The organism is Cupriavidus sp., from assembly GCF_057315035.1.
In genome coordinates, this window is record NZ_DBHKYV010000033.1 from 1 (window position 1) to 57,671 (window position 57,671).

At 64.1% G+C, this 57,671-nt stretch carries 40 protein-coding genes and 1 pseudogene (1 of these 41 running past the window's edge); 13 read left to right on the top strand and 28 right to left on the bottom strand.

The annotated features are described in order from the left end of the window. Positions 1–148 precede the first annotated feature (148 nt). From ACO550_RS29060 to ACO550_RS29090, 7 genes are all read right to left on the bottom strand, one after another. Entirely contained in the window at positions 149–8,398 is an 8,250-nt protein-coding gene (locus tag ACO550_RS29060; protein WP_315595665.1) for a hemagglutinin repeat-containing protein, read from the bottom strand. 11 nt (positions 8,399–8,409) lie between these two features. Then, complete coding sequence (locus tag ACO550_RS29065) at positions 8,410–10,203, bottom strand: ShlB/FhaC/HecB family hemolysin secretion/activation protein (protein ID WP_315595664.1); 1,794 nt, start codon at positions 10,201–10,203, stop codon at positions 8,410–8,412. A 348-nt stretch (positions 10,204–10,551) separates the two neighbouring features. Beyond that, the gene (locus ACO550_RS29070) at positions 10,552–11,520 is read right to left on the bottom strand and encodes a tripartite tricarboxylate transporter substrate-binding protein (RefSeq protein WP_315595663.1); all 969 of its coding nucleotides are present in this window, start codon (positions 11,518–11,520) and stop codon (positions 10,552–10,554) included. A 130-nt stretch (positions 11,521–11,650) separates the two neighbouring features. After that, positions 11,651–13,048 carry an efflux transporter outer membrane subunit gene (locus tag ACO550_RS29075; protein ID WP_315595662.1) on the bottom strand — a complete coding sequence of 466 codons (1,398 nt, stop codon included), beginning with the start codon at positions 13,046–13,048 and terminating at the stop codon, positions 11,651–11,653. Then, positions 13,045–14,199, bottom strand: coding sequence for an HlyD family secretion protein (locus ACO550_RS29080; RefSeq protein ID WP_315595661.1), 1,155 nt, complete (start codon positions 14,197–14,199; stop codon positions 13,045–13,047). Before ACO550_RS29080 ends, ACO550_RS29075 begins: the two co-directional genes overlap by 4 nt. Positions 14,200–14,225: 26 nt before the next feature. Beyond that, the gene (locus tag ACO550_RS29085; RefSeq protein ID WP_315595660.1) at positions 14,226–15,860 is read right to left on the bottom strand and encodes an MFS transporter; all 1,635 of its coding nucleotides are present in this window, start codon (positions 15,858–15,860) and stop codon (positions 14,226–14,228) included. Positions 15,861–15,928: 68 nt separating this feature from the next. Next, positions 15,929–16,858: a LysR substrate-binding domain-containing protein gene (locus tag ACO550_RS29090; RefSeq protein WP_315595659.1), complete on the bottom strand. Its 930-nt coding sequence runs from the start codon at positions 16,856–16,858 to the stop codon at positions 15,929–15,931. A 143-nt stretch (positions 16,859–17,001) separates the two neighbouring features. Between ACO550_RS29090 and ACO550_RS29095 the strand changes: the two genes are divergently transcribed. The 5 genes from ACO550_RS29095 (at position 17,002) to ACO550_RS29115 (ending at position 25,038) form a co-directional block, all read left to right on the top strand. After that, positions 17,002–18,174 carry a CoA transferase gene (locus ACO550_RS29095; protein WP_315595658.1) on the top strand — a complete coding sequence of 391 codons (1,173 nt, stop codon included), beginning with the start codon at positions 17,002–17,004 and terminating at the stop codon, positions 18,172–18,174. A 9-nt stretch (positions 18,175–18,183) separates the two neighbouring features. Continuing rightward, positions 18,184–19,041: an aldolase/citrate lyase family protein gene (locus ACO550_RS29100; RefSeq protein WP_315595657.1), complete on the top strand. Its 858-nt coding sequence runs from the start codon at positions 18,184–18,186 to the stop codon at positions 19,039–19,041. A gap of 334 nt (positions 19,042–19,375) precedes the next feature. Then, complete coding sequence (locus ACO550_RS29105) at positions 19,376–20,692, top strand: TolC family protein (protein ID WP_315595668.1); 1,317 nt, start codon at positions 19,376–19,378, stop codon at positions 20,690–20,692. A gap of 1 nt (position 20,693) precedes the next feature. Then, positions 20,694–21,896 (top strand): efflux RND transporter periplasmic adaptor subunit, encoded by a 1,203-nt coding sequence (locus ACO550_RS29110; RefSeq protein WP_315595656.1) that lies wholly within the window; start codon positions 20,694–20,696, stop codon positions 21,894–21,896. A 13-nt stretch (positions 21,897–21,909) separates the two neighbouring features. Continuing rightward, complete coding sequence (locus ACO550_RS29115; protein WP_315595655.1) at positions 21,910–25,038, top strand: CusA/CzcA family heavy metal efflux RND transporter; 3,129 nt, start codon at positions 21,910–21,912, stop codon at positions 25,036–25,038. Between the two features lie 52 nt (positions 25,039–25,090). Here the strand turns inward: ACO550_RS29115 and ACO550_RS29120 are convergent, their stop codons facing one another. The 8 genes from ACO550_RS29120 to ACO550_RS29155 all read right to left on the bottom strand — a co-directional run bounded on the left by ACO550_RS29120 (position 25,091) and on the right by ACO550_RS29155 (position 35,510). Further along, entirely contained in the window at positions 25,091–26,254 is a 1,164-nt protein-coding gene (locus ACO550_RS29120; protein WP_315595654.1) for a porin, read from the bottom strand. Between the two features lie 71 nt (positions 26,255–26,325). Next, positions 26,326–27,648 carry an MFS transporter gene (locus ACO550_RS29125; protein WP_315595653.1) on the bottom strand — a complete coding sequence of 441 codons (1,323 nt, stop codon included), beginning with the start codon at positions 27,646–27,648 and terminating at the stop codon, positions 26,326–26,328. 159 nt (positions 27,649–27,807) lie between these two features. Then, complete coding sequence (locus tag ACO550_RS29130; RefSeq protein ID WP_315595652.1) at positions 27,808–28,794, bottom strand: tripartite tricarboxylate transporter substrate-binding protein; 987 nt, start codon at positions 28,792–28,794, stop codon at positions 27,808–27,810. Between the two features lie 73 nt (positions 28,795–28,867). Then, positions 28,868–30,154, bottom strand: a complete 1,287-nt coding sequence (gene eno, locus ACO550_RS29135; RefSeq protein ID WP_315595651.1) for a phosphopyruvate hydratase — start codon at positions 30,152–30,154, stop codon at positions 28,868–28,870. An 11-nt stretch (positions 30,155–30,165) separates the two neighbouring features. Then, positions 30,166–31,584: a pyruvate kinase gene (pyk, locus tag ACO550_RS29140; protein ID WP_315595650.1), complete on the bottom strand. Its 1,419-nt coding sequence runs from the start codon at positions 31,582–31,584 to the stop codon at positions 30,166–30,168. Positions 31,585–31,598: 14 nt separating this feature from the next. Next, on the bottom strand, positions 31,599–32,870 hold the full coding sequence (locus tag ACO550_RS29145; protein ID WP_315595649.1) for a DUF4147 domain-containing protein: 1,272 nt from the start codon (positions 32,868–32,870) through the stop codon (positions 31,599–31,601). Between the two features lie 12 nt (positions 32,871–32,882). Next, on the bottom strand, positions 32,883–34,238 hold the full coding sequence (locus ACO550_RS29150) for a C4-dicarboxylate transporter DctA (protein ID WP_315595648.1): 1,356 nt from the start codon (positions 34,236–34,238) through the stop codon (positions 32,883–32,885). A gap of 183 nt (positions 34,239–34,421) precedes the next feature. Continuing rightward, positions 34,422–35,510 (bottom strand): tartrate dehydrogenase, encoded by a 1,089-nt coding sequence (locus tag ACO550_RS29155; protein WP_315595647.1) that lies wholly within the window; start codon positions 35,508–35,510, stop codon positions 34,422–34,424. A gap of 121 nt (positions 35,511–35,631) precedes the next feature. Here ACO550_RS29155 and ACO550_RS29160 point away from each other — a divergent pair, with 121 nt between their 5' ends. The 3 genes from ACO550_RS29160 to ACO550_RS29170 all read left to right on the top strand — a co-directional run bounded on the left by ACO550_RS29160 (position 35,632) and on the right by ACO550_RS29170 (position 39,577). Next, positions 35,632–36,561, top strand: a complete 930-nt coding sequence (locus ACO550_RS29160; RefSeq protein ID WP_315595646.1) for a LysR substrate-binding domain-containing protein — start codon at positions 35,632–35,634, stop codon at positions 36,559–36,561. A gap of 171 nt (positions 36,562–36,732) precedes the next feature. Then, positions 36,733–39,177 (top strand): ATP-binding protein, encoded by a 2,445-nt coding sequence (locus ACO550_RS29165; protein WP_315595645.1) that lies wholly within the window; start codon positions 36,733–36,735, stop codon positions 39,175–39,177. After that, on the top strand, positions 39,140–39,577 hold the full coding sequence (locus ACO550_RS29170; RefSeq protein WP_315595644.1) for a response regulator: 438 nt from the start codon (positions 39,140–39,142) through the stop codon (positions 39,575–39,577). Before ACO550_RS29165 ends, ACO550_RS29170 begins: the two co-directional genes overlap by 38 nt. On the opposite strand, the gene ACO550_RS29175 is transcribed toward ACO550_RS29170, so the two are convergent. Then, complete coding sequence (locus ACO550_RS29175; protein WP_315595643.1) at positions 39,574–41,199, bottom strand: PAS domain-containing sensor histidine kinase; 1,626 nt, start codon at positions 41,197–41,199, stop codon at positions 39,574–39,576. The two genes, ACO550_RS29170 and ACO550_RS29175, sit on opposite strands and share 4 nt — an antisense overlap. Positions 41,200–41,211: 12 nt before the next feature. After that, complete coding sequence (locus ACO550_RS29180; protein WP_315595642.1) at positions 41,212–41,811, bottom strand: biliverdin-producing heme oxygenase; 600 nt, start codon at positions 41,809–41,811, stop codon at positions 41,212–41,214. A 300-nt stretch (positions 41,812–42,111) separates the two neighbouring features. On the opposite strand from ACO550_RS29180, the pseudogene ACO550_RS29185 reads away from it, so the two are divergent. Then, a pseudogene (locus tag ACO550_RS29185) lies at positions 42,112–42,282 on the top strand (SfnB family sulfur acquisition oxidoreductase); the annotation flags it as partial. A 110-nt stretch (positions 42,283–42,392) separates the two neighbouring features. Here the strand turns inward: ACO550_RS29185 and ACO550_RS29190 are convergent. After that, positions 42,393–42,833, bottom strand: coding sequence for a DUF4440 domain-containing protein (locus ACO550_RS29190; RefSeq protein ID WP_315595641.1), 441 nt, complete (start codon positions 42,831–42,833; stop codon positions 42,393–42,395). Between the two features lie 169 nt (positions 42,834–43,002). After that, positions 43,003–44,205 (bottom strand): NnrS family protein, encoded by a 1,203-nt coding sequence (locus ACO550_RS29195; RefSeq protein WP_315595640.1) that lies wholly within the window; start codon positions 44,203–44,205, stop codon positions 43,003–43,005. Positions 44,206–44,617: 412 nt separating this feature from the next. On the opposite strand from ACO550_RS29195, the gene ACO550_RS29200 reads away from it, so the two are divergent. Further along, a complete protein-coding gene (locus ACO550_RS29200; RefSeq protein ID WP_315595639.1) occupies positions 44,618–46,249 on the top strand; it encodes a methyl-accepting chemotaxis protein in 1,632 nt (543 codons plus the stop codon). Positions 46,250–46,257: 8 nt separating this feature from the next. Here the strand turns inward: ACO550_RS29200 and ACO550_RS29205 are convergent, their stop codons facing one another. Beyond that, complete coding sequence (locus ACO550_RS29205; RefSeq protein WP_485995049.1) at positions 46,258–47,949, bottom strand: hypothetical protein; 1,692 nt, start codon at positions 47,947–47,949, stop codon at positions 46,258–46,260. An 86-nt stretch (positions 47,950–48,035) separates the two neighbouring features. On the opposite strand from ACO550_RS29205, the gene blaOXA reads away from it, so the two are divergent. Further along, positions 48,036–48,869, top strand: coding sequence for an OXA-1206 family carbapenem-hydrolyzing class D beta-lactamase (gene blaOXA, locus ACO550_RS29210; protein ID WP_315595637.1), 834 nt, complete (start codon positions 48,036–48,038; stop codon positions 48,867–48,869). A gap of 13 nt (positions 48,870–48,882) precedes the next feature. Here the strand turns inward: blaOXA and fliR are convergent, their stop codons facing one another. The 7 genes from fliR to fliL form a co-directional block, all read right to left on the bottom strand. Beyond that, positions 48,883–49,671, bottom strand: coding sequence for a flagellar biosynthetic protein FliR (gene fliR / locus ACO550_RS29215; RefSeq protein ID WP_315595636.1), 789 nt, complete (start codon positions 49,669–49,671; stop codon positions 48,883–48,885). Positions 49,672–49,705: 34 nt separating this feature from the next. Continuing rightward, positions 49,706–49,975 (bottom strand): flagellar biosynthesis protein FliQ, encoded by a 270-nt coding sequence (fliQ, locus tag ACO550_RS29220; protein WP_315595635.1) that lies wholly within the window; start codon positions 49,973–49,975, stop codon positions 49,706–49,708. Positions 49,976–49,988: 13 nt separating this feature from the next. Next, positions 49,989–50,801 (bottom strand): flagellar type III secretion system pore protein FliP, encoded by an 813-nt coding sequence (gene fliP, locus ACO550_RS29225; RefSeq protein WP_315595634.1) that lies wholly within the window; start codon positions 50,799–50,801, stop codon positions 49,989–49,991. Further along, positions 50,798–51,331 carry a flagellar biosynthetic protein FliO gene (fliO, locus tag ACO550_RS29230; protein ID WP_315595633.1) on the bottom strand — a complete coding sequence of 178 codons (534 nt, stop codon included), beginning with the start codon at positions 51,329–51,331 and terminating at the stop codon, positions 50,798–50,800. Before fliO ends, fliP begins: the two co-directional genes overlap by 4 nt. Further along, positions 51,328–51,795 (bottom strand): flagellar motor switch protein FliN, encoded by a 468-nt coding sequence (gene fliN / locus ACO550_RS29235; RefSeq protein ID WP_315595632.1) that lies wholly within the window; start codon positions 51,793–51,795, stop codon positions 51,328–51,330. The genes fliO and fliN overlap by 4 nt, the downstream gene beginning before the upstream one ends. Next, positions 51,788–52,798 (bottom strand): flagellar motor switch protein FliM, encoded by a 1,011-nt coding sequence (gene fliM, locus ACO550_RS29240; protein ID WP_315595631.1) that lies wholly within the window; start codon positions 52,796–52,798, stop codon positions 51,788–51,790. The genes fliN and fliM overlap by 8 nt, the downstream gene beginning before the upstream one ends. A 144-nt stretch (positions 52,799–52,942) precedes the next feature. Then, positions 52,943–53,431, bottom strand: coding sequence for a flagellar basal body-associated protein FliL (gene fliL, locus ACO550_RS29245; RefSeq protein WP_315595630.1), 489 nt, complete (start codon positions 53,429–53,431; stop codon positions 52,943–52,945). Positions 53,432–53,928: 497 nt separating this feature from the next. On the opposite strand from fliL, the gene acnB reads away from it, so the two are divergent. Both acnB and ACO550_RS29255 read left to right on the top strand, forming a co-directional pair. Next, complete coding sequence (acnB, locus tag ACO550_RS29250; protein ID WP_315595629.1) at positions 53,929–56,520, top strand: bifunctional aconitate hydratase 2/2-methylisocitrate dehydratase; 2,592 nt, start codon at positions 53,929–53,931, stop codon at positions 56,518–56,520. A gap of 136 nt (positions 56,521–56,656) precedes the next feature. Then, entirely contained in the window at positions 56,657–57,322 is a 666-nt protein-coding gene (locus tag ACO550_RS29255) for a GntR family transcriptional regulator (RefSeq protein ID WP_315595667.1), read from the top strand. A 46-nt stretch (positions 57,323–57,368) separates the two neighbouring features. Here ACO550_RS29255 and ACO550_RS29260 read toward each other — a convergent pair whose 3' ends face one another. After that, positions 57,369–57,671 carry the end of a porin gene (locus ACO550_RS29260; RefSeq protein WP_315595628.1) on the bottom strand. 888 nt of this gene lie beyond the right edge of the window, so 303 of the gene's 1,191 nt are visible here — the last part of the coding sequence; its start codon lies off the right edge, out of view; it ends in the stop codon at positions 57,369–57,371.

Genomic DNA, 57,671 nt, shown 5'->3' on the forward strand with positions numbered 1-57,671 from the left:
CGTCGATCGTGATTTTCCACCTATCGACCTGTCTGAGGAAATTAGACCACCACAGGGAGACCACCACAGGCATATCAAAAGCGGCCGGTTTGCTCCCCGCGACGCGGGCGAGGGGAGGCCACCACGGGCATATCAACCACCTGCTGGTTTACTTTTGCCCCGACGTAATAGTCACGCCCTGGCCGCCATTCAACGATGTCTTCTGCGACGTTGTCGAACTCTGGACATCGACACCCACGTTGGCCACGCCGCTGCCCTTCTGCTGCGCGTAGGGGTCACGCGGTTTCGTGCCAGTAGTCCCCCCCGTGCCGCCGGTGCCAGTAGTCCCGGTCTTCTTCGTCGGCGCGGTCAGGCTCGAACCCGACCCCGCAGCAGACACACTCACATCGGTCGAACTCGACGTACTGACCGCATCCTTCTGTGTCACGGCGCCGCCGGCGGCCACGCCGATGCTGCCATTGGCGTTGGCCTGGGTGCCTTCCAGCGTGGTATTCCCACCCGACGACAGCTTGATATTGCCGCCGCTGCTGATGCTGGCGCCGCTTGCCATATCACTTTGCGAGTTCTGCACGCCCACGCCAAGCTCGGCTTCGCCACTGCGCTCGTTCATGGTCTTGCCGCCGGTCTTCTGGCCGTTCGCGCCTTTGGTGCCGCCAACATTCTCCTTCTTGCCACCCGAAGCCGCCGCGCTGACGTCCACCGTGGTGGACTGGCTGCTCTGCTTGTCGTGGGCGGCATTGAACGTGAGGTTGCCACCAGCGGCCACGCTGACATCGCTGCCGCTGGCCAGTGACGTACCGGTGAACGTCGCATCGCCGCCGCTCTTGATCGTCAGCGGACCGCTGCCGCTGGCAATGCTGCCGGCCACATCGGTATTGCCGCTGCTCGATGCCTTGCCGACACCCACGCCAACACTGGCGCCGCCTTCGCCCTTGCCGGCTGTCACGCCCACTTCCACGCCCACGCTCTGGCTGCTGGAACTGCTGGTGTTCTTTGCCGCATCGAACGTCAGGTTGCCGCCCGTGGTCACGCTTGCGGCACCGCCGGCCGCCAGGTTGGTGCCCTCCAGGCGCGTGTCGCCCTTGGTGTTGATCGACAGGTTGCCGCCGGCGTTGATGCCACCGACCACCGCATTGCTGCTGCTGTCGCTGGACTTGTCGCCCTGGTAATTGACCCCCACGCTGGCGCTCTTGTTGACGATGTCGACGTCTACCTTGCCGCCCGCACTGGTGCTGTTGCTGGTGCTGCTCGAGGTATTGGCGGCGGCACGGTAGTCAAGCGAACCCGCATTGAGCGTCACATCCTTGCCGGCGCTGATCGTCGTGCCTTCGAGCGTGGTGGCATTGGTCGACGTGCTGGTCACGTTGCCGCCGACCTTGATGTTCGAGACCACGGCATTGCTGGTGTTCGATGTCGACGACGCATCGTCATGCTGGTAGCTGGCCGTAATGCCTGCACCTGCCGAGGTCTCGGTCTTGGCAGGCTTGCCGGCGCCAGGACCCGCGGAAGCATCGGCCGATACGCCAGCCGATGCTTCCGCGTACGCACCGACCTTGGCCGTGTCGGTGGCGCTGCTCGACGAGCTGTACGTGGTATTGGCGGCGGCCTGGCTCGTGATCGTTTGTGCCGATTGCGTAAGGTTGCCCCCAGCGGTGATCTGGGTGCCGACGTCGTTGATGCTGTGGGTTGCCGTACGTGTGATATTGCCGCCAGCCGAGATGCCCGACGTCACCGCGGTAGTCGATCCGTCGACATTGCTCGTACGCGTATTCGATCCGTACAGCCCCACTTCACCGCGCGCGGAAGCCTCGGCGGACGCGCCGGCCTTCGCGCCAAGCCCAACGCCGGCGCCAGCCTGTGCTTCCGCGCTGGCATTGCCGCTGGCATAGAAGCCCGCAGTGGTCGTGCTGCTGCTGGAGCGCGTTTCGTGCACGTCGTCGACCGCCTTGAAGCTCATGTCGCGGGCGTCGAGGTTCATGTTGCCACCCGATGCCAGTTGCGAGCCTTCCAGTGTCAGGTTGTTGGTGGCCTTCACATCGAGGTTGCCCCCGGCACTGATCGACGAGCCCTGGTGGGTGGTATCGAGCGTCGACGTGGTGCTGGTGCTGTGCTGCACGAGGTCGAGATGGTTCTCCGAGTTTGCCGACGCGCTTGCCGATGCATTGGCGGCCGCGTTCGGATTGCCCTTGCCGGCTGCCGCGTTCGCGCTGGCACTGGCTTCTGCCTCGGCCTTGTTCGTGCTGCTGGCCATCAGGCCTACCGACGTGCTCGTGGTGGTGGTGGTCGAGGTCTTCTTGTCTTCGGCAGCCAGCAGGTTCACGTTCTGTGCATTGACCGTGGCATTGCCGCCGGCCTTGACGTTCGATCCCTGAAGGTTGACATCTTGCGTGGCATTGATCGTGACATTGCCACCGAAGTTGACGTTCGAGCCCACATGGCGCAGGTCGGTGGTATCGGTCTGCGTCTTCGTGGTGCTGCTGAATGCCAGGCCCGCCGATCCGGTGCCGGTCGCTTCCGCCGATGCGCCCGCCGCCGCCGCTGCGCTGCCGCGGCCGGAAGATGCCGATGCCGATGCCTCCGCACCCGACGATCGGCTACCGGCCGCGCTGACCTGCATGATGCCCGAACGTTCGGTGGTGGTATGCGTTTCGTCGTAGTTACGACCTGCGAGGACATTGACGTTGGTGGCGTTGACCGTGCCATTGCCCTTCACGTCAACGTTCGAGCCCTGGATCGTCACATCGTTCTTCGCCGTGACGTTCGCATTGCCACCGACTTCCAGATTGCTGCCAACGTTGCGCACCGAAGTGGAATCGGTGCTTACCTTGGTTGACCCATACAGCGAATTGTTCTGGCCAAAGCCGTTCGATTCGCTGGTGGTCCTGGTCGTGGTGGTGTTCTCACGTGCGACGATGTTGACGTTATTGCCGGCGTTCAGGTCGGCATTGCCCCCCACCCTGGCATCGGTACCGGCCAGCGTGATGTCGTTGCCGGCCTGGGCATTCAGGTTGCCGCCAACGGTCAGGCCGGACTTCACCTGCTGCACCGTGGTGGTGGTCGTGGTGGTGATGCCCTTGTTGCCGTCAGGGCCGATATTGCTGCCGGTGGTGTTGGTGTTGCGATTCTCGATCGTGTCGAATGTCACGTTGCCGCCGGCCTTGAGGCTGGCATCGGTGCCGGCGCTCATCGTCGCGCCCAGGTTCGTGATGTCCTTTTTCGCGTCGAGCGACAGGGACCCGGTTGATTCGATCGAGCCGGTCTTGCCAACCGTGGTCTGGTAGAACTGGTCCGTACCGTTACCGGTGCTGAACGTCTTGTTGACGATGCTGCCCGTCGTGGACGTCAGGCTCACGTCGCCACCCTTGATGACACCCGACGTATTGGTGATATCGCCGGTCGAGGTGACCACCAGCGACTTGCCGCCAAGGATCGTGCCGCCTGTGTTGTTCAGCGAGGCCAGGTTCAGGCTGGCGTCCTGCGCGGAGATCACGGCGCCGCTGTTGATGCTGGCCTTGGTACTCTGCGACAGGTAGACCACCGGTGCCAACACGGTCTTGCCGTCCACCACGGTCTGCACCATCCAGACGATGTCCTGCTTCAGGTTGGCTTGCTGCTCGGGCGTCAGGGCCTTGCCGAATTCCAGGCCCATGCTCTTGCCTTGCGACGCGGCATTGTCGAACAGCGCCTGCATCTGTGCGTCGCCGTTCTGGTAGGTGGCCAGCAGCACATTGCCGGTCTGCGCAATCAGTTGTTGTTTGACCAGGTAATTCTCATAGCTGGCGTCGCCAAGGCGCAGGCCGATCTCGTCGGTGCTGTAGCCCAGCATTTTGGTCAGGTAGTCCGAACCATAGGTAGCCGTGCCACTCATGTAGAGCGGGTTGGTTTCCACCAGATACTTGGCACCTGGTTCCTTCGCAATCACGAAGAAGCCGTTCGGATTGGTCGGCAGCGGAATATTGATGCCCCCGAACGAGGTGCCGCTGACGCCGTTGGCTGCATTGCCGGCGACCAGCGAGGTGCCTCCCGCAGCGCCCACGCCACCACTCTGGTTCGTCAGGCTACCGGTGCCCACCGCACCTGGCGTGGGGGTCTGCCTGGTGCCCGTACTGGTCGGCTTCGAGGTGCCGGCACGACTGCTGTTGTCGGCGCCATTCGTGACGGCGCCGTTGTTGTTAAGCGTGAAGCCGCTGCCGGTCAGCAGTACGGTATGGATGCCAGCGTTCAGTGCATTGTTGTAGGTGCTGGAGTAGCTCGTGCTGTAGCCGTTGTAGCGGCAGCCCTCGTCATACTTGCTGTTGGCATCGCCCTTGTTGCTGCACAGATGCCAGTCGTAGATCTCGATACCACCGGCCGGGCCGGCTTCCTTGCGCGTCTCGGTGTAGTACTGGGTGTAGTTGCGCGTTTCGAGTGCGAGGCTGTCGTTTGTGAACGTCGCGCCAGACAGTACGAAGCCATGGCCGCGGTCATCCCAGATGCCTTGCGCCTTGTAGGCATTGCCATTGGTCTGGGCGCTGTCGGCGGAGAAGCCCTGCATCGTGACCGACTGACCGCCCCAGAGAATGCCGCCCAGGTTCTTGCCTTCGTGGAAAGCCAGCTTCAGGGCCGTGGCGGCCAGGATCTGCGGAGCATGGCCCGGCGTGCCACCGGTGTAGTACTGCGAAACGGTCCACGTGGTCTTGAAGTCGCGGAATTCGTCGAGATTGCCGCCGTCACCGCCATCGTCGTACCCGGAACCGTCGCGTGCCGTGGCATGCGTGCTGTCCGCACCCCACGCGCGCGTATCACCACCGGGTACTTCATTGCGCAGCGTAGCTGCGACGATGTCGATGCCGGCGTTGCTGACGATGTCGTAGTTGTTGACCAGCGTGTTGGCGCGCAGGGTCATCTGGCCGCCCGAACTGATCGTGCTGGTGTTCGTCAGCGTGCCGTTGGCCGTGATATCAAGCTTGCTGCCGGCGTAGATCGTCCCGTTGTTGGTGATGTTGCCAGCGCTGGCATCGGGTGTGGCGGTGGTCAGGTCGAGCTGGCCGGCACTTGTCTTGAGCGACAGGTCACGCAATGCCGCAATGCCGCCGGTGCCAGAGTTGGTGATGTGCTGGGCAACCACATCGAGGTCGGACTTCGAATACAACAGGCCGTTATTGGTGAACGCGCTGTTGACCGTGACCGTGCCCTTGCCCGCACCGTCCATCGCGGCCACGATACGTGCGGTACTGCTGCTGTCGCCGGCCAGCGTCAGCGTGGTGGCGGTCAGGTTCAGGTTGCCATTGGCCGCCAGTACGGCATCCTTGGCAAGGCTGACCGTATTCATGTCGATATCGACAGTCTTGCCCGTGACCGTCTTGCCTTGCTGGATCGACAGCGTGGTGCCAGTCTTGCCGGTGGCCTTGTCGATATGCAGTGCATTGCCGGCCTGTACCGTGCCGTTGATCGTGGCGGTGTAGTCGTTACTGCCGCTTGCGCCGATATTGAGGTCGCCGCCAGTCAGGATGTCGCCGGTCGAGGTCAGGCCCGAGGCGCCGACGCCCAGTGTTATCGCACCGAACGATTGCAGGGTGCCCCGGTTGTCGATCTGCGCGGCGGCAAGAGAACCCGCGCCGGTCGCGGCCGTCGCCAGCGTGGTGACGCCAGTGGACTGGTTCAGGAATACCCCGGTCAGCGTGATCGAGCTCGTGGTGCTGCTGCCACCCTGCACGATGCCGCTGTTGTCCATGCTGGCGACGTTGAAATTAAGGCGGTCGCCGAGCAGTTTGCCGGATGTGGCATTGGTCAGTGCCGCACCCGTACCGGCGATGCCGAGCGTGCCGATGGCCTGTACCGTACCGCTGTTATCCAGCGCAGTGCCGCTTCCAAGCACCAGTGACAGGTCGCGGCCGGTACGTAGCGCGGCGTTTCGTGCATTGACCAGTTTTGCGACGGTCAGCGTGGCATCTTCCGCGGCCTGCAGGAATCCATTGTTGGTCAGCGTGCCGGTGGTGGTCAGCGTGGTGATGCCGCCAGATTGCAGTGAAAGCAGCCACGTGCCGCTGTTGTCGATGGTGCCCGCCGTAACGGTGCTGCCCGCCTTGGCCTGGATGACACCGCTGGCCGCGTCCACGCCATTGCTGGTGTTCGTGATCGAGGCAGCCTGGATTGCCATTGTGCCGTTCGAGACCAATGCGCCCGTATTGTCGATGGCCTCCGTGGCGCCACCATGCTGATCGGCGATATCGAGTTTCTGACTGGCCTGCAGCGTACCGGTGCTGTTGTTCCGCAGCGTGCCGTCCACGCGCAAGGTTGCCGTGCCATTGTCGGCGCTGACCAGGCCGTCGTTGGTCAGTCCCGCCGCCGCGGTCAGTGTCACGTTGTCGGCGCGCAGCGTGGCGAGCGACTGATTGGCGATGTTGCCACCAGCGTTCACCCTGAGCGCCTGACCCGCCTGGGCAATGGCGCCGGCCTGGTTGGTGACGTTGCCCGTGGTATCGATGGCCAGCGTGCCATTGGCCAGCAATGTGCGTGAATTGCTGACGTCCCGCGCGGCAAGCGTTGCGTTGCCCTTGGACTGAAGCGTGCCGCTGTTGGTCAGGTTTCCACTCAGCGCCACAGTGTCGCTGGCGCTAGCCTGTTGCGACAACAGCATGGCGCCGGCGTTGTCGAGGCTGGTGCCCTCGATCGTGCTGCCGGTGTTGGCCTGTACCCAGCCGCTCGCGGTGTTCTGGATGGCGCCGGCTTTCATGGCCAGTGCACCATCAGACAGCAAGTCGCCGCTGTTGGTCACGGCTTGTGTGCCCGTGCCGTTGCGGTCGGCAATGTCGAGTGTAGTGGCAGCGTGCACGGTGCCGCTATTGGCGATCGTGCCGTCCACGCGCAGCGTGGTGCTGCCCTTGTCGGCGGTGACTACGCCCGCATTGTCCAGCCCCTGCGCGGCATTCAGGCTGACGTTGCCGTTCAGGCTCTGCAGGCCCTGGTCGGCATCCTTTGCGGTAACGAGCTTGCCCACGGTGGTCAACAGCAGGTCGCCACTGGCCTGCAGCGCTGCCACGCCGAGGTTCATGTCACCCGAGGTGGTGCTGGCAGCCAACGCGCCCGACGACTGGAAGCGCGTAGCCGCGCCGATGGTCAGGCTGCCGAACTGGCCTTGCCAGTTACCGGCAGCGGTCCAGCGTGTGCCAGTGACGTTGGCTGCGCCACCAATCGCCAGGCCCAGCGTGCCACCTGCGGTGCGCAGATTGTTGTTGTCGAGCGTGGCCGATGTGGCGTTGTCGATCAGCGATGCGGCATTGACGGCCAGATCGCCGGCCGCCACGATGGCGCCGCCCGCGAGGTTGGCGCCGCCCTGCGTGGCGTTCAGCGTGGTATTGCGGCCCGACGTGATGCTGGCATTGGCGAGTGCCAGTGCCGTGGCGTCGTTGCTGGTGCTGGCCACCAGAACATCGCGTTGCGCGGAGATGCGGTTCTGCAGCTCGATGCGGCCCGCCGCCGACAGCGTGAAATCGTCGGCCGATGCCGCGGCGTCGCCGAGCATGCGTACCCCGACGCCGGCTTCGGTGGCGGTCAGGCGAATGCGGTTGGCATACATGCCGCCCAGTGCCGAGCTGTCGATCGCATACGCGGGCGCGGCACCCGCACCCGGCACCGTGCCTGTGACCGAGCGGCTCGCGTAGTCGTAGCGATTGGTGCCCGCCGTGATCGACAGGTCCTGTGCGTTGATCGTGCCGTCGAGCTTCACGGTGCGGGCTACCAGGTCCAGCATCTGCTGGGCCGTGGCATTGAGGCCGTTGCCGTTGATCAGGATGTCGCCCTGGTTGACCGTGAAGCCGCCCAGCGAACCGTTGGCGTTCAGGTACGGCGTGCCGGTGGTCAGCGTGACACGATCGGTGTTGATGAAGCCGCAGCCCGAGCACGTGATGCCATACGGGTTAGCCAGGATCACATCGGCGCGGCCGCCGAGCACTTCGGTAAAGCCCGCCAGCGTACTGCGGTTGTTGGATACCACTTCATTGAGAATCACCTTGGCGGTGTTCGTCATGTTGAAGTTGGCGGTGACCTGTCCGGCCAGTTGCGACTGGTAGGCAATCTGTGCGGATGTGGTGTTGTTCAGCACCACGCCCTTGTCGTTGACGTTGTAGCTGTTGTAACGGTTGTGCGACAGGCCAGCCGCATTGGCCGTGTCGATGTTGACCACGGTGGTGCCATTGGGCGCCACATAGGCATTGGTCTTGCCGCTGCCGTTCGCCACCGATACCGATTGCGCCAGCAGCGCGTGCGGCATGGTCGCCGCGACCAGGCCGCCGGTAATCAATGCCGCGCGGGCAGCGCGCCGTTCGCTCTTGCTCTTGCCGTGGCCGCGGGCCGTTTCGGCGACTGCTGTCCACGTGGCTGTGGCGGCATTCCAGATGACGCGATAGATGTGGTTCATGGCGGCAGACCTCAGATCGAAGCGGACAGGCGCAGGCTGAACAGCGTGCCTTCGCGGAATTGGGAGGAGGGCGCGCGCACGGCGCGCGAAGCGAAGGCGTCGACGCTGACGGTCTTCCAGAACAGGCCCACGCCGAGCGTGGCGCCGGAGAGCGAACCGGACGGCACCCCGGCCGCGCGGTTGGTCACGTTGCCCCAGTCGAAGCCCGCATAGACACGGCCGGCGATATTGCCGGCCGCTTCGGTGGCGAACTGCCACGGCAGGCCCAGTTCGGTGCGCATGTAGTAGCCGTTGTCGCCCGCCAGCGTGTAATTCTGGAAGCCGCGCACCGATGAAGGGCCACCGATCAGGATCTGTTGCGTGCCATAGAGCGTGTCGTTGGCAGCCTGGCCACTGAACTGCGTGGAGAACGTCAGTCCCGTGCCGCCGATATTGAAGCGCCGGTTGTAGCCAAGATCCAGCGTGAACTTGTTGAACTGGGCGTGCGGCAGGTCGCGCGGCAGGTCGGGCGAATCATGCAGTGCACCCAGCAGCGACAGGCCTTGCACCATGGCCAGGCGACCGTTGAAGATGCCGCCGTAGGCTTGCGTGAACGCATTGACGCCGACATCCAGGAATGTCAGCGTACGGCTGCTGACCTGCAGGAACTCGCCACCCAGCCAGTTCTTGCTTTCCTGCGTGGTCAACCGTGCGGACAGTGCCACGCGGCTGGCCTGGTCGCGGAAGATCACGCGATCCCCACCCACGCTCCAGGTGTCAGTCTTGCCGGTGGCCTTTAGCGTGGTGCCGCTGGGCAGCGAGAGTGTGTTGGTGTAGTTGCTCTGGCTGTAGTCCACCATGAAGGTGTTGTAGCCGTAGGGCAACTGCGCGTGCACGGCCGTGGAATCGGACTTGTGCCCGCCGCTGGCCGGGAACACCGACTGCCGGCGCGTCACCGCGAACAGTTCGTTCAGGCCCAGCAGGCTGTCCAGCGTGACCGTGGCCGACGCCGCATTGCGGCCCGTGGCCGCGGTACCCAGGTTGTCGTAGGAGCCATAGAGGTGCACCGGGAAGCTCGAGGCATTCTGCACGGCTACCACGGTCTGACCCGGCTGGCTGCCTGGGCGCAGGTCGAGTCGCGCGTTGTTCGAGGCCAGCGTGTTGATCTGGTCAATGCCCTGTTCCAGGTCGCGCAGGTTCAGTGCGTCGCCCGGATTGCCGGGAAATGCACCGTGCGGCCAGATTGCACCGTTGCGGCCGCCCTCGATCTCGTAGCGTTCGATACGGCCTTCCACCACGGTGATTTCCAGCTTGCCGGTGCGCAGGTCCTGCGCGGGCAGGTAGGCGCGCGTGGTAATGAAGCCACGGTCGATAAAGCTCTTGGTCAGCAGCGCCAGAATGGCTTCAAGGTCGCTGGCCGAGAGGCAGCGGCCAGCGTGGTCGCGCGTAATCTCATGACGCAGGTAGTCAGGCACGCGCTGCGTATCGCCCTTGATCTCGATCTCGCGAATGTCGCGGCACACCACGCCGATATCGGGTACCTGTACCTGCGGCTTTACCGTGTCGAGGTTGGTGCCGCCCGGTGGCGGCAGCGCGCGCAACGCGCGTTCCTGATCCTCGCGCAAGCGGTCGCGCTGCTGGCTTTCGATGATCTGGCTCTGGCGGTCCAGCACGGCGGCCGGGTTGGTCTGGCCCCATGCGGTGCCGTGGAAAGTTGCCAGCATGGCCATCGCGATGCTGCCCAGCGCGGGCAATGGACGAACAAAGCCTTGGCGCAGGCGCGCGCCAGCAACGCTGCTCCCCCGCAGCGAGTGTGCTGTAAACATATTGAGGTGTTTCCCGTTTCCCGTTGGACAGCGCGCTGATGCGCGTCTTGTCGTGCAATGTCTTATGCGACTTCTTATGCGACTTTTTTATGCGCCGTTTGTGCGATGTTCCGTGCGTTGATTCGCCCGGATTGGCTCTTGCACACGCGTCTGTACTGAATTCGGTGCGGATGGTAACAAGACCTAAAGTTTTGTTGACACGCACCGACGGGAATTTTTCAGATTTGCTGCTTTTGCGACAACCGCTGTCATTTGATCTGATGACACGCGTTTCGCCAAAACGACAATGCCGCAATCACGGCACTGCGTGATTGCGGCATTAAGGGTTTTGTGATTAAGGGATTGGTCTCAGTCCACCTGCGCGCCCGACTGCTTGACGATCTTCGCCCACTTGTCGATATCAGTGCGCAGCATGCCCGCGAATTGCTGCGGCGTGGCACTCAGTACCTCGGCGCCTTGCGCCGCGAGCTTGTCGCGCAGCGCCTTGTCGGCCAGTGCTGCCTGCAGTGTGGTGGACAGCTTCTGCACGACTTCCTTTGGCGTACCGCGCACCGCGAACAGGCCCACCCAGAGGTCGCCGCTGTAGCCGGGCACGGTCTCGCCGATCGACGGCACGTCCGGTGCGAACGGCGATCGCTTGGCTGAGCTCACACCGAGCGCGCGCACCTTGCCCGCCTTGATATGGGACAGCACCGAAGGCAGGCTTGCAAACGCAATTGGCACCTGATTGCCAAGCACGTCGTTCAACGCGGGGGCCACGCCTTTATATGGCACGTGTTCGAGCTTGATGCCGGCCATGCTGTTCAGCATCTCGCCGAGCAGGTGGTTCAGCGTGCCGTTGCCGGCCGACGCAAAGCGGTAGTAGTCGGGCTTGGCCTTGGCCATCGCAATCAGTTCAGCCATCGATTTGGCGGGGAATGCCGGGTTCACGACCAGCACGTTCGGCACGGTGGCGACTGGCGAGATCGGCTCGAAGTCCTTGACCGGATCAAACGGAATGCTGCGATAGAGCGACGGATTGATCGCCTGAGTGCTGCTGATGGTCATCAGCAGCGTGTAGCCATCGGGCGTGGCGCGCGCGGCGGCCTGCGTACCGATATTGCCGCCAGCGCCGGGACGGTTCTCCACCACCACCTGCTGGCCCAGTCGTTGCGACAGGTCGGCGGCTACCAGCCGCGCGACGATATCGTTGGTGCCGCCCGGTGCCTGCGGCACGATCATCTGGATGGGGCGGGACGGCCAGGTGTCGGCGTGTACGTGGCCGATGGCGGCAAAGGCCAGGGCCACGCCGGCCAGCGCGCGGAAGCTGCGAAGCATGTAGTCTCCTGTTCATGCGGCACGGCGGGTGGTGTGTTCATCCGTCCGGGCATGCTTTTCTTGGGGGCCACTCTAGCCGAGCCACGCGCGCCAGAGAAATTCAATCGGTGACTAGTACCATAAGGTTTTCTTATCGGGCAGGCCCGGCCGTAGCTCCAGCTTCTGCCTGCCATCCGCCCCCCATGGCCTGGTATAGCGCCACGCTGGCGTTGAGGCGGTCCGCATGGGCCTGGATCAGGTTCAGCTCGGCGCTGAACAGTTGCCGTTGCGCGTCGAGCTGTTCCAGATAGGGCGAGTAGCCGGCGCGATAGCGGTTCGTGGCATGGCGCAGGGCGGCGGCCAGTGCGTCGCGTTGCTCGCGCAGCCGTGCTTCCTGTTCACCAAGCTTTTGCACCGCAGCGAGATTGTCGTTGACCTCGCGAAACGCGTTCAGCGCCACGCGCCGGTAGGTATAGGCCGCTTCATCGCGTTGCGCGGCCGCCGCGTCGGCTCCCGCGACGATACGGCCGCCCTCGAACAGCGGGGCCAGCACGCTGCCGCCGAGTGTCCAGATGCGCACGGGATTGGCGAGTCCGGTGGCATAGACCAGTCCGCCGGAAGCCGTCAATGGAATGCTCGGCAGATAGGCCTTGCGCGCGGCGGACAGGCGCGCATCGGTGGCTGCCAGCGTGTACTCGGCCTGGGCGATATCGGGGCGGCGCCGCAGCAGGTCGGACGGCAGGCCGGCCGGCACCGGGGGCTGCTGCAGCGCCTGCAATGGCAAGCCGCGCGTGATACCGGATGCATCGCCGTTGCCGATCAGCACGCCAAGCGCGTTTTCCTGTCGCGCTACCGCCAGCTCGGCTTGCGGTACTGCCTGGGCGGTGGATTCATACTCGGCACGCGCCTGCTCATATTCAAGTTGCGAGGTGTAGCCCGCGCGTGCGCGATCGCGCGCCAGGCGCAGTGCATCGGCACGAGAGGTCAGCGTTTGCCGCACCACGTCGAGCTGGGCATCGAGCGCGCGCAGCGTGATATAGCCGCGCGCCGCTGCGGCCGAGACTGACAAAGTGGTGGTGTCGCGCGCGGCTTCGCTGGCCAGCAGGTTGCTACGCGCGGCACCCACCGCATCACGGATGCGGCCGAACAGGTCTACCTCGTACGATGCATCGAACACCAGTTGTCCGGTGTTGGCGGTACCTGCCTGGCCAAAGGCATTGATCGCGCGTGCCCGGGTGCCGCCGGCGGTGAAGTCGAGTGTCGGGAACAGTTCGGCCCGTGCAATACGTGCCTGGGCATCGGCCTGCCGCACGCGGGTGATGGCGATCGCGATATCGTCGTTCTGTGCCAGGGCCTGGCCCACCAGCCCGCTTAGCGCGGGGTCGCCATAAGCGAGCCACCAGTCGCGCTCGATGGCGACGCCAGGGCCGGGGTCCACACGCCATGCAAGCGGCGGTGTCATGGCTTCGGGCATCGGTGGCCGTGGCCCCATGCAGCCGGCGAGCGCCACGGCCAGGACAATGAGCGGAAGAGGGCGTGCCGGTTTCATCGCGCTGGCGGCCGGCCACTGCTGGTATCGACTTCGGCCTGTACCGACATGCCGGGGCGCAGGCGTTCCGCCATTGGCTGGTCCGGATCGATCGCGATACGCACCGAGATCCGTTGCGCCACCTTGACGAAGTTGCCGGTCGCGTTGTCCGCGACGATGACCGCGAACTCAGACCCCGCGGCCGGCGCCAGCCGCTCGACCGTGCCCGTCAGACGCGCGTTGTCCAGCGCATCGACGCGGAAACTGGCCTTCTGTCCCGGCGCCATGTGCGCGGTCTGCGCTTCCTTGTAGTTGGCGATGACCCAGCGTTGCGGCGGTACCAGGAACATCAGTTGCGTGCCCGATGTCACGTACTGGCCGAGCCGTGCGCCAATCTGGCTAAGGCGGCCGTCCTGCGGCGCGCTCACCACGGTGTTCGACAGGTCGATCTCGGCCAGCTGCAAGGCGGCACGTGCCTGTTCCACGGCAGCCTTGAGGCCATCGCGGCTTACCAGTACGGCGCGAACGTCCTGCCGGGCGATTTCCACGGCGGCACGTGATTGCTCGACCGCGGCTTCGGCCTGGCGTAGTGCGGCACGCGTCTGGTCGCGCTCGCGCAGCGACACGGAGCCATCGGCCACCAGTTCATCCACACGCTTCATGTCGGCCTGCGCGCGCAGCAGCTGCGCCTTGGCGTTGTCGGCGTTGGCGACCTGCGATGTTACCGTGGCTTCGCGTGCGCGCTGGGTCTGGTCGGCATTGGCCAGGTTGGCGACTTGCGTGTCCAGCGATGCGCGCGCCTGTTCCACGCGTTGCCGGTAGATGCGGTCATCGATGCGCAGCAACACGGCCCCGGTCTTTACCAGGTCGAAGTCGTGCACGGGAACGTCTGTCACATAACCGCTGACCTGCGGACTGATGATCGTGGTCTGGCCGCGCACATAGGCGTTGTCGGTGCTCTGGATCGATGGCGTGAACGGCGGCAGGCCCCAGGCATAGAGGATGATCAGCACGCTCAGCAGCGCCACCGTGACAATCAGCACGGTCAAGCGCAGCGAACCGCGCGGCGGCGCCCAGCCCTTCGGCGCGGTCTGGACCTCGACCGGGTCTTCGAGCCGTTCGGGCTTGTCACCGGGCGGTGGTGCGGGGTTGCGATCTGACGCGTCGCTCAAGATCTGGTCTCCAGGGAGGGATCGGCTTAGGGCTTGGGTTTGTCTTTGTCAGCCACGTGGCCCGGCACGACCTTGCCCAGGTACAGTGCCAGCAACCACACGAAAGTGACTGTCGAAAGAATCCCGATCAGCAGGAACACATCGTTGAACGCCAGCACGTTGGCTTCGCGTGTGATCTGCTGCGCAAGCGCGATGGCACCTTCGGCCTGGCGTAGCACCGAGTCGCCAAGCACGCGGTTGTAGACATTGCCAAGCAACTGGATGCGTGCCGCGTCAAGCGGATCGCTCAGGGTGATGCCTTGCACCAGTGCGTGCGAATGGATTTTCTCGCGCCAGGTCTGGAACGTGCCAAGCAGGGCCGATCCGGCCAGGCCACCGAGCGACTGCGTAATGCTGAACAGCGCCGAGAAACTGACAAAGTGGCTCATGCCGCGTTGCAGGGCACTGCCCATGCCGATCAGCAGCGTGGGTCCCAGGAAGAATACCGCCGCGAACGCGATCAGCGATTGCGTGAAGTACATGTTCTGCGGCCGGGTCAGGTTGGTGGAGCCGGCGTCGATGAATGCGCCAATCGCAATCAGGATCAGCGAGATGCGGATCGGACGCCCCAGGTTCTGCGGGTTCAGCGTCAACGCGCTGCAGGCAATGCCGGCCACCGTGGCAATCGACACGACGATGTACAGCGAGATCAGCTGGTCATTGCCCATGCCCAGCGATGTCAGCAGGCCCACCGCACCATACGGTTGTTCGGACAGCAGCATCCGCACCGAGGTGGCCACCACCGCAAAGCGGATGATGGCCATGCTGCCCAGCCAGCGCGTGTTGAGCAGCGGATTGACGCGGTTATGCTCGATCCATAGCGCGGCGGCAATCAGGATCACTGCGCCGCATAGCGCATAGCCCAGCCATGGTGCTTCGGTCCACCACAGGATGCGGCCCTGCCCGAGCACCGCGCATAGCAGTGCCATGCCCGGCGCGAACAGTGCAAAGGTAACGAAGTCGAGCGGTTCGAACGCCTTGATGCGCTCGCTGGGTGGCAGGGGCAGCAGCCCCACGGCTACCAGCGACAGCAGCGACATGCCGAATTCAAACTGGTACAGCGTCTGCCAGTTGCCGGCTTCGAGCATGCCCGTCGAGAACGTGCGCGCCAGCGGCGTGGCCAGTTGCGGCACGCCGAAGCCGATCACCACCGCACGCATGCGGTGCCGCGCGGGCAGCGACTGGATGATGTAGTAGAGCGCCAGCGTGGACATGCCACTGGCGGCGATGCCGTTGGCGGCGCGTGCCAGCAGCGCGGTGCCAAACGAATGCGTGAGCAGGTGCGCGGCGGTGACTACCGCATAGGACAGCAGGAAGACCTTGGTGAAGCGCTGCAGCCCGTATTGCTGGCGAAACTTGATCACCAGCATCGACATGCAGACATTGGTCATCACGTACACCGTGGACAACCATGCGGCTTCGTCGCTATACAGGCCGAACACGCCCTGGATGTTGTTGAGGTTCGCAACCACCAGCGCATTGCCGAATCCGCCGGTCAGCCCGATCAGCACGCCCACGCAAAAATAGGCCACGCGCCGCGGCGTAGGATGGTCCGGCGTGGCAGGCGACCCTGGGATCGACGGCCGTTCATGCGGCTTGAACTCGTAGCTGGCAGTTGCCATGGCTGACTGGGTAGACGACGAACGACGGCGATTTGGCGATGATGCGGTATGTGCCCGCGCGTTGCAAGTTATGCTGCGCCGACGGCCGCCAGCGACCCCCCCTCCGCAATCCGCTCGTTCACGATCTCCCTCAATGTCTCGGCCACCGCCTCCGCTGCATTCGAGCGCGGTAGCGCGCGCGGCCAGCATAGCGACAGTGTGCGGCGCAGTTCCGGCAGGATGCGCCGGCGCGGCACGGCGGCATCGTCTGCATCGAGCGAAGAGGCCGGCAGGATCGTGCAGGCCAGCCCCTCTCGTGCGGAGGCCAGCAGGAATGGCAGTGAATCGAGGTCTGCCACCACATTCAGCGCGATGCCCGCCTTGGCAAAGCTACGCTCCACCACCTCGCGCAGGCCCTGTGAGCCACTGGGCAATACCAGCGGCATGCCGTCGAGCGACTTGAGCGCAATGGTATCGGCGCTCCTGATACGAGATGCGGGCCCGGGCGGCGTGCCGATCAGGTACAGCGGCTCGCTGGCCAGCGGTTCGGGCTCCACCACGCGCGACGGGGTGTCGCGAAACAAGATCGCAAAGTCGAGCCGGTTCTGGTTCAGCAACTCCGAGATATAGCCGCTCATGCTCTCGAACAGCTGTAGCCGCACCTGCGGATAGCGTTGCCGCACCGCACGCACCAGGGCCATGCCGAACGCGGCGGCCGCCGTGGTGGGCAGGCCAATGGCCACGGTGCCCGAGACCTCGGCGCCCGCCACGCGCACATCGGCCCCGGCAATCTCCACCTGGCGCAGGATATTGCGCACGTGCCGGTAGAGCGTCTTGCCGGCCTCGGTGGGGCGCACGCCCTTGGCGCTGCGGTGCAGCAGCGGCACGCCGAACTCGTCTTCCAGCGCGGCCAGTTGCTGGGACAGGGCAGGCTGGGCAACGCACACCACTTCCGCCGCGCGGGTCAGGCTGCCGTGGTCGACAATCGCCACGAAGTAGCGCATGGCTCGAATGTCCATGGGTTGTGGATCCTTACAAGTTCACAAGGTCAATGGGGTTGGCCTATTGATTCTACTTATGGCGCCTTCGGCAATCCCTATTTCACATGGCGCGGGCGGACGGGTAGATTGGCCCCATTGCACAACCCGCCCCGCACATTGCCATGTCCAGACCTCTCGAAGGCATTACCGTACTCTCGCTCGAACAGGCGATTGCCGCGCCGTTCTGCACCCGCCAGTTGGCCGACCTGGGTGCCCGTGTCATCAAGATCGAACGTCCAGGGCCCGGCGATTTCGCACGGGCGTATGACGGACGGGTGCGTGGACTGTCCTCGCACTTCGTCTGGACCAACCGTTCGAAGGAAAGCCTGACGCTCGACGTCAAGGCGCCGGGCGCCGCACCGGTGCTGGCCGCGCTGCTGGAAAAGACCGATGTGCTGGTGCAGAACCTGGCGCCGGGCGCCGCGGCCCGCCTGGGGTTGGACTATGACACGCTGTCGCAACGTTATCCGCGCCTGATCGTCTGCGATATCTCGGGCTATGGCGGCGATGGCCCCTATCGCGACAAGAAAGCCTATGACCTGCTGGTACAGAGTGAGTCGGGCTTTGTCTCGGTGACCGGCACGCCGGACGACGGCGTCAAGGCCGGGGCGTCGGTGGCCGATATCGCGGCGGGCATGTACGCCTACAGCAATGTGCTGGCTGCCCTGATCGAACGCGGCCAGACCGGGCGCGGCAAGCGCATTGACGTGTCGATGCTGGAATCGATGGTCGAATGGATGAGCTTTCCGATGTACTACGCGTTCGAGGGCGCCGAGCCGCCGCCGCGCGCCGGAGCGGCGCACGCCACGATCTACCCTTATGGCCCGTTCCCGACCGGCGACGGCAAGACTGTGATGCTGGGCCTGCAGAACGAGCGTGAATGGGCCGTGTTCTGCAAAGTGGTGCTGCAGGAACCTGAGCTGACCACCCATGCGGCCTTTGCCACCAACAGCCTGCGCAGTGCGAACCGCGTGCAATTGCGTGCACGAATCGTCGAGGCTTTCGGGCGCCTGACCGCGGACGAGGTGGTGCAGCGGCTGGAAGAGGCAAAGATCGCCAACGCCAACGTCAATACCATGGCCGACGTCTGGAAACATCCGCAACTGGCCGCGCGCGAGCGCTGGCGCCAGGTGGATACGCCCGCCGGTCCGATCCCTGCCTTGTTGCCCCCGGGCATGGAAGATGCTCGCATGGACCCGGTGCCGGCGGTCGGCCAGCACACCGATGCAATCCTGGCCGAGGCCGGTTGCACCGCCAGCCAGATCGCCACCCTGCACGCCGACGGTGTGGTCTGAGGGCAGGTCATGACAGTTGCCACCACCTCGCCCCCCGCCAAGTCCGTACGTGCGCCGCGCAGCTACCTGTTTGTGCCGGCGTCGCGGCCGGAACGTATCGGCAAGGCCATCGCGGCCGGCGCCGATGCGGTAATCGTCGATCTTGAAGATGCCGTCGCGCCCGACGCCAAGGCCGCCGCGCGCAGCGGCTTGAGCGCACCGTGGCGTGATCTGCAAGCGCAGGCCGATGCTGCGGGTGTGGTATTGCTTTTGCGCGTGAACGGCGCCGATACGAATTATTTCGCCGACGATATCGATTTTTGCCGCGCGCAGGCAGTGCGGGAAATCGTATTGCCGAAGGCCGACGTTGCGTCGCTGGCGGCGTTGCGCGCGGCGCTGCCAAACCTGCCGTGCCATGCATTGCTGGAAACCGCCGCCGGATTCGCGGATCTGCGCGACGTAGCTCGCACCGCAGGCGTGACACGGCTGCTGTTTGGCAGTATCGACCTGATGTTCGACCTCGATGTCAGCGATGACGATGTGCCGCTACATGCCTTCCGTAGCGACCTGGTGCTCCATTCGCGTGCGGCGGGCCTGCCTGCGCCGGTGGATGGCGTGTGCACCGCGATTGGCGATGCCGATGCGCTGGCCGCCGATACGGCGCGCGGGCGCCGCTTCGGCTTTGGCGCCAAACTTCTGATCCATCCCAGCCAGGTAAGCGGCGTGCATGCAGCGCTGGCGCCGACCGAAGAGGAGCTGGGGTGGGCGAAACGCGTGGTGGAGCAGGCCGCCGCGGCTCAAGGCGCTGCCATCGCGGTGGATGGCAAGATGGTCGATCGCCCGGTACTGGAACGTGCGCAACGCATTATCTCGGTCGCCGTCCATTAACGTTTTATTAAGATCTGGCGGCTTGGCTAATTAAGGCATGCCGGCGCCAATCGGTGTTTTCCCTGACCGGTTGGTTCGGCGCACATGCCGATATTTATCGTCGGATGTAAGCCATTTGTAATCAGGTTGCGGTGAAATGCACGTCGGAGATCGTGCGCAGTCACTATTGGCGAATGGTAAGGAGGTTTCCGGGTAAAACAGAACGATAAAAGTCACTTACCCGGTGCACCATTCGACTGGCACGGTCGTTTACTTCAGACCGAAGTCGAATCGAGCCAGACTGATCGTGCATTTTCCTGTTTCCCGTGCCGTCGCGGCAACCTTGCTTGCCCTGATGGCCAGCGCTGGCCATGCCGCCAGCGAGCCGATGCCGCCCGACGGCCCCTGCGTGCCGCCGCCGGCCAAGGCCACCCTGACCCTTTCGCAAGCGCGGCTGGATGCGCTACGGTGCAATCGCGACATCATCGCCGCGCGCCGTAGTGAAGAGGCCAGCCAGGCCGATATCCAGATTGCGTCCCAGCGGCCCAACCCGGTGTTGAGCCTTGGGGTTGCCAATATCAACCCGCACCTGGGCGTGGGCGCAGGCAACTGGCGCAGCAAGACCGTGGATTCCACGGTGCGCGTCGACCAGGTCATCGAGACCGCCAACAAGGGCAATCTGCGCACTGATGCCGCGCGCAAGGCCAGTGCGGCCGTCGGCGAGCAGGTCCAGGCCGTGGTGGCGCAGCAACTGGGCGCCGTGGACCAGGCCTGGTATGAGGCCGTGGTCAGCCAGACGCGGGTGGAAGTGCTGACCGAAACCGTCGGCCTCTATGCCAAAACGCAGCAGGCCAACGAAACGCGCCTGAAAGCTGGCGACGTGTCGCGTGCCGATGTGACCAAGCTCCAGTTGGAGACGCTGCGCGCGCAAAACGACCTGCGTGCCGCCATCGCCGACCACGCCAGCGACAAGGCCGGCCTCGCGGCGGCCATGGGTGTGCCGGGCACGCTGATGGACAACCGGCTGATGCCGGACTGGCCGGCCCTGGACGCAGCGGTGCCCCAGTTCGACCCGGAAATCCTGCAACGCCGTCCGGACGTGACCGCGGCCGAAGCCCGCCTGGCCGCCGCCGCATCGTCACGCGACCTGGCTCGCGCTGGCCGCGTGCCCGATGTGACAGTGGGTGCACAATACGAGCACTATCCCGTTTCCGAGGCCAATACCACGGGCAGCGGCAACAGCTATGGCGTGTTCGTGTCGATCCCGCTGTTCGTGCGGCACAGCTTCGGTGGTGAAGCACGCCGCGCCGAAGTGGACTACTACGCCGCGCTAGATGACCGCAACCGCATCCTGCTTGAAGCCCAGAACGATGTGGGCCGTTTGCGTGCCCAACTGGACGCTGCACGCGCATCGCTGCAACAGATGCGCGAATCCGTATTGCCGGCCGCCGAAAGCGTGGCCAACAGCGCCGAGTTCGCCTATACCAAGGGCGCCAGCGGCGTGCTGGATCTGCTCGACGCGCGCCGCGCGCTGCGCCAGACCCGCGTCGATGCCGTGGAGGCGCAGGGCAATTACGCCAAGGCGCTGTCGGCCTATCTGACGTCGCTGCAAGCCACCAATTCCGATATCAACAAGCTTCCCCAGGTTCGTACCGATGCGTCGCGTCCTTAATATGTCTCTTTCCAGCGATTTTCGTCTGACCCGCGCCGGTGCCGTGCGGATGGCCGCCGTGGTGTCGCTGTGCGCATTGGCGCTGGCCGGCTGTGGCAAGAAGGAAGTCCCGGAGAACGATGACGATCCGAAGATCACCGGGCAGGTGATCACGTATCCGGCCAGCGTGAAGGTGCTGCCAGGTATCGTCGGCCAAACGGTGCAGAGTGGCGGCGACCGCATGCTGAGCATGCCTGGCCGCCTGGTCTGGAACGAAGATCGCACCGTGCGCGTAGCTACGCCGTTTGCCGGCCGCGTGATGGAAGTCCTGGCCCAGCCGGGTGCCACGGTGAAGGCCGGCCAGCCGCTGGCCATGCTGACGTCGCCCGATTTCGGCGTGGCCCAGGCCGATGCGCGCAAGGCCGCGGCCGATAGCGCCGTCGCGGCCAAGTCGCTGGCTCGCCAGCGCGAGCTGTACCAGGCGGGCATCATTGCCCAGAAGGATATGGACCAGGCCCAGGCCGACAACGCGCGTGCCGCCGCCGACCTGGCGCGCACGCAGGCCGCGCTGCGCATGTACGGCGCCGCCGGCGGCGATGCGGTGAACCAGCGCTTTGCGCTGCGCAGCCCGATCGAAGGCCTGGTGGTCGAGCGCAATATCAACCAGGGCATGGAAGTGCGCCCGGACCAGCAACCCAATGCGCCGTTGTTCCTGATTACCGATCCGAGCACGCTGTGGGCGCAGCTCGATGCCGCCGAGGCTGACCTTGGCCTGTTCAAGCCCGGCATCAATGTGCAACTTAGCAGTGCCGCCTATCCCGGCGAAACGTTCACGGGCACCGTGGTCAAGATTGCCGACTATGTCGATCCGTCCTCGCGCAGCGTGAAGGTACGCCTGGCCGTGGCCAACGCTGACCGGCGCCTGAAGGCCGAGATGTTCGTGACGGCCAAGGTACGGGCGGCATCGTTCCAGGGCATCTCGGTACCGTCCAAGGCGGTATTCCTGGCCGACAACAAGAACTATGTATTCGTGCGCACCTCGACCACGCCAAACGTGTTCGAACGCCGCGAGATCAAGGTCGGCGTCACGTTGCCGGGTACCACCGAGGTCGTATCGGGCCTGAAGGCCGGCGAGGTGGTGATTACCGACGGCAATCTCTACCTGCAGGACATCCTGCGCGATGCCACCGCGGTGAATGCCGTGCGTGCGGCTGCCAAGCAATAAGGACGGCAGCCTCATGATTTCACGTATCGTCAATTTTGCGCTGCACCAGAAGCTGTTCGTCTGGCTCGGCCTGGTCATCTTTGTCGCGGGCGGCCTGGCCGCCTTCAAGAACCTGCCGATCGAGGCCTTCCCGGATGTCTCGGACATCCAGGTCAACATCATTACGTTGTACCCGGGCCGGGCCGCCGAAGAGGTAGAACGGCAGGTCACGATTCCGATCGAAACGGCCCTGGCCGGTACGCCGAATTCAGTGCGCGTGTTCTCGCACACGCAGTTCGGCCTGTCGTTCATGATGGTGACCTTCAATGACAAGGCCACCGACATCACCGCACGCCAGCAGATCATCGAGCGGCTGCGCGGCGTGGACCTGCCCGACGGCGTGCAGCCGGAACTGGCGCCGCTATCCACGGCCATTGGCGAGATCTTCCGTTTTCGCCTGACCGGCAAGGGTTATACCCCGCAGGAACTGCGCACGCTGCAGGACTGGGTGGTGGAGAAGAACCTGCGCCAGGTGCCTGGTGTGGCCGATGTGGTGACCATCGGCGGTTCGATCAAGCAGTACGAAGTCAACCCCAACCTTGGCCGCATGCGCGATGCCAAGATCTCGCTGTCGCAACTGTTCACGGCGCTGCAGCGCGGTAATTCCAATGCCGGCGGTGGCGCGGTGGCGCATGGCCGCCAGCAGTACCTGTTGCGTTCGCTGGGCAGCTTCCGTTCGTCTGCCGACATCGCCAATGTGGTGGTGGCCGAGAACAACGGCACGCCGATCCTGGTCAAGGACATTGCCGAGGTGAAGGTCGGCTCCGCGCCGCCGCAGGGCCTGATGGGCCAGGATGACGAGAACGACATCGTCTCGGGCATCGTGGTGATGCGCAAGGGCGAGAACCCGTCCGTGGTGCTGGAGGCGCTCAAGCAGAAGATCGACGTGCTCGATTCGCAGATCCTGCCCAAGGGCGTCAAGATCGTGCCGTACTACGATCGTTCCACGCTGATCGACAAGACACTGCACACGGTATTCGGCAACCTCGTGGAAGGGGCACTGCTGGTGATGGCCGTGCTCTACCTGTTCCTGGCCAATGTGCGCGCCGCGGCAATCGTGGCGCTGGTGATTCCGCTTTCGCTGCTGTCGACATTCATCGGCCTGACCTGGGTGGGCATTCCGGCCAATCTGCTGTCACTGGGCGCGATGGACTTCGGGATCATCGTCGACGGCGCGGTGATCGTCGTCGAGAACATCTTCAAGCGGCTGGGCGAGCTCAAGGAAGCGCAGATCAAGGACAACAAGGCGCGGCTCTATGCAATCCTGCAGGCCACCACCGAGGTGGGCCGTCCGACCGTGTTCTCGATGATCATCATCATCGCAGCGCACATTCCGATCTTCACGCTGCAGCGTCACGAAGGAAAGATCTTCGCGCCGATGGCCTATACGGTGACTGGCGCGCTGATCGGTTCGCTGATCCTGTCGCTGACCGTGGTGCCCTTGCTGTGCCACCTGCTGCTCAAGAAGAACATCGCCCACGAGGACAACTTCGTAGTGCGCCACTGCAAGCGGATCTACGAACCGATGCTGGCCTGGGCGCTGGACAACAAGAAGACCGTGGTGGGCATTGCGCTGGGCATGCTGGTAGCCACGGTGGGTGTGGGCAAGTTCCTGGGCAGCGAGTTCCTGCCCGAACTGGATGAAGGCTCGATGTGGGTGAGTTTCGACCTGCCGGCATCGGTGTCGCTGGACGAGGCGCGCGACCAGGCCCGCCTGCTGCGCGGTGTCATCCGCAAGACGCCCGAGGTGAATACCACGATCTCCAAGGTGGGCCGTCCCGACGACGGTACCGATCCGAAGCTGATCAACACCGTGGAGATCCTGGTCGATCTGAAGAGCGACAAGCAATGGCGCGCTGGTTACGACAAGCGCAAGATCATCGAGGAAATCAACCGCAACCTGCGACAGCTGCCGGGCATCGAACCTAACTTCTCGCAGCCGGTGCGCGACAACATCCTTGAGAGCATTTCGCAGATCAAGGGCCAGATCGTGATCAAGGTGCAGAGCGACAGCCTTGAGCACAACAAGAAGGTGGCCGACCAGATCCTGGCCAATGTGCAGTCGGTCAAGGGCGTGATGCGTGCGTTCATCGACCGCGACGGCGAACTGCCGCAGTACGTGCTGGACTTCGACCGCGCACAGGCGGCCCGCTACGGCATCAACGTGGCCGACGTGCAGGACATGATGGAAAGCGCGCTGGCCGGCAAGGCCGCCACGGAACTGTGGGAGGGTGAAAAGCACTTCAGCGTGGTGGTGCGCCTGAAACCGGGCGAGCGCGAACTGCCGAACCTGCCGAACATCTTCATGCAGACCGCCGATGGCGCGCAGGTGCCGCTGTCGCAACTGGTGACATTCCGTGCCGCTTCGGGCGCGATGAACATCAGCCGCGAGAACGGCCAGCGCACCACGTCGATCGGCATCTTCATCCACGACCGCGACATGGGTAGCGTGGTGAAGGACATGCAGGCGCTGGTCAAGAAGAACGTCAACGCCGAGGATGTAAAGATCGGTTGGTCAGGCGAGTTCGAGAACCAGGAACGCGCAATGGCACGCCTGTCGATCGTGGTACCGCTGTCGGTGCTGCTGATCTTCCTGCTGCTGTTCAACGCGTTCCAGTCGTTCAAGAGCGCGGCGCTGATCATCTCGAACATTCCGTTCGCATTGATCGGTGGCGTGTTCGCGCTGTTCCTGACTGGCATTCCGTTGTCGGTATCGGCGGCGATCGGCTTTATCGCGCTGTTCGGCCAGGCAGTGTTGAACGGTGTGGTGATGGTGACCTACTTCAACCAGTTGCGCGACGAAGGCATGCCGGTACGCCAGGCCGTGCTGACGGGCTCGATGGACCGCCTGCGCACGGTGCTGATGACCGCCATGCTGGCCATGCTGGGCCTGTTCCCGATGGCGATCTCGCGTGCCATCGGCTCGGAAACGCAGCGCCCGCTGGCCATCGTGATCATCGGCGGCCTGATCACGGCCACGCTGCTGACGCTGATCGTACTGCCCACGCTCTACGAATGGATGGTGGGCCGTTCGTGGCCCGATGAAGAGGGCGAGAACGGCAACCACAACCACAACCGGCCGACGGATTCCGTGGTGAGTTGAGTGGAGTCGAGATGAAAAAAACCGGAGCGATTGCTCCGGTTTTTTTTGCGCCTCAGAACTTGTGGCGGATGCCTAGCGCCACGCCAAGCATATTGCTCTGGCCGTTGGCTAGCGCATAGCTGTTGCCGAGCGACAGGCTGTTGGCATACACCGTGCCCAGCGATTCCAGCATCAGGCCCGCGTTCTTAGCATAGGCGGTGGACAGATAGACATCGGTGCGCTTCGAGAACGCATAGTTGGCCACGAATGCCACCTGCCACGGGTTCGGCGCGTTGGTGCCGAACAGGTTCTTCATGTTGTCATAGTTGTATTCGAGCGTGAGCCCAACCGCCGGTGTGACTTGATAGTTCGCGCCGATCCAGTAGAAGTCGTCGCGCTGGATCACGGTACCGGACGCGTTCTTGTTCTGGCCCCAGCGATAGCCACCCATGACCTTGACCACATTGTTGATCGCGTAGCTGGCGCCGATGACCGCCTTCTTCATCGTGCCGCTGCTGGCGCCGATGGTGGGATTCCACTGGTCATAACCAACGGTCAGGCCGAGCGGGCCGCCCGACCATGCCACGGCCGCGCCGTAGGCCGTATCGCGCCGGAACGCGCCGGGCACTTCGCCGTTGCCGCCGATCGGCGTGGGAATGCCTACCGATGCCGGCAACGCCAGGCCGGTGCCAAATGACCAGTGCGCGAGCGCCGTCACCGGACCGAACTGGCCGGTGTACTTGATCGTGTTGTCCTCACGGAAGTTGGCGCCCGATTGCAGCACCACCGGTTCATACTGCGTGGCATACGCGGTGGGCGAGAAGTTGGCCAGGGCCTCGAACATCGAGGTGTATTGCCGCCCCAGGCTGATCTGCCCGATGCCGGCCTTGTTCAGGCCAATAAAGGCCTGACGTCCGAACAGGCGACCGCTCTGCTGCAGCGTGCCATTGTCGAGGCTGATGCCGCTTTCCAGTACGAACACACCCTTCAGGCCGCCACCGAGGTCTTCGGTGCCACGCAGGCCCCAGCGCGAGCCGGCCATGCCGCCGGAGTTCATGCGGTAGACATTGTTGGATGGGCCGGGGTTGAAACCGTTTGACGCGACGGGCACGTTGCCCACGTGGTTGGCGTACTCGACATTGATGTCGGCCACGCCATACAACGTGACGCTCGATTGTGCGAAGGCGCTCCCCGTGCAGGTGAGCAACGCGGCCAGGGCGATGCGCTGGAACTTCATAAGGAAGGTCTCCTCTCTTGTTTTCAGTAGTGGGGTAAAACGGGTGCGGTACAAGCGCAAACGAGCGCGAATCAGGCGGGCCGATGCCGTTGCGAGAGCTTCTGCAGGTCTGCAACGTAGGTGCGTCGTCCGGCCACAAAGCAGATGGCGGCAAGCAGGCCAGTGAGCGGTAGCCACTGCAGCGCGCCGGCCAGGCCGATGTGGTCGGCCAGCAAGCCGGTCACGAAAGGTCCGGGGGCCAGCCCCAGCAGGTTGTTGGCCAGGGTCAGCGTGGCAAATGCGCTGGCGTGGATACTCGGATCGGTCAGGTTGGCCACCGCCGCGCTGGCCGGGCCGGCGCTGCCACCGGCCAGCAGCATGCCGCCCGCCACCAGCGCCAGTTGCGCTGCACCGGGCGGCATATGGAAGGCCACGCCCAGCAGCACGAAGCAAATCACGCTGTACGCCATGGCCATCAGCCATTTGCGTGCCGGCGCCACGCGCGCCACGCGATCGGTCAATGCACCGCACACGATCATGCCGGCGCCGCCTGCAAGTACGAAACACGCGGCACCCAGGCCGGCATGCTCGGTGGACATGCCGTAGTAGCGGCCCAGGTAACTTGGCATCCAGGCCAGCAGCGATCCCATGACCAGCAGTTGCAGGGCGCTGCCGACATAGGCGCAGAGTATCGATCGCGAAGAGAACAGCGCGCTGGCGAGTGCGCGCAGCGACATCATGCGGTGCCGGGGTTCGGCCTGGTCCTGCTCGCCCAGCGCCTGGCGTTGCTTCTGCAGGCCACGTTCGGTGACAAGAAGCCGGTAGAACCCGACCAGTACCAGTCCGAAGATCGCCATGCCGGCAAACGCAAAGCGCCAGCCGAAATGCGCGGAAATCACGCCGCCCAGCGCCATGCCGAGCACGGAGCCGAACGCGCCGCCGGCGATAAACGCGGCACTGAGGCTGGCACGCAGATGGCGCGGGAATACCGACAGCACCAACGCAATGCCAACGCTGCCATAAGCAGCCTCACCAATGCCGACACACAGCCGCGCGACGAACATCTCGCCATAGGAGTTGGCCACCGCGCAACCCAGCGTGGCCACGCTCCACAGCACGGCCATCAGCGTCAGGCTGCGTACGCGACCCCAGCGGTCGGCCAGGATCGACAGCGGCACCGTCAGGATGCCGACCATCAGCGCCACCACGCCGCCAAGTGCGCCAAGGCTGGCGTCGCTGAGTGCCCATTCCGCCTTGAGCAGCGGAAACAACGCATTCAGTACCTGGCGGGACATGTAGTCCGACAGTAGCAGGCCAAAGCTCAGGGCAAAGACCAGCCACGGGTAGAAGCGTGACGGCCGGGCACCGTTGGCGCCGGCCGTCGATTGTGGACGTGTGGAACGTAGTCCGAACATGAAACCGTCTCCTGGATCAAGCGTGGTCGCGGTCTGAGGGTCTGATCGCGACGAGCGAAGTATCTAGGAATGACGGCTTGCGGTTTGACTATCCGGGACAACTTTTTTGCTTGACGGGACAGTCCGGGAAAACCCGTTGGGGCCGGGAAGGCCCTTGGGCTACTCGATCGTCACCTTGCCTTCCTTCACCAGTGTCGCGAACTTCACCGTTTCGTCATTGATGCGTTTGGCAAACGCTTCAGGCGTGCTTGGCATGGGTTCGGCACCGGCGGCCAGCATGCGCTGCTGGAAGTCGGGCGAGTTCACGATCTTGACGATCTCGGCATTCAGGCGCGTGACGATCGGCTTCGGCGTGGCCGCCGGTGCCAGCACGCCAAACCAGGTGCCGATATCGAAGCCCTTGAGCCCGGCTTCTTCCAACGTGGGCACATCGGGCAATGCGCTGGAGCGCTTGGCGGTAGTCACTGCCAGCGCCTTGAGCTTGCCGCCCTTGATATGCGGCAGCACCGTGGTCAGCGTGTCGAACGACATCGACACCTGGCCACCCAGCAGATCGGTGGTCAGCGGTCCGCTGCCCTTGTACGGCACGTGCAGCAACTGGGTGCCGGTAGCCGCCTGGAACTGCGTGCCAATCAGGTGCTGCGCGGTGCCGTTGCCATTCGACCCGTACGACAGTTCCGGTGTCGATTTCTTCGCCAGCGCCACCAGCTCTGCTACGTTCCTGGCAGGGGTCTTTGCCGCATTGATGACCAGCACGTTTGGCACCATTGCCAGCGTGGACACCGGAGCCAGGTCCTTCTGGAAGCTGTAGGGCAGCTTGCGGTAGACGCTGATGGCAATCGTATGATGGACGGCGCCCATCAGCAGCGTGTAGCCATCGGGTTTGGCCTTGGCCACATAGTCGGCGCCCACCGTGGCGCCGGCACCGGGACGGTTCTCGACAATGACCGGTTGACCGAGGTTCTTCGACAACTGGTCGCCGAGCGCGCGCGCCAGGATGTCGGTGGTGCCGCCCGAAGGAAACGGCACCACAAGGCTGATCGGCTTGGCCGGCCATTCCTGGGCCATGCCTGCCGATGCCACGCCGAGCCCGATGGCCAGCAACGACACGCCACACAGTTGGCGGATGGTTCGTGATGTACGCATGCTTGTGTCTCCTCTTGTTGTAGTGATGGTGCTGATGGTGCTGATGGCGGTGCCGGGGTAAGGGACTGCCCGGCTAGATCGCAACCGGCAACGCGTCTCGGCCCGCAAACGTCGCTGCACAACCGAGTTCCGCCTCGATGTAGAGCAGGCGGTTGTACTTGGCGATGCGGTCCGAGCGCGACAGCGATCCGGTCTTGATCTGCGTGGCAGCGGTGCAGACGCTCAGGTCGGCAATCGTGGTGTCTTCGGTTTCACCGGAGCGGTGCGAGATCACCGATGCATAGCCGGCCTGTTGCGCCATGTCGATGGCGGCCAGCGTTTCGGTCAGCGTGCCGATCTGGTTTGGCTTGATCAGGATGGCATTGGCCACGCCGCATGCAATGCCTTCCCCGAGGATGGCGGTGTTGGTGACGAACAGGTCGTCGCCCACCAACTGCACCCGCTTTCCAAGGCGATCGGTCAGCAGCTTCCAGCCTTGCCAGTCGCCCTCGGCCATGCCGTCCTCGATGGTGACGATCGGATACTGCGCGACCCAGCTGGCCAGCAGGTCGACAAAGCCCGCCGCGTCATAACTGCGGTTCTCCGACTGCAGTACATAGGCGCCGTCGCGATGGAACTCCGAGCTGGCGACATCGAGCCCCAGTGCGATCTCGCGGCCCGCCGCGAAACCGGCCGACGCAATCGCTTCCATGATGACTTCAAGCGCCTGCTCGTTCGACTTCAGGTCCGGTGCAAAGCCGCCTTCGTCGCCCACCGCGGTAGAGAAGCCGCGCTGCCTGAGCAAGGACTTGAGCGTGTGGAACACCTCGGCACCCCAGCGCACCGCTTCGGAAAAGGACGGAGCGCCCACTGGCAGGATCATGAACTCCTGCATGTCGACGCTGTTGTCGGCATGTGCGCCACCGTTGATGATGTTCATCATTGGCATCGGCAGACGCATGCTGCGCTCGGCTGCCCCGATCGTGCGATACAACGGTACGCCTTGCGATGCCGCGGCGGCGTGCGCGGTTGCCAGTGACACGGCCAGCAGAGCATTGGCGCCCAGACGCGACTTGTCGACGGTGCCATCGAGCCGGATCAGGCATTGGTCGATCTCGGCCTGGTGCGCTGCGTGCATGCCGGCCAGAGTGCGGGCAATGTCGACGTTGATGTGAGCCACGGCGTTGCGCACGCCTTTGCCGCCATAGCGCTGCGGGTCGCCATCGCGCAACTCGATCGCTTCGCGGGAGCCCGTGGAGGCTCCCGAAGGCGCGGCGGCAAAACCCTTGCTGCCATCGGCCAGTAGCACCTGCGCCGCCACGGTGGGATTGCCGCGCGAATCAAGAAACTCGTAGCCGCGCACTTCCTGGATGACTGACATGGTGGCTTGCCTTATTGCACCTGCGCAATGCGCAGCAGATTGGTGGTGCCGGCGACCGTGAACGGCAGGCCGGCGGATATGACGATCGACTGGCCGCTCTGGCCGAACCGTTCCTTCAACACGGTGCGGCTGGCGAGTTCGGTCATTTCGAGCACATCGACGACTTCATGGCACAGCACCGCATGTACACCCCAGGCCAGCGCCAGCCGGCGGGCGGTGGCGATGCGCGGGGTCATGCCCAGGATCGGTACTTCGGGCCGCTCGCGCGCCATGCGCAGCGCGGAATAGCCGGAGCTGGTGTAGGCCACGGTGGCCGGCACCTTGAGCAGGCCGGCCACATGGCGCACCGCATGACCAATGGCATCGGCAGCTTCGGCGCGCGGTGGCGTGTGCGAGGCCTGGATGGCGTCGTGATAGAGCGGATCGGATTCGGTGCGCGTGATGATGCTGTTCATCATCTTCACGGCTTCCAGGGGATAGCGGCCCGAGGCCGATTCGGCCGACAACATCACCGCGTCGGCACCGTCATAGATTGCGGTGGCTACGTCCGATGCCTCGGCGCGCGTGGGCACTGGCGCGGCGATCATCGATTCCAGCATCTGCGTGGCCACGATCACCGGTTTCCCGGCCTTGCGGCACGCACGTACGATCTGCTTCTGCAACGAAGGCACCTGCTCGGCAGGCATTTCCACGCCAAGGTCGCCGCGCGCCACCATCACCGCATCGGCTTCGGCCACGATGGCTTCCAGGCTCTGGATCGCGGCGGGCTTTTCGAGCTTGGCAACGATGCCGGCGCGGCCCTGCACGATCGCGTTAATCTCGCGAATGTCTTCGGCGCGCTGTACGAACGACAGCGCAATCCAGTCCACGCCAAGCGTCAGGCCGAAATCCAGATCGCGCCGGTCCTTCTCGGTCATGGCCGACAGTGGAAGTACCACGCCGGGCACGTTCACGCCCTTGCGGTCGGACAGCGGGCCGCCGTTCAATACCGTGGTGTTGGCAAAATCGGGACCGCAGCGGTCGACACGCAAACGGATCTTGCCGTCGTCTAGCAGCAGTTCGGCGCCCTCGTGCAACGCGGCAAATATCTCCGGGTGAGGCATACCTACGCGCTCGGTGGTGCCCGGGGTGTCGATATCGAGGTCAAGACGGAACGGCGCCTCGGCGGCCAGTTCGATCGGTCCATTCGCAAACGTGCCGATGCGCAGCTTGGGACCCTGCAGGTCCAGCAGCACGCCGATCGGGCGGCCACGCGCCTGTTCGATGGCGCGGATCGTATCGAGCCGCTGCTTGTGATCGGCATGGCTGCCATGGCTGAAGTTCAGGCGGAATACATCGGCACCGGCTTCAAACAGTGCATCGATCACCTCGGGTGACGTGCTGGCGGGTCCCAGCGTGGCCACGATCTTCGCGTTGCGAAGGCGTCTCATAGCAATGACTCCAATCAGGGCGCGATCAGGATCGCGCGGAAATCGTTGACGTTGGTCAGCGTCGGGCCTGTGATCACGGCATCGCCCAATGCTTCGAAAAATCCATGGCCGTCGTTGTTGGCCAGTGCGTCCTGCGGACGGATGCCGAGTTTCCAGGCGCGCTGCAAGGTATCGGGCGTGAGGACGGCACCGGCAATCTCTTCCTGGCCGTCCACCCCGTCGGTGTCGCCGGCCAGCGCGTGGATGCCTGGGCTGCCGCGCAGCGTCAGCGCCAGTGCCAGCAGGAACTCCACATTGCGGCCGCCGCGGCCCTTGCCGCGCACCGTGACCGTGGTCTCACCGCCGGACAGCAGCACGCAAGGCGTGGGGAACAATTCATGGCCGGCTGCTTCCAGGGCAATCGAGCCCAGCACCAACCCCACGTCGCGGGCTTCGCCTTCGATGGCATCGCCCAGCAAAAACACGGGCAATCCCGCATCGCGTGCCACCGCGGCGGCGGCTTCCAATGCCATGCGTGGCGTGGCAATCAGCGTGGTGTCGATGCGCGGCAGTCGTGTGTCGCCAGGCTTGACGGTCTCGGCCGCATCGGCGCGCAGTACGTTCATGATGTGCGCGGGCACTTCCAGGCCATACCGGCCGATGATGTCGAGCGCATCCTGCCGCGTGGTTGGGTCAGCCACGGTAGGGCCCGAGGCGATATCGATGGGATCATCGCCAGGGACATCGGAAAGCAGCAGGTTGCAGACCCGCGCCGGATGGCACGCGGCGGCCAGGCGCCCGCCCTTGATGGCCGACAGATGACGCCGCACGCAGTTCATCTCGGTAATCGTCGCTCCCGACTTCAGCAGCGCCCGATTGATGGCCTGCTTGTCTTCGAGCGAGATGCCCGCCAGCGGCAACGGCAGCAACGACGATCCGCCGCCGGACACCAGGCTGACTACCAGGTCGTCTTCGCTTAGGCCGGCCACCAGTTCCAGCATGCGGCGCGCGGCGGCATGGCCGGCGGTGTCGGGTACCGGATGTGCGGCCTCCACGATCTCTATGCGTTCGCACGGCACGGCGTAGCCGTAGCGGGTGACCACCAGCCCTTCCAGCGGCCACGGCCAGGCTGCTTCGAAAGCCTGAGCCATGGCTGCCGATGCCTTGCCGGCGCCGATCACGATCGTGCGTCCTTTCGGCGGTTCGGGCAGGTAGCGCGCCAGCGTCAGCGATGGCTGCGCGGCGGCGATGGCGGCGTCGAACATGCCGCGCAACAGTGTGCGCGCCTGCGTGGTATCGATGGTCATCGTTATCTGCCTTCAGTGCATCAGGCCGGCGTGCGCATCGGCGGCACGAGACAGGCGTGTGCCCAGCGATGGCGCTTGCGCGGGCTCGACCAGTACTTCGGGGTCGTCCACGATCTTGCCGTCGAGTGCATCCTCCAGTTGCTTCTGGTCGATGGCGCCTACCCAGCGGGCGATGGCCAGCGTACCCACCGCGTTGCCAATCGTGTTGGTGATGGCGCGGGCTTCGGACATGAAACGGTCCACGCCCAGCAGCAAGACCATGCCGGCCACCGGGATCTTGCCCATCGATGCCAGCGTGGCGGCCAGCGTGATAAAGCCGGAACCGGTAACGCCGGCCGAGCCCTTGGATGTCAGCAGCAGCACGCCAAGCACCACGAGCTGGTCCATCAGCGTCAACGGAGTGTTGGTTGCCTGGGCGATGAAGATGGCGGCCATCGTGTAGTAGATGCACTGGCCGTCAGGGTTGAACGTAAGGCCGGACGGTACGACCAGGCCCACCACGGGCTTGGAAACGCCGGCATTCTCAAGCTTGCGCATCAGTTGCGGCACGACCGATTCCGACGAGCTGGTGCCCAGTACCGTAAAGAGTTCGTCGCGGATGTAGCGCAGGAACTTCCAGAGACTGAACCCGGATATGCGCGCCACCCCGCCAAGCACGATCACCACGAACAGGAAGCAGGTGACGTACATCGTGCCCATCAGCTTGGCCAGCGAGACCACCGAGCCCAGGCCATACTTGCCGACCGTGAAGGCCATCGCACCAAACGCGGCCAGTGGCGCCAGGCGCATGACCATGCCGACGATCGAGAAGATGCCGTGCGTGAACGAATCGAGAAAATCGACCACGGGTTTGGCGCGCGGGCCGATATGCGACAACGCAATGCCGAACAGCGTGGCGAAGACCAGGATCTGGAGGATGTCGTTGCGGGCCAGCGAGTCGATCACGCTGGTCGGCACCATGTTCATCAGGAAATCGATGAACGAGTGCGGCTTTTCTGCTGCATGGGTGTAGTTGGCGATGGCCTTGGTGTCCAGGTGCGCGGGGTCGACATTCATGCCGGCACCTGGTTGCACCAGGTTCACGACGATCAGGCCAAGGGCCAGCGCGAACGTGGACAGGATTTCGAAGTAGAGCAGGGCACGCACGCCAACGCGACCCAGCTCCTTCATGTTCTCCATGCGTGCAATGCCAAGCACGACGGTGGCGAAGATGATCGGTGCAAAGACCATCTTGATGAGCTTGATGAATACGTCGCCGAACGGCTTGAGGCTGCTGCCGAGTTCGGGATAGAACACGCCGAGCGCAATGCCGGCGGACACGCCCAGCAGTACCTGCACGTACAGCTTGCCCAATAGCCTTTGAATCATGGCTGTCTCCTGCTGATTCGAGGTGAGTCGCTCGCGGTCCGGGGCTCTGGTGGCCGTTATTGGTGCCCGCAAGGGTGCAGGCGCGTACGCAAGGCGCGCGCCTGCCGGCAGCCCGGCGGTTACCGGGCGCGAAGGGTGCTACAGGTGAGGCCGGGGCCTGAGCTCAGGCCCCGCGATGGCGGCTCAGGCGGCCTTGGCCTGCTTGTTCGCAGCCAGGAAGTCGCAGACCGCCTTGGTCACGTCGACGGTCTTCGCGGTGCCACCGAGATCGCCGGTATGCAGCGCGGGGTTGGCGGTCACGGCTTCGATGGCGGCCATTACGCGTTGCGCGGCGGAGGTTTCGCCAAGGTGTTCGAGCAGCATGACCACGGACCAGAAGGTGCCGACCGGATTGGCCAGGCCCTTGCCCATGATGTCGAACGCGGACCCGTGGATCGGCTCGAACATCGACGGATAACGGCGTTCCGGATCGATATTGCCGGTCGGGGCAATGCCCAGGCTGCCGGCCAGCGCTGCGGCCAGGTCGCTGAGAATGTCGGCGTGCAGGTTGGTGGCCACGATGGTGTCGAGCGTCTTCGGACGGTTCACCATGCGTGCGGTGGCGGCATCGACGAGTTCCTTGTCCCACGTGACGTCGGGGAAATCCTTCGCTACCTGCACCGCGACTTCGTCCCACATCACCATCGCATGGCGTTGCGCGTTGGACTTGGTGATCACCGTCAGCAGCTTGCGTGGCCGTGACTGCGCCAGCTTGAATGCGAAGCGCAGGATGCGCTCCACACCCACGCGCGTCATCATCGAGACATCGGTAGCGGCTTCGATCGGATGGCCCTGGTGCACGCGGCCACCCACGCCCGAGTATTCGCCTTCGGAGTTCTCACGCACGATGACCCAGTTCAGGTCTTCCGGTGCGCAACGCTTGAGCGGGCCATCGATGCCGGGCAGGATTCGCGTCGGGCGCACGTTGGCGTACTGGTCGAAGCCCTGGCAGATCTTCAGGCGCAGGCCCCACAGCGTGATGTGGTCCGGAATCTGGTTGTCGCCAGCCGAGCCGAACAGGATCGCATCCTTGTCGCGCAGCGCGTCGAGGCCGTCGGCGGGCATCATCACGCCGTGCTTGCGGTAGTAGTCACCGCCCCAGTCGAAATCCTCGAACTCGAAGCGGAAGCCGGCGCCTGCGGCGGTCAGTGCTTCCATGACTTCACGGCCGGCCGGTACCACTTCCTTGCCAATGCCGTCGCCGGGAATGGTTGCGATCTTGTAGGTCTTCATCTGTGTCTCCTGGTCTGGTTTCAGATTCACCGCTGAGTGCGTGGAACGGATTCTGGACGCTAGACGAGGTTCTGGATCGGCACTAAAGTTAAACCATTCTTAACTGGAAGTTAAAGACAAAATGGCATCGAGCAGCGCCATCCAGCCCACGGAATTGGGGTTCTTTGCCGCCGTGGCAACGGCCGGCAGCCTGAGTGCGGCCGCCCGCGACCTGGGCATTACCACCGCGGCGGTCAGCAAGCGCCTGGCACAGATGGAGGGCCGTATCGGCATGCCCCTGCTCATACGCACCACACGCCGCATGAGCCTGACCCCGGAGGGCGAGGTTTTCCTGGAACATGCGCGCCGGATACTCGGCGAGATCGACGACCTTGAACAGTTGCTGACCAGTGCCAAGGGGCGCCCCAGCGGCCTGCTGCGCGTGAATGCAACGCTGGGGTTTGGCCGCATGCACGTGGCGCCGGTGATTTCCGAGTACAGCCGGATGTACCCCGATGTGGACGTGCAACTGCAGTTGTCGGCAGATCCGCCACCACTGTCCGAGGATGCGTTCGATGTCTGTGTACGGTTCGGCGAACCGCCCGATGCGCGCATCGTGGCCCGGCGCCTGGCGCCAAACCGGCGCCTGCTGTGCGCGTCGCCCAGATACCTGCGCGAGCACGGCACGCCGCAGTCGCCGGCCGACTTGCCGCGCCACAACTGCATCGGCATCCGGCAAGGCAGCGATGCATATGGCGTCTGGCGGCTTACGCCCGTGAAGGGTGCCAAGGCGCGCACCGACGCAATCCATGTACGCGGCAATCTCACCACCAACGATGGCGAGATTGCCGTGAACTGGGCGCTGGAAGGTCACGGCATCGTCCTGCGCGCCGAGTGGGATGTCGAACGCTACTTGCGCAGCGGGCGGCTGGTGCAGGTGCTGCCGCAGTACGCCACGCCCGAGGCAAATATCTACGCGGTGTACCAGCAACGGCACCAGTTGTCGTCGCGCATCCGACTGTTCGTGGAGTTCCTGGCGCAGAAGTTCAGCGCGTTCGGGCAAGGGTCGTGAATAAAAGCTCCCCTCCCGCTGCTGGAGGGGAGATCGCCGAGGACATAACCGGAGCTTGTGGATTTGTAGTTCTTACCGATTGGCTGTGTGGGTCACTGTCAATTGCGTCCAATGCCGGCGCCGGCGCGGCGGCTGTGCGAGAATCGCCGCATGCGTACCGGCGGAGCAAGCATGGGCCACGACCCCACCTCGATGGCAAGTACATTGGCTGACAATTGCGCGAGGGAGCCGATTCATATTCCTGGCGGTATCCAGCCGCACGGATTTCTCATGAGTGTCGACGACGATGGCATCGTCGTGCAGGCCAGCCGCAATGTGGCGCTGCTGGCCGGTGCCGAGATCGACGCGGTGCTTGGCAAGCCGTTGGCCGAACTTATCGGCACGGGTGCGAAACTGGTGCGTGATGCGCTGGAACTGCTGGAGGCGGAAGGCATTCCGCTGTACGCCGGCTCGATCGAAGATCCGCGCAACGGGCGCAGTGGGTTGGACACGTATTCGCCGCTGGCGATCGTTGTCCATGCGTACCAGGGTTTGCGCATCGTCGAGCTTGAGCCGGCACGCGGCACCGCCGATGTGTTCGCGTCGATGTATCCGCTGGTGCGTACCTTCATCAACCGGCTGGAGGGCGTTGATGACGTGGTGGGGCTGGCCCGGCTGGCCGCCGAGGAAATCCATCGCATCACGGGTTTCGGTCGCACCATGGTCTATTCGTTTGACGAGGAAGGGCACGGCCACGTCATTGCCGAGGCCGCCGAACCGGGCTACGCAACCTACCTGGACCAGCGTTTCCCGGCCTCTGACATCCCGGCGCAGGCAAGGGCGCTGTATGTGCGCAACCGTATCCGGCTGATTGCCGATGCCGGCTACGTGGCCGAGCCGCTGGTGCCGGCATTGCACCCGGCGACTGGCAAGCCCACCGATCTGACATTTGCATCGCTGCGCAGCATCTCGCCGGTACACGTGCAGTACATGAAAAACATGGGGACATGGGCCTCGATGTCGATGTCGATTGTGGTGCGTGGCCGGCTCTGGGGGTTGATCTCGTGCCATCACCACACGGCGCTTGTACCGTCGTTCGAGGTACGTACGGCGTGCGAGCACGTCGCGCAGGTGCTGTCGCTACAGGTGGAGGCGAAGGAAGATCACGCAGAGGCCGACTACCGGCTCGCGCTACGCAGGCGGCAGACCCAATTGCTGGCCTCGATGGCCAATACCGATGACTTTGTCGAGTCCATCGCCGGAGATACGGAGGACCTGCTGGCACTGGTAGGGGCCACCGGTGCCGTGGCGGTGTTCGAGGGACGCATCGCAAGACTGGGCGATGCGCCCGATGACGCAGCTATCGAAAAACTTCTGGCGTGGCTTGATGCGCGCAGCGATGAGGTCTATGCCACCGACCAACTGTCAGTGGCGTGGCCTGATGCACAGGCATGCGGCATGGGGTCGGAAGCATCGGGCATGCTGGTGGTATCGCTGTCGCGCATGTTCCGCAACTACGTGATCTGGTTTCGGGCCGAGGTGGTGCGCACGATCCGCTGGGCGGGCGATCCGCGTGCCAAATTGTTGTCGTTGTCCGCGTCGCTGTCGCCACGTGAGAGCTTCGAGGCCTGGACCCAGACGGTACGCGGACGTTCGGCACCGTGGCGTGCGGCCGAACTCGAGGTTGCCGCGGAATTTCGCGGGGCGCTGCTTGGCATCGTGCTCAAGCGGGCCGAAGAACTGGCGCAGCTGGCGCTGGAGCTTGGGCGCGTCAATCGCGAACTGGAGGGGTTCTCATACTCGGTCTCGCATGACCTGCGCGCACCGCTCCGCCATATCGTAGGCTTTGCCGATCTCTTGCGCGAGATGGACCACAGCCGCCTGTCCGAGCGTGGCAAGCATTTTGTGGACCGGATCATGGCGCAGGCACGTTTCGGCGGCAAGCTGGTCGACGACCTGCTGGCGTTTTCGCAGATGGGACGGGCGGCCTTGCGTCCGCAGCGTGTCGACCTGCGTGCGCTGGCCGAGCGCCTGCTGGGCGAGGAGTCGAAGGAAATTGGCACGCGGCGCCTGCAGTATCAGTTTGGCGCACTGGGCGTGGTGACGGCGGATCCGGTACTGATGGATGTGGTATTGCGGAACCTGATCGCCAACGCGATAAAATTCACTGGCACGCGCGGCATCGATGAAAGCGGTCCGGCCGCCACCATCGAGTTGGGCATGGTTCCGGGCGATGGCGCATTGGCGGGGCATGATGTGTTCTATGTGCGCGACAATGGCGTCGGGTTCGACATGCGCTATGCCGACAAGCTGTTTGGCGTGTTCCAGCGGCTGCATCGGGTCGAGGAGTTTCCCGGAACCGGCATTGGGCTGGCCAGCGTGCACCGGATCGTCGAACGCCATGGCGGCAGGACCTGGGCCGAAGGCGAGCCAGATCGTGGCGCCACGATCTGGTTTTCGCTGCCGCGCGATTTCGTGCCTGAAGGTACGGCCGGCGTCAACGAGACGGCCGCGGAGGCTGCTGCACGGCTGGCGGCCGTATCGTCCGGCCAGCCATACCGGCCGGTGTTGAAAGATTTGACGAATATGGAGAATGAGCGTGCTGAGGCCGATCCTGCTGGTGGAAGACAACCCTGACGATATCGAGCTGACGCTGATTGCGTTGCAGAAGAGCCGCCTCGCCAATCCGGTTGTCTCGGTGCGCGATGGCGCCGAGGCGCTGGATTTTCTGCGCCGCGAAGGTGCCTACGCGGACCGCGCGGAGGAGAATCCGGCGGTGATCCTGCTGGACAAGAAACTGCCCAAGGTGGATGGTCACGAGGTGTTGCGCGAGGTTCGCGCCGATGAGCGGCTGCGCCGCATTCCGGTGGTGATGCTGACGTCTTCGCGGGAGGAGCGTGACCTGCTCAAGAGCTATGACCTGGGTGTGAACGCCTACGTTGTGAAGCCGGTGGAGTTCGACGATTTCATGGATGCCATCAATGACCTCGGGGTGTTCTGGGGGGTACTGAACGAACCGCCGCCTTATACGCGCTAGTATCGGGCGAGCGGCAGTCGTACACGGAACGTGGCACCCTTGCCAAGCCCTTCGCTGTGGGCGTTCACGGTGCCGTTGTGCATCAACACGAGGTTTTTCACCATCCATAGTCCGAGCCCGAGTCCCGGCGCGCGGTTGGTGCGGTCGTGATGGGCCTGTTCGAACCTTTCGAAGATCCGTTCCAGGGCCTCGGGTGAAATGCCCACTCCTGAATCGCGCACCGACAGCACTGCATGGTCGCCATCGACCGTGACGGCCACTTCCACGGTGCCTCGTTCGGCAAATTTCAACGCATTGCTAAGCAGGTTCAAGACAACCTGCTTGAGCCGGTTCTCGTCACCCATCACCGTGCATGGCACCAGATCGGACACGATCAGCGAGACCAGCCGCGATTCGGCGTCGAGACGCAAGTCTTCGGCCACGGTAGCGGCAAGCGCGCCCATGTCGAGTGGTCGCAGCTCGACAGAAAGCTTGCCGGTGGCAATCGCGCCACTGTCGAGCAGGTCGTCGACCATGCGTGCGAGCTGGCGCGTATTTCGCTCGATGACCTGCGCCGCCCGTCCCACATGAGCCGGGTCGGTCCCGCGTTCCAGCAGCGTAGTCCACCACAGGATGGCATGCAGTGGCGAGCGCAGTTCGTGGCTGACCGCCGCCACGAAATGGTCCATGGCACGTGCGCCACGCTCGCTCACCTCGCGGGCGCGTTGTTCTTCCTCGGCAATCGCCTGGTAGCGCAGCTCGGACGCCTTGCGGGCCGTGATGTCGATCGTGAAGCCGAACAGCGATTGCGCGCTGCCATCGAGCAGATAGCGTGCCGCGCCACGCGACATCAGCCAGTGCATGGAGCCGTCGCGCCAGTTGACGCGATATTCGACCTCGAAATGCGTTTGCGAAGCGACGGCGCGGTCCATTGCGGCGCGGACGAAGCGGCGATCCTCCACATGCATCAGCTCGCCGAACACGCGCGCTTCGTCAATGGTGTCATCAGGCGCGAGGCCCATGTTGGCCTTGCACTGGTCAGTGCAATTGATCGCGCCGGTTGCGATGTCGAGCTGCCACGCACCTACCTTGGCGAACGCAAGCAGTTCCTCCTGCCGCTCGCGATGCGACTGCAGTTCAGCATTGGCTTCGTCAACCAGCAACTTGCGCAGCCTCGCCTGTGAGCGCAGCTTGGCGTTTTCACGTCGACGTTGCTCGGTCAGCACAATCTGGTCGGTGACATCGTTGACCTGCAGAATCACCACCATTTCCCCGCCGCCAAGCTCCTGGCGCGTGGCCTTGGCTTGCCAGTAACGCTCGCCATTGCCGTTGCCGGCCGGATAGCCGTCATACCGAATCAGGGGCGAGAGACGCGATTCGCCCACTTCCAGCGCACCCAGCGTAGCCTGGAGCCACTCGCGGCGAGCCAGCATCTGGACTTCCGAGAGCGTCGGGTTGATGTCGAAGATCGACCTGCCGACAACATCCTCGCGACACCTGCCGGCCATCGCCAGATAGCACGTGTTGGCTGCGATCACCTCGTGTCGGGAATTGAGGACGAGATAAGGCTCGGGGAGCGCCTCGAACAGCGCGGTGGTGTCCACGGACTGTGGTTGCAGGATACTCGGCTCCACGCCCGGCATGGTGGTCACCGTCTAGCGCGCGTTTGCCGCGTCGGCGGGAACGCGCGCGAGCAGGTCGTCGAATGCACGCTGGGCGCCTGCGCAGGCCAGTGCGATCTCCGAACGTTCGCGAACGCTGGCACGCAGTGCTTGTAAAAATTGCTGCCAACGTGGGCCAGGCGCACTGCCGCCACCCAGATATTGCAGCGGATGTGGCGTAAGCCGCCCGGACAGGCTCCGATACAACACCGCACCGCCAAGCTGGGAGCCCTCTATCACGTAGCACAGTCCCCAGCGGTACGCGGCGTGGTTGCTCAGGGCAGTGACGTCGATATCGGGTATCGCAACGCCGCCAGCGGGGGTGGCAGGGTGCGCGAGGTCCTGTTCAAGCACCGGCAGGCGCGCAACCTGCGCCAGCCGCGCGGGATCCTGGGGTCCATCGCCGAAGCGCGCCAGCCAGCGCTCCAGCGGTGCCAGCCAGGCGCGCAGGATCAGCAGGTGGTCCCGATAGTCGTCGAGTGTGGGCGAATCATGGGACAGCGGCATCGCGCGGTCCAGCGCGTTGTGTCGTCCGGCGGTGGCAGCGCGCAGCGCAGCCAGTACATCTTCGGAAGGGGCCGTGCGTTCAGTCACTTTGGATGGTGGTCCCGAGAACCGCGCCGTGCATCCAGTTGAAAAATGCCATCAGGCTGGCGTACGGCGACGTCAAGCCAACATGGTACAGGAAGTCATACCCTGCAACGATGGCACCGCCGCGTTACGCATATCGACCGTTGAAAAGCATCGTTTGGATTCGTGCGGCGTGTCCGTAGACCCGGTCGCGTACTCGCAGCCGATGCCTCATGACGAATCTGTCTGACCTTCCCCTCCATCGCATTGCCGATGATGCCGAGGCGCTCGATGTAGCGCGCGACGTTGCCAAGGGTTTCGCCGCCGGTGCGCGCAATCGATGACGAGCAACGCCCTGTGCAGGTCTGGGTGCCGCGCGACGCCGCGGGCCTGATCGTGGTGGACGATTGGTCGTCGTTCGGGCAGCGCACCACGGCCAGCGGCACCGTAACATTCGACAATGTTGCCGTGTCCGAGAATGACCTGCTGCCGGTACTGCGCGGAGCGCTGTGATCAATCGTTGTGATCAATCGTTGTGATCAATAAGAGATGGTGGCGAAGTCGGACATCCTAACAATGTCCGACTTCATTTCAGTCAAGCTGAATCAGGCTGCCTTGACCGCCTGGCGTGCAATCAGCTTCCAGTGGCCGGCCTGCTTTTGCCACACTTGCAGCACCTTGAGCAGCACGGTGCCAGACTTGCCGTTATCGAGCGTTTCACCTGCCAGCGTGTGACGGATCACGGCCACATCGCCGGATACGTTGACGGTCTGCTCGGTGATGTTGATGCTGACAAAGTCAGACTTCTTGTCGAGCAGGTCGCCGATAAAGCTGGTCTTGGTATCGATCCGGCCACCCGAATGGCCATAGCTCAACGAGTCGGCCACCAGGCCAGACAAGGTGGCCTGGTCCGGATCCACCATGGCGACACGCAGCTTTTCGGCTGCGGCCGTGACGGTCTGGGATTCGCCGGATTGGGCCAGGACTGGTGCTGCGGCCACGGCCAGTACAACGGCGGCGCCTAGCGCCGCAGTGAATTTACGCATGATGTCTCCCGATTTTCTTGTAATGCCTGGTCTCGATTGAGGGCAACTGACAGGGCAACCGATGCGGACGGTCGCCGCATTAGTTGTAAGTCATCGTATCACATCAATTAGAGTCCGCAACGCTGGGGTTGCGGACGGGAGACAGCGCTGGATTGGGCTAGAAAGCGGATCAACCTTCCTTGCCATCCAGGCGCGGGCGCAGCAGGAAAGGCGTGTACTTGAACAGGTAGAGCACCAGCGCAACTACCCACAATGCGCCCGACAGCGCAATGGCCTGGGGCTTCCATGCGGGCAGCAGCAACGGGCCGGCCACGCGCACGACGGCAGCCAGAGCCATGCACAGATAAGCCAGATGTTCGATGCGGCTCGTTTCGAGCCGGCGCCCGGTATGGCCCAGCGCGGTGCGCGTGACCATGGCGATGATCGCGCAACCGATCACGCCCACGGTCAACGCATGCAGGGCGGTGGACCGGTCGAGCCAACCAAAAGAGGCGGCGGCAATCAGCACGAATCCGGCCGGCAGGAAGGCATAGGCGACGTGCAGGATGCTGACGATCGGCTTGCGCCATGTGCGCAGCGGATCCCAGCCGGACAGCCGCACGGCATGAGCGATGGCGGCACCCGATGCCAGCGGGGCGGTAAGCAGGGCCGGCGCCTGCATGGCGGCGGCGAGGGTGGCCAGCAACGTCAGCGCAATGACCAGACGCTCCACGGCCTGCCAGCGTCGTATGCGCACGCCGGGAATCGCATTGGCCGTGAACATCGGGATCACGCGTCCGCCAATCACCGTCACGAAAATCGCGACCAAGCCGGTGGCGGCTTCAGCAGCGTGAAGCGACCAGTCAGGTCGTCCGCCCAGCGCCGCGGCATGGAATCCGATATTGAATGCACCCATCACGCCAAGCGCGATGGCCAGCCCATAGTTTCGCTGGCTTTTGGCGCGACGCAGGATGCGGATGAAACTCAGGCTGCATAGCGGCAGGAACATGGCATCCACGGCAATGGCGGCCCACGGCGGGCCGCTCCACATCAGCACGCGTGCCAGTAGCCAGATACCGGCCAGTGCGCCGAGCCAGGCCCCCTGCGGCGTTTGCAGCCCTGTCCAGTTCTTGCCCGCCGTGAACAGAAACCCGACCACCACGGCGGCTGAGAAGCCGAACACCATCTCGTGCGCATGCCAGAGCATCGCACCCAGCCAGGGCTGGCTCGTCGGTATCCACCAGCCCAGGTACATGGCGACCCACGCAGCCACGGCTAAGGCGCCGAACGCGGCGGCCAGCAGGTAGAACGGACGAAAGCCCAATGCCAGCACCGGCAAGCCACGATAGGCCGGGGTGCGCGAAGGTGGGGAGATCTGCAGCAGGACGGACATGATCGAGGCGCGTTGGAGCGCGGTGCGGGAGTTCAGGCAACGTGTCATGACGTGACGGAATTGATTCTATAAAAGATGCATGTTTAATGCAATTTATAAGATGGTCGAGTATGCAATGCGTTGCGTAGACGGAGAAGAACCGAGGCGTTGTATTGCGTGCACCCTCCTCGTGTAGGGGTCAAAGTTGCTGCGGTTTGCCGTTAGCCTGCGAACAATACATTTAGAGCATGGCGTCTAAAACGCCAGCTGGCGGCGGCCAGTGACTTGGCCGTCTCACGGCATGCCAATTCAGATAGAACGGGTTGCTTCAACGATGCCCGCCCCACGCGCTCACCCGTTCACGAGCCATGGTGCGATCGTGTTTGGCCTGTGCCGTTCGGCCATTTTTGTTCGGGAAATAGAGGGGAATACCGTGAAATTCCGAGATCTGTCGATCAAGACCAGACTCCTTGCCGGGTTTGGCACGCTGGCGCTCGTGGTGCTGGTGGTATCGGGGCTATCGTTGCGCGCGCTCAGCCAGTCCACCGATGGCTTCAGTGCATACATCAACGGCCTGAATGCGCGCGCCGAAGTGGCAGCGCAGGTGCGCACGGCAGTGGACCGGCGCGCGATTGCGGCGCGCAATCTTGTACTTGTCACCACGCAGGCCGACCTCGACCTGGAAAAGGCCGAAGTCCTGAAGGCCCACAGCGATGTACAGGAACGCCTGGGCAAGCTCAAGCAGATGATCATGGCCGAAGGTGTCAGCGAAGGCGCGCGCAACCTGGTGGCCGAGATGGACCGGGTGGAAGCACGCTATGGCCCGGTTGCCACCGACATCGTGGGTCTCGCACTCGACAAGAAGCAGGAAGCGGCCATCGCCAAGATGAACGCCGAATGCCGGCCGCTGCTGGCCGCGTTGATCAAGGCCACGCGCGACTACGCGGAATTCACGCGTGCGCGCCAGCACGAGATGGTCCAGAAGCTCAATGACGACTATGCGCGGCAACGCATCTTCCTGATCATCGTGGCGATCGCCGCAGTGGTGTTTGGCCTGCTCGGTGGCCTGACGCTGACGCGCTCCATCACGGGCCCGATCCAGCGCGCCGTGGAAGTCGCGCGTACCGTCGCGCGCGGCGAGATCGGTACCCATATCGAGGTGAACTCGCAAGACGAAACCGGCCGCCTGCTGGGTGCGTTGCGCGACATGAACGACCGGCTGACGGAAACTGTGGCGCGCGTGCGTGAGAGCAGTGGCAGCATTGCCCTGGCCACTGGCGAGATCGCCAATGGCAATATGGATCTGTCGAGCCGCACCGAGCAGCAGGCCGCATCGCTGGAGGAAACGGCCGCGAGCATGGAAGAGCTGACTGCCACGGTGCGTCACAACACCGAGAACGCGCGGCAGGCCAGCGAACTGGCGCGCAATGCGGCCGATGTGGCGCAGCGTGGCAGTGGCACCGTGGGACGCGTGGTCGATACCATGCAAGGCATCAGCGCCAGTTCGGCCCGGATCGCCGATATCACCGGCATGATCGAAAGCATCGCGTTCCAGACCAACATCCTGGCGCTGAACGCCGCGGTGGAAGCGGCACGCGCCGGCGAGCAGGGTCGCGGCTTTGCCGTGGTGGCCAGCGAGGTACGCAGCCTTGCGCAACGATCCTCGACCGCAGCCAAGGAGATCAAGGAACTGATCGAAGCGTCGGTTGCACAGGTGCAGGCGGGTTCGACGCTGGCCAGCGAGGCAGGCCAGACCATGACCGAAGTCACGCAGGCAGTGGCGCGCGTGACGAATATCGTCGACGAGATCTCTTCCGCATCGGCCGAGCAGAATCGCGGCATCGAGCAGGTCAACCAGGCCATCGTGCAGATCGACCAGGTGACACAGCAGAATGCGTCGCTGGTGCATGAGGCAGCCACTGCATCGAAGTCTCTGGAAGAGCAGGGCAAGCTGCTGACCGACGCGGTGGCCTTCTTCAAGCTGCCGGCAAGCGGTGATGCTGCGCGGCGCCTGGTAACAGGTCAGTCGGCGCGGCGTCTCGGCGGCAACGTCGCGTACAGCTGAACGCCAGATCAGGCAGGGTCTGAACGCTTGCGCTGCGCGCGGGCCGCTTCGGCGGCGGCCGCGCGCAGCTCTGGCGGGAACATATTGATACTGGCGTGGAAAAAGCCGCGCTCGCCGGCACGCAGCGCACCAAGCTGTACCGCAAGCCGCTCCATGGCCCCATACGCCTGCCGGGACGCGCCTTGCTCGTGCGTGAGATACCAGGCCGTTTCCAGCAACAGGTTGGCCAACTGCAGCGCGTTGTAACGCACGCGTCCGGTGTCGTGCTCTTCCAGCGCAAAGGCGGCTACCGACGACCAGCGCACAAAGCCCTTTGCCGGCGCAAACGGTGCGTGGAACGGCCGCAGCGCGTCGATTGCGGCGGTTACGGTCAGCGGTTGTTGCGCGCGGAACGCGGCCAGTGATGGGGCGGCATGGCTATCGAGATGGCCGCGCGCCACGCGCAGCAGGAATATCGTGTTCCATGCCGAACCACCGCCGACGCCGAAGCGGTCGCAAATCCATTCCGACAGGCCAAGCCAGCGCATGGCCTGCTGCTGCACGTCGCCGGCCGCCATCGTGCGCGCGGCGTCGACAAGACGATGTTGCCAGAACAGCCACAGCGACCAGCCGATATTGGCCGCCGCATGCTGGACTGCGTCGACCGAGTCGGCTTCATACGCGGCCTGTAGCGCGCCGGAGAATGCATCGAGCGCCTGCCGCGCGGCATCCTGCCGCTGCGCCGGCGCTGGTGCGGCATCCGGGCTGTCAGCACGCATTGCCACGCTCTTGTGCACCAATGCTTCGAGATTCAGTGTCTCGAAACGGATGCGCGGGTTGTAGCGCACCACGGGACGCAGTTCCGCATCGCCAGACAGCCGCGCCAGTTCGCGTTGCGCGGCATCGAGGTCGCTGCGCGCATAGTGCTCCCATGCACGTACCACGTGCGCCATGGCGGCAAACGTTGGCAACGCGGCATTGACGCCGCCGGCCACCACGATGCGTTCGAATTTTCGCAATGCCGTCCGGCTCTTGTCGAGCCGGTCACTGCGCCGCCATGCAAGGCTTTCCTTGAGCAATGACAGCGCGTGCTGGAAATCGTCGCTGGCCGTGCGTTGCGCCGCGCGGAAGGATTCGGCCACGCTGTGGTCGAGCGCGCCTGCGAAGCCGTCCTGCGCGCCGCGCATGGCCTGCGTCAGATGGCGCCAGAAAGCCATGTCGCGCATCACGTACTGCAGGCCGTCATCGGTCCGTGCCGGGGCTGCCGCGTCGTTCTCCGGCGATTGGCCCAGCCAGCGGGCTACACCAGCCGCGCCCAGCGCTTTGCCATCGGCGGCAAAGCGCAGGCGCCGCGCGGCGGCCACTGGCATCCAGAAGGGCCCGCGGCTGCGGCTCGTCGTGCGAAGTCCCGAGATGCCAACGGCCTTGTCCGTGCCCCATCCGACGGGAATGCCCCAGCGAGCGAAATCGGCAAAGGCGCGCGACACGATCATGCGGATATCGACGGCATCGGCGAAGCGTGTCCGTACGGTGGCTACGGCCAGGTCTTCGCTATCGCGCGATGCGGCCAGCCAGATGCGGGCCAGCAGCCAGACCGACTGGTAGCGTGCCGCGTGGTCGGCGACGCGGTAGGGTGAGGACAATTCGACAAGGATCGTGGATGCGGACATGGCCGCCATGTTACGCGTGTTACAGCTCGCGTGGTTGGCGCTTGCGGCCATGTCCGCCTATGCTCCGCACCACGATCCGGGCCTGGATTGCCATCCGTCAGCATGACGAACTCCAACCAACCGCAAAGCGTGTTGATATGCCAAACAGACTTGCCCGCATTCTCCTGACGACCCTGCTGCTGGCCGGCGCGGCCACAGTTGCCACCATCGCGCATGCCGCCGAGACCCCCATCGATGCCAAGCCGCTGTTCGACGCCGCCGGCGTGGACGGCACGATGGTGATCTACGACGTGCGCCGGCAGCGTACGCTGACCTACAACCCGCAGCGAGCCGCCACGGCCTATTCGCCCGCGTCCACGTTCAAGATCTTCAATTCCTTGATCGGACTCGAAACGGGCGGCGTGGCCGATGTCGACCACGATACGTTGCCGTGGGACGGCAAGGTCTGGATGCATCATGGCAAGCCGATCCTGCCGCCGGTGTGCAATGGCGATGTCACGCTGCGCGTGGCGCTGAAGAACTCGTGCGTGCCGGCCTACAAGGCGCTGGCGCGGCGGGTGGGGGCGGCGCAGTATCGCAAGTACCTGTCCGCCGCGCATTTCGGCAATGCCGATGTCGACGGGCCGGTAGACGCGTTCTGGCTCAACGGGCACCTGAAGATCACCACCTACCAGCAGGTCGATTTCCTGCGCGACGCGGCGGCGCACAAGGTGCCGCTGATTTCAGAGCGCAGCTTCGAGGCGCTCGACGACATCCTGACCATCGAGAAGACCGCCGACTACACCCTGCGCGCCAAGACCGGGTGGGCTACGTCCGGCAAGGTCGATGTGGGCTGGTGGGTGGGCTGGGTCACGCGTGGCAACGATACCTATGTGTTCGCCATGAACCTGGACATGCCACAACCTGAGGTGGGCGCCCGGCGTCAGGAGATTGCACGTGCGGTGCTGAAACAGGCCGGTGCGTTGCCGTGATGGCAGCCTGGGCCTAATTGGGTGCCAACTGGTCGATCACCGTCGCCGCGGTCTGCAGCCCGGTGTCGATCAGGTGCTGCATGTAGACGCCCATCTGCGGCATGCACAGCGTCATCACCAGCATGCCGCCCAGCAGGGTCACCGGGAAGCCCACCGCGAAAATCGACAACTGCGGCGAGGCACGGTTCAGGATACCCATGGCCAGGTTCAGCGTCAGCAGTGCCGCAATCATTGGCAACGACAGCAGCGTGCCCGAGGCGAACACCATCGAACCGGCACGTGCCACCACGCCCCAGCCATGGCCGGACAGTGGCACGCCAGCGATCGGCACGCCCTGGAAGCTGTCCACCAGCGCGGCCAGCATCATCAGGTGGCCGTCCAGCGCCAGGAACATCAGCATGGCAACGATATTGAGGAAGCGGGACAACACCATGGTCTGCCCACCCGCCGAACGGTCATAGAACGATGCGAACGACAGGCCCATCTGCAGGCCGATCACTTCGCCAGCCATCTGCACCGCGGCGAACACCAGCCGCATCGAGAAGCCCATGGCCACGCCGATGCCGACTTCGTTGAGGATGATCAGGAAGCCTTCGAACGAATACACCGGCGCGACCGGAATCTTGCCAATGGTCGGCGAGACAATGGTGGCCAGCGCGGCGGCCAGCAGCACCTTGGCGCGGCGCGGGATGGCCGACTCACTGAACAGCGGCGCGGTAGAGATCAGTGCCAGCAGGCGGAACATCGGCCACAGGAAGGCGGCAATCCACCCATACATCTGGTCCGTGGTGACCTCGAACACGATGCTCGGCCTGGCGGGTTGGGAACGGGGTAACTCAGTGCGCCAGGACGGGGATGCCCTGGAACACTTCGCGCATGTAGTCGACGAACGTGTTGATCATCCACGGTCCGACCAGCACCATCGTCACGAACAGCGCGACGAGCTTGGGGATGAACGTCAACGTCATTTCGTTGATCTGCGTCGCGGCCTGGAACAGGCTCACCACCAGGCCCGCGGCCAGCGCCACGAGCAGCAGCGGGGCGGACAGCATCAGTGTCATCTTCATCGCCTGCGTGGCGATGGTCATGACCATTTCGGGTGTCATGTCGGGGCTCCGCTCAGTTCATGAAACTCTGCGCCAGGGAACCCAGCAGCAGTTGCCAGCCATCGACCAGCACGAACAGCATCAGCTTGAACGGCAGCGAAATGGTGGCGGGTGGCACCATCATCATGCCCATTGCCATCAGCACACTGGCCACGACCAGGTCGATGATCAGGAATGGAATGAAGATCGTGAAGCCAATCTGGAATGCAGTCTTCAACTCGCTGGTCACGAAAGACGGCACCAGCACCGCGAACGGCACGTCGTCGGCGCTCTGCATTTCCGGCGTCTTGGCCATCTGGGCAAACATCGCCAGGTCCTTTTCGCGGGTCTGGCGCAGCATGAATGCACGCACCGGTACCGCGGCGCGTTGCGCGGCGGTTTCCAGGCTGATCTTGTTCTCGGACAGCGGCTTGTAGGCGTCGGTGTAGACCTTGTCGAACACCGGCGACATCACGAAGAAGGTCAGGAACAGCGACAGGCCCACCAGCACCTGGTTGGGTGGAGATGACGCCGTACCCAATGCGTTGCGCAGCAGGCCCAGCACGATGATGATGCGCGTGAAGCCCGTCATCATCAGCATGCCGGCCGGCAGGAACGACAGCGACGTCAGCAGGACCAGCGTCTGGATCGACAGCGACCAGGTCTGGCCGCCACCGGGACCCGGGCGGCTGGTCAGGCCAGGCAGTGACTGGGCCAGCGCGCTTTCGGGCGCGAGCCACAATGCCAGCGGCAACAACGCCAGCGCGGCGGTGCCGGCCACGCGCGACAGGCGCACGATGGGCTTCACGGGTTGCCGCTCGACGGCGGCGGCACGCGGCGAATTCATTTCTTGAGGTTTTCCTGCATGGCGCGCATCAGGCGCTCGCCAAAGCCGCCTTGCATCGGCTGGGACGGGTGCGAGGACGTGGGTGCGCCGCTGTCGGGCTGGGCCGGCAGAGTATGGAGCGGGCGGATTTCGTTGGGCGAGACACCGAGCACGAGCCAGGTGTCACCCACTTCCACGGTCACGATCTTCTGACGGGGACCCAGCATCAGGCTGCTTACGACCTTGATCGAGGCATTGCCGGTGCCATGGCGCACCAGGCCCACGCGACGCGCTACCCAGGCCATGGCCAGGATCAGCGCGATGACCGCGAACAGCCCCAATCCAGCCTGGGCCAGGCTGGCCCCGCTGCTGATGACCGGGGTGCTGCTGGCCGCGAAGTGACTCGCGGCGGCGCCGCTGGCGGGGTTGCCCGCCTGGGCGGTGCTCAGTACGACGTCAGCGGCCTGCGCGCCGGTCAAGGCAAGGCCCGCGAGGGCGATGCCGGAGGCAATGCGCGCGGCAGCTGCAAACCGGCGCGAGGCGGCTGTCATTTGTTGAGCTTCCGGATACGTTCGGACGGCGTGATGATGTCGGTCAGGCGAATCCCGAACTTGTCGTTCACCACCACCACCTCGCCCTGGGCGATCAGGTAGCCGTTCACGAGCACGTCCATCGGTTCGCCGGCCAGGCCGTCGAGCTCCACTACGGAACCTTGCGCCAGTTGCAGCAGGTTCTTGATGGGTACCTTGGTGCGGCCCAGTTCCACGGTCAGCTGCACCGGGATATCGAGAATCATCCCGATATCGTTGTGGAATCCGCTCGGCGCTTCTTGCGCCAGCGGCGGGAACACGGTGGAAGCCGCGGGCGTGGCGGCAGGCATGGCCTGTGCCGCCGGGGCGGTGGTCGCGGCCGGTGCGGCAGCGGGCGCCACCTGCTCGGCGCTGGTCTGCTCCGCCAGGGCGCTGGCCCAATCGTCCATCGGATCGACCGGCTTGTCCTGAGTGCCGTCAGTCATGATCGGTTTCCTTGTTGGAATCGCTGTCTTGGTAGTTGATCATTCGTTCCACGCGCAGTGCGTACTGGCCATTCATGGTGCCGAAACCGCACTGCATGACGGGCACGCCGTCGACCTTGCCGAAAATCTTCTCGGGCAGTTCGATCGGCAGCACGTCGCCCTGGCGCAGGGCCAGTACCTCGGCCACGGTGCTGCGGATGTGTGCGAATTCGGCCACCAGTTCGACTTCGGCGGCACGCAACTGGTTGGAAAGCTGGCCGAGCCAGCGCTTGTCCACCTCGACTTCGTCCTGCAGCGGATTCATCAGCAGATCACGCAGCGGCTCGATCATCGAGAAGGGAATGCAGATATGCAGTTGTCCGCCCACGGCGCCCAGTTCGATATGGAACGCGGTGGTTACCACGGCATCGTTCGGGCCGGCCACGTTGGCGAACTTGGTGTGCATCTCCGAGCGGACATAGTCGAACTCGATCGGATGCACGGTGCCCCAGGCCTGGCTGTAGCTGTTCAGCGTCAGGTCGAGCATGCGGCGGATGATGCGCTGCTCGGTCTGCGTGAAGTCGCGGCCTTCCACGCGGGTATGGAACCGGCCATCGCCGCCGAACAGGTTGTCGACGACCAGGAAGACCAGGTTCGGGTCATACACGAACAGCGCGGTGCCCCGCAGCGGCTTCATGTGGACCAGGTTCAGGTTGGTCGGCACGGGCAGGTTGCGCACGAAATCGCCGTACTTCTCGATCCTTACGGTGCCCACCGAGATGTCGGCGCCGCGGCGGATGAAGTTGAACAGCGCCGTGCGCAGCGCGCGGGCAAAACGCTCGTTGATGATTTCGAGCGTGTGCAGGCGGCCCCGGACCACGCGTTCCTGGTTGGCCAGGTTGTACGGCCGTACGCCGCCTTCCTCGACCACCGGTGCGCTTGCGGTTGGCGTATCGGCTTCGCCAGATACGCCTTTCAGTAGTTCGTCTACCTCGTCCTGCGAGAGGAACTTGTCGTAGGCCATCTAGTGTCCTGCCCCGTGAACGGCTGTAAGGATGAAACGGTCCATGTCCATCTTCAGGCGCCGCGCACGGCGCGGCGGCAGTAGAGGGAATCGGCGGGCAGTTTCATATCGGTTTGGCTCTGGGTTCGCGGCGCAGGTACGGCTTTACTGCACCACGAACGATGTAAACAAGACATCCAGCACTTTCTGCGGCGGCAGGCTCGGGGCAAACGGCTGGCTGATAGCCGCCTGGATGTCCTGGGCCAGCTTGCGCTTGCCTTCCACCGTGGCCAGGTCCGCGGGCTGGCGCGCCGAGAGCAGCAGCAGGATGCGGCTGCGTGCTTCCGGCTGGTACTGCGCCAGGCGGGCCTGCGTTTCCGCGTCACCCACCTTGAGCGACAGCCCGGTGTGCAGGAAACGGTCGCCGTCGTCGCTCTTCAGGTTCACGGTGAACGCATCCAGCGGCACGAAAATCGGCGGCGGCAGGACCGGGGCAGCCGGAGCCGCCGGCTGGTGATTGCCGCTGAGAACGCTGCCCAGTACGAAGCCGCCTGCGGCCAGCGCCACCACCAGCACGCCGCCGCCGATCAGCATCAGTCGGCCGCGCTTGCTCGTGTTGCCGCCGTTCTGGGAGGGGGAAAGCGTGTTCGCCATGAGATGCCTGTGTCGGAATGCCTGCAATTCTTCCCGAATCGCGGGCAAGCAAAGGGCCGATAAAAAGGGGGAAACCCGCTCAGCTTGGCCGTTTGAGCTGGTCGGGCATCGGGCGCAGGGGCGCATCGGCGCGCCATTTGCGCCTGCATGCTGGTTAACGATAAAGGGGCGCGGAACTTAAGACATCTATGACGTGTGAACCGCCGATGATAGGGCTGTATGGCGCATGCGGCACATTCAATGTGCGCGCGATGGCATGTCGAAGCACAAGGCTGTGTGGGGACGATGCGACGTCATTTCTGCAGGTTTGCGCAGTCTTGCAGCCGCCAACCGTTGCTGCGCCTCGTTTCATGTTGTTTAACTCTTATATAAGATATAAGACGTTTGATCTGAGTCCGTCTTCGGATTACAATCACGCGGCAACTGGAGGTTCTGCGCCACCAGTCCACAAGAGACAAGCCAGTACCGTTACAAACCCCTATTAACAGCAGGTTCCCATGCTTGATACCTATCGCGCCCATGTCGCCGAACGCGCCGCGCTTGGCATTCCTCCTCTGCCGCTGACCGCCAAGCAGACTGCCGAGTTGATCGAACTGATCAAGAACCCGCCGGCGGGCGAGGAGCAGGCCCTGGTGGACCTGATTACCTACCGCGTGCCGGCTGGCGTGGATGACGCCGCCAAGGTCAAGGCCTCGTACCTGGCCGCCGTGGCCCTGGGTTCGGAAAAGACTCCGCTGATCTCGCGCGCCCGCGCCACCGAACTGCTCGGCACCATGCTGGGCGGCTACAACATCTCGCCGCTGATCGAACTGCTGGACGACGCCGAAGTCGGTACCGTCGCTGGCGAAGCGCTCAAGAAGACGCTGCTGATGTTCGACGCCTTCCATGACGTGAAGGAAAAGGCCGACAAGGGCAACGCCAACGCCAAGTCCGTGCTGCAAAGCTGGGCCGATGCCGAATGGTTCACGAGCCGTCCGGAACTGCCGCAATCGCTGACGATCACCGTGTTCAAGGTGCCGGGCGAAACCAATACCGACGACCTGTCGCCGGCCCCGGACGCCACCACGCGCCCGGACATTCCGATGCACGCGCTGGCCATGCTGAAGAACAAGCGCGAGGGCGCTGCGTTCCAGCCTGAAGAAGACGGCAAGCGCGGCCCGGTGGCGTTCATCGAGTCGCTGAAGGAAAAGGGCAACCTCGTGGCCTACGTGGGCGACGTGGTCGGTACCGGTTCGAGCCGCAAGTCGGCCACCAACTCGGTGCTGTGGTTCACCGGCGAAGACATCCCGTTCGTGCCGAACAAGCGTTTCGGCGGCGTGTGCCTGGGCAGCAAGATTGCTCCGATCTTCTACAACACGATGGAAGACGCCGGCGCACTGCCGATCGAACTCGACGTGTCGCAGATGGAAATGGGCGACGTCGTGGAACTGCGCCCCTATGAAGGCAAGGCCCTCAAGAACGGCGCGGTAATCTCCGAATTCAAGGTCAAGTCCGACGTGCTGTTCGACGAAGTGCGCGCCGGCGGCCGCATTCCGCTGATCATCGGCCGTGGCCTGACCGCCAAGGCCCGCGAGGCACTGGGCCTGGCACCGTCGACGCTGTTCCGCCTGCCGCAGAACCCGGTCGATACGGGCAAGGGCTTCACGCTGGCCCAGAAGATGGTGGGCCGCGCCTGCGGTCTGGCAGAAGGCAAGGGTATCCGCCCGGGCACGTACTGCGAACCGAAGATGACCTCGGTGGGCTCGCAGGACACCACTGGCCCGATGACGCGCGACGAGTTGAAGGACCTGGCCTGCCTGGGCTTCTCGGCCGACCTCGTGATGCAGTCGTTCTGCCACACCGCCGCTTACCCGAAGCCGGTGGACGTGAAGACGCACCACACGCTGCCGCAGTTCATCAGCACCCGTGGCGGCATCTCGCTGCGCCCTGGCGACGGCGTGATTCACTCGTGGCTGAACCGCATGCTGCTGCCCGACACCGTGGGCACGGGCGGTGACTCGCACACCCGCTTCCCGATCGGTATCAGCTTCCCGGCCGGTTCGGGCCTGGTGGCTTTTGCCGCCGCCACCGGCGTGATGCCGCTGGACATGCCGGAATCGGTGCTGGTCCGCTTCAAGGGCAAGATGCAGCCGGGCGTTACGCTGCGCGACCTGGTCAACGCCATTCCGCTGTACGCGATCAAGCAGGACCTGCTGACCGTGGCCAAGCAAGGCAAGAAGAACATCTTCTCGGGCCGTATCCTTGAAATCGAAGGCCTGCCCGACCTGAAGGTGGAACAGGCTTTCGAACTGTCCGACGCTTCGGCCGAACGTTCGGCCGCCGGTTGCTCGGTGCGCCTGAACAAGGAACCGATCATCGAATACATCAACAGCAACATCACGCTGCTGAAGTGGATGATCGCCGAAGGCTACCAGGACCCGCGCAGCCTGCAGCGCCGTATCAAGGCCATGGAAGCATGGCTGGCCGATCCGAAGCTGCTGGAGCCGGACGCCGACGCCGAATACGCAGCCGTGATCGAGATCGACCTGGCCGACGTGCATGAGCCGATCGTGGCCTGCCCGAACGACCCGGACGACGTGAAGACGCTGGCAGATGTGGCTGGTGCGAAGATCGACGAAGTGTTCATCGGTTCGTGCATGACCAACATCGGCCACTTCCGCGCCGCTTCGAAGTTGCTGGAAGGCAAGCGCGACATCCCCGTGAAGCTGTGGGTTGCGCCGCCGACCAAGATGGACCAGAAGCAACTGACCGAGGAAGGCCACTACGGTGTGTTCGGCACGGCCGGTGCGCGTACCGAAATGCCGGGTTGCTCGCTGTGCATGGGTAACCAGGCACAGGTGCGCGAAGGCGCGACCGTGATGTCGACGTCGACGCGTAACTTCCCGAACCGTCTGGGCAAGAACACGAACGTGTACCTCGGTTCCGCCGAACTGGCAGCCATCTGCTCGCGCCTGGGTCGCATCCCGACCAAGGAAGAGTACATGGCCGACATGGGCGTGCTGAACGCCAACGGCGACAAGATCTACAAGTACATGAACTTCGACCAGATCGAAGACTTCAAGCAAGTGGCTGACACGGTGTCGATGTAATCGACGTCAGGTTCAAGAAGCCCCGATGCGCAAGCATCGGGGTTTTTTTTCGTCTATGCTCACCAGGGCTGACTGTGGTTCGTGGAGTCTATATAATTGCATGCAATATTGCATAACAAGCTCCAACATGAAAAGCATGTCCAGCCAGGAACTTAGCGGGATCGATATCCCGGCCCAGATTGCGCAGGAAACGCGCAAGCTGATCAATCGGGGAACCCTCTCCCCGGGATTGCAACTGCGGCAATCCGATCTGGCCGAGCGCTTTGGCATCAGCCGGGTGCCGGTGCGTGAAGCGCTGAAGCTGCTGGCGGCAGAGGGCATCATCGAGCACGATCCGAATCGTGGTTTTTTCGTGGCCCCGCTGTCTTCCGATGAAGCGCGTCAGCTCTACCAGATGCGCCATCTGCTGGAAGCGGAATTGCTGGCCAGCATCGAGTGGCCGACGCCGGCTCAGATCAAGTTGCTCAAGGCCCGGCTGGCGGAGCTTGAAGAACTGCTGGCCGAAGGCAAGCGCTCGGAATGGATCGAGCAGCACCGCGCCTTTCATGACGCGATCTTTGAACTGTCTCCCAACAAGGTGCTCAAGCGCGAGGCGCTGCGGCTGATGCGGCTGACCGATCGCTATCGCTCGCTGGCGGCCGACCATACGCTGCGCCGCGAGCATATGAGCGCGAATGTGGAGCAGAAACTGGTGAAGGCGCTAAGCACCAAGGACCGCCAGATGCTGCTGGATGCCTACGATCAGGGTCGCCAACTGGTGCTGACGGGTTTGATGGAAGTACTGGCAGCGCGAGGCGTATAAAGATCAGGCACCAGGCCACGCGCTCGCATCGCCAGTTTCGGTGGGATCAGAACCGATGCATCATGCCGATCTGTGCGACTGACTGGATCTTGCCGTTGGCCAGGATATTGCCGATCTCCGCGGCATAGGCGCCGTTGGTGCGCTGGTACACCCCGACCAGATAGATGGCCGTGCGCTTGGAGAAGGTATAGGTCAACTGCAGCGCACCCTGGTTGATGATCACGTTCTTGAGCAGCGCGTTGCCGTTCTCGTAGGTGTAGGTGCCGCCCAGGATCAGGTCGGGTGTCAGCTCATAGCCGATGCCAGCGGCCAATGCATAGATCTTGGCGCCGGTCTCGGTGTTGCGTGC

Coding starts and splice junctions, on each gene's coding strand:
- ACO550_RS29125 (WP_315595653.1), bottom strand. CDS start 27,648: ATGTTCGGACTACGTTCCACACGTCCACAATCGACGGCCGGCGCCAAC.
- ACO550_RS29175 (WP_315595643.1), bottom strand. CDS start 41,199: ATGCCGGGCGTGGAGCCGAGTATCCTGCAACCACAGTCCGTGGACACC.
- ACO550_RS29195 (WP_315595640.1), bottom strand. CDS start 44,205: ATGTCCGTCCTGCTGCAGATCTCCCCACCTTCGCGCACCCCGGCCTAT.
- ACO550_RS29150 (WP_315595648.1), bottom strand. CDS start 34,238: ATGATTCAAAGGCTATTGGGCAAGCTGTACGTGCAGGTACTGCTGGGC.
- ACO550_RS29100 (WP_315595657.1), top strand. CDS start 18,184: ATGACAGTTGCCACCACCTCGCCCCCCGCCAAGTCCGTACGTGCGCCG.
- ACO550_RS29095 (WP_315595658.1), top strand. CDS start 17,002: ATGTCCAGACCTCTCGAAGGCATTACCGTACTCTCGCTCGAACAGGCG.
- ACO550_RS29065 (WP_315595664.1), bottom strand. CDS start 10,203: ATGTTTACAGCACACTCGCTGCGGGGGAGCAGCGTTGCTGGCGCGCGC.
- ACO550_RS29115 (WP_315595655.1), top strand. CDS start 21,910: ATGATTTCACGTATCGTCAATTTTGCGCTGCACCAGAAGCTGTTCGTC.
- eno (WP_315595651.1), bottom strand. CDS start 30,154: ATGTCAGTCATCCAGGAAGTGCGCGGCTACGAGTTTCTTGATTCGCGC.
- ACO550_RS29165 (WP_315595645.1), top strand. CDS start 36,733: ATGGGCCACGACCCCACCTCGATGGCAAGTACATTGGCTGACAATTGC.
- blaOXA (WP_315595637.1), top strand. CDS start 48,036: ATGCCAAACAGACTTGCCCGCATTCTCCTGACGACCCTGCTGCTGGCC.
- ACO550_RS29085 (WP_315595660.1), bottom strand. CDS start 15,860: ATGGCAACTGCCAGCTACGAGTTCAAGCCGCATGAACGGCCGTCGATC.
- ACO550_RS29105 (WP_315595668.1), top strand. CDS start 19,376: ATGGCCAGCGCTGGCCATGCCGCCAGCGAGCCGATGCCGCCCGACGGC.
- fliO (WP_315595633.1), bottom strand. CDS start 51,331: ATGACAGCCGCCTCGCGCCGGTTTGCAGCTGCCGCGCGCATTGCCTCC.
- fliM (WP_315595631.1), bottom strand. CDS start 52,798: ATGGCCTACGACAAGTTCCTCTCGCAGGACGAGGTAGACGAACTACTG.
- ACO550_RS29205 (WP_485995049.1), bottom strand. CDS start 47,949: ATGGCCGCAAGCGCCAACCACGCGAGCTGTAACACGCGTAACATGGCG.
- ACO550_RS29160 (WP_315595646.1), top strand. CDS start 35,632: ATGGCATCGAGCAGCGCCATCCAGCCCACGGAATTGGGGTTCTTTGCC.
- ACO550_RS29130 (WP_315595652.1), bottom strand. CDS start 28,794: ATGCGTACATCACGAACCATCCGCCAACTGTGTGGCGTGTCGTTGCTG.
- ACO550_RS29155 (WP_315595647.1), bottom strand. CDS start 35,510: ATGAAGACCTACAAGATCGCAACCATTCCCGGCGACGGCATTGGCAAG.
- fliL (WP_315595630.1), bottom strand. CDS start 53,431: ATGGCGAACACGCTTTCCCCCTCCCAGAACGGCGGCAACACGAGCAAG.
- ACO550_RS29110 (WP_315595656.1), top strand. CDS start 20,694: ATGTCTCTTTCCAGCGATTTTCGTCTGACCCGCGCCGGTGCCGTGCGG.
- fliQ (WP_315595635.1), bottom strand. CDS start 49,975: ATGACACCCGAAATGGTCATGACCATCGCCACGCAGGCGATGAAGATG.
- ACO550_RS29190 (WP_315595641.1), bottom strand. CDS start 42,833: ATGCGTAAATTCACTGCGGCGCTAGGCGCCGCCGTTGTACTGGCCGTG.
- acnB (WP_315595629.1), top strand. CDS start 53,929: ATGCTTGATACCTATCGCGCCCATGTCGCCGAACGCGCCGCGCTTGGC.
- pyk (WP_315595650.1), bottom strand. CDS start 31,584: ATGAGACGCCTTCGCAACGCGAAGATCGTGGCCACGCTGGGACCCGCC.
- ACO550_RS29090 (WP_315595659.1), bottom strand. CDS start 16,858: ATGGACATTCGAGCCATGCGCTACTTCGTGGCGATTGTCGACCACGGC.
- ACO550_RS29060 (WP_315595665.1), bottom strand. CDS start 8,398: ATGAACCACATCTATCGCGTCATCTGGAATGCCGCCACAGCCACGTGG.
- ACO550_RS29145 (WP_315595649.1), bottom strand. CDS start 32,870: ATGACCATCGATACCACGCAGGCGCGCACACTGTTGCGCGGCATGTTC.
- ACO550_RS29075 (WP_315595662.1), bottom strand. CDS start 13,048: ATGAAACCGGCACGCCCTCTTCCGCTCATTGTCCTGGCCGTGGCGCTC.
- ACO550_RS29070 (WP_315595663.1), bottom strand. CDS start 11,520: ATGCTTCGCAGCTTCCGCGCGCTGGCCGGCGTGGCCCTGGCCTTTGCC.
- ACO550_RS29255 (WP_315595667.1), top strand. CDS start 56,657: ATGTCCAGCCAGGAACTTAGCGGGATCGATATCCCGGCCCAGATTGCG.
- fliP (WP_315595634.1), bottom strand. CDS start 50,801: ATGAATTCGCCGCGTGCCGCCGCCGTCGAGCGGCAACCCGTGAAGCCC.
- ACO550_RS29120 (WP_315595654.1), bottom strand. CDS start 26,254: ATGAAGTTCCAGCGCATCGCCCTGGCCGCGTTGCTCACCTGCACGGGG.
- fliN (WP_315595632.1), bottom strand. CDS start 51,795: ATGACTGACGGCACTCAGGACAAGCCGGTCGATCCGATGGACGATTGG.